The 57,671-nt window shown below is 37.9% G+C and carries 48 protein-coding genes, 3 tRNA genes and 2 pseudogenes (2 of these 53 running past the window's edge); 25 read left to right on the forward strand and 28 right to left on the reverse strand.

Features of this window, described 5'->3' with window-relative positions; translation table 11 throughout:
• Both tmaR and MNY66_RS09455 read right to left on the reverse strand, forming a co-directional pair.
• Positions 1–81 carry the 5' portion of a PTS system regulator TmaR gene (tmaR, locus tag MNY66_RS09450; protein ID WP_047256955.1) on the reverse strand. It extends 249 nt beyond the left edge of the window, so 81 of the gene's 330 nt are visible here — the first part of the coding sequence; the start codon lies at positions 79–81; its stop codon lies beyond the left edge, outside the window.
• A 198-nt stretch (positions 82–279) separates the two neighbouring features.
• Entirely contained in the window at positions 280–1,551 is a 1,272-nt protein-coding gene (locus MNY66_RS09455) for an MFS transporter (RefSeq protein WP_241500733.1), read from the reverse strand.
• A 735-nt stretch (positions 1,552–2,286) separates the two neighbouring features.
• On the opposite strand from MNY66_RS09455, the gene sbcB reads away from it, so the two are divergent.
• Complete coding sequence (gene sbcB, locus MNY66_RS09460) at positions 2,287–3,717, forward strand: exodeoxyribonuclease I (RefSeq protein WP_241500734.1); 1,431 nt, start codon at positions 2,287–2,289, stop codon at positions 3,715–3,717.
• A gap of 191 nt (positions 3,718–3,908) precedes the next feature.
• Here the strand turns inward: sbcB and dld are convergent, their stop codons facing one another.
• The 8 genes from dld to yieE all read right to left on the reverse strand — a co-directional run bounded on the left by dld (position 3,909) and on the right by yieE (position 16,314).
• Positions 3,909–5,681, reverse strand: a complete 1,773-nt coding sequence (dld, locus tag MNY66_RS09465) for a D-lactate dehydrogenase (RefSeq protein WP_241500735.1) — start codon at positions 5,679–5,681, stop codon at positions 3,909–3,911.
• A gap of 206 nt (positions 5,682–5,887) precedes the next feature.
• Entirely contained in the window at positions 5,888–7,276 is a 1,389-nt protein-coding gene (locus tag MNY66_RS09470; RefSeq protein WP_047256959.1) for an APC family permease, read from the reverse strand.
• Between the two features lie 622 nt (positions 7,277–7,898).
• Entirely contained in the window at positions 7,899–9,929 is a 2,031-nt protein-coding gene (locus tag MNY66_RS09480) for a ligand-gated channel protein (RefSeq protein ID WP_241500736.1), read from the reverse strand.
• 476 nt (positions 9,930–10,405) lie between these two features.
• Positions 10,406–11,194, reverse strand: a complete 789-nt coding sequence (locus MNY66_RS09485) for an ABC transporter ATP-binding protein (protein WP_047256961.1) — start codon at positions 11,192–11,194, stop codon at positions 10,406–10,408.
• On the reverse strand, positions 11,191–12,285 hold the full coding sequence (locus MNY66_RS09490; RefSeq protein ID WP_047256962.1) for a FecCD family ABC transporter permease: 1,095 nt from the start codon (positions 12,283–12,285) through the stop codon (positions 11,191–11,193). Before MNY66_RS09490 ends, MNY66_RS09485 begins: the two co-directional genes overlap by 4 nt.
• 13 nt (positions 12,286–12,298) lie before the next feature.
• On the reverse strand, positions 12,299–13,411 hold the full coding sequence (locus tag MNY66_RS09495; RefSeq protein ID WP_156171062.1) for an ABC transporter substrate-binding protein: 1,113 nt from the start codon (positions 13,409–13,411) through the stop codon (positions 12,299–12,301).
• Between the two features lie 315 nt (positions 13,412–13,726).
• On the reverse strand, positions 13,727–15,214 hold the full coding sequence (locus tag MNY66_RS09500) for an amino acid permease (RefSeq protein ID WP_047256964.1): 1,488 nt from the start codon (positions 15,212–15,214) through the stop codon (positions 13,727–13,729).
• 233 nt (positions 15,215–15,447) lie between these two features.
• Positions 15,448–16,314, reverse strand: a complete 867-nt coding sequence (gene yieE / locus MNY66_RS09505) for a DNA-binding transcriptional regulator YeiE (RefSeq protein WP_047256965.1) — start codon at positions 16,312–16,314, stop codon at positions 15,448–15,450.
• A gap of 269 nt (positions 16,315–16,583) precedes the next feature.
• On the opposite strand from yieE, the gene MNY66_RS09510 reads away from it, so the two are divergent.
• Entirely contained in the window at positions 16,584–17,666 is a 1,083-nt protein-coding gene (locus MNY66_RS09510) for a YeiH family protein (protein ID WP_047256966.1), read from the forward strand.
• A 114-nt stretch (positions 17,667–17,780) separates the two neighbouring features.
• Positions 17,781–18,623, forward strand: a complete 843-nt coding sequence (nfo, locus tag MNY66_RS09515; RefSeq protein ID WP_241500737.1) for a deoxyribonuclease IV — start codon at positions 17,781–17,783, stop codon at positions 18,621–18,623.
• A gap of 199 nt (positions 18,624–18,822) precedes the next feature.
• Here nfo and fruK read toward each other — a convergent pair whose 3' ends face one another.
• On the reverse strand, positions 18,823–19,758 hold the full coding sequence (gene fruK, locus MNY66_RS09520; RefSeq protein ID WP_241500738.1) for a 1-phosphofructokinase: 936 nt from the start codon (positions 19,756–19,758) through the stop codon (positions 18,823–18,825).
• Between the two features lie 215 nt (positions 19,759–19,973).
• Between fruK and MNY66_RS09525 the strand changes: the two genes are divergently transcribed.
• The 3 genes from MNY66_RS09525 to yeiP all read left to right on the forward strand — a co-directional run bounded on the left by MNY66_RS09525 (position 19,974) and on the right by yeiP (position 22,599).
• Positions 19,974–20,399, forward strand: coding sequence for a nucleotide triphosphate diphosphatase NUDT15 (locus MNY66_RS09525; protein WP_241500739.1), 426 nt, complete (start codon positions 19,974–19,976; stop codon positions 20,397–20,399).
• A 253-nt stretch (positions 20,400–20,652) separates the two neighbouring features.
• On the forward strand, positions 20,653–21,897 hold the full coding sequence (gene mtr, locus MNY66_RS09530) for a tryptophan permease (RefSeq protein WP_047256970.1): 1,245 nt from the start codon (positions 20,653–20,655) through the stop codon (positions 21,895–21,897).
• A gap of 129 nt (positions 21,898–22,026) precedes the next feature.
• Positions 22,027–22,599, forward strand: a complete 573-nt coding sequence (yeiP, locus tag MNY66_RS09535; protein ID WP_047256971.1) for an elongation factor P-like protein YeiP — start codon at positions 22,027–22,029, stop codon at positions 22,597–22,599.
• 164 nt (positions 22,600–22,763) lie between these two features.
• Here the strand turns inward: yeiP and MNY66_RS09540 are convergent, their stop codons facing one another.
• On the reverse strand, positions 22,764–23,084 hold the full coding sequence (locus tag MNY66_RS09540; RefSeq protein ID WP_047256972.1) for a type 1 fimbrial protein: 321 nt from the start codon (positions 23,082–23,084) through the stop codon (positions 22,764–22,766).
• Between the two features lie 271 nt (positions 23,085–23,355).
• Positions 23,356–23,715: a fimbrial protein gene (locus MNY66_RS09545; protein ID WP_241500740.1), complete on the reverse strand. Its 360-nt coding sequence runs from the start codon at positions 23,713–23,715 to the stop codon at positions 23,356–23,358.
• Positions 23,716–24,827: 1,112 nt separating this feature from the next.
• Here MNY66_RS09545 and mepS point away from each other — a divergent pair.
• Positions 24,828–25,409: a bifunctional murein DD-endopeptidase/murein LD-carboxypeptidase gene (mepS, locus tag MNY66_RS09550; RefSeq protein ID WP_047256973.1), complete on the forward strand. Its 582-nt coding sequence runs from the start codon at positions 24,828–24,830 to the stop codon at positions 25,407–25,409.
• 315 nt (positions 25,410–25,724) lie between these two features.
• Here the strand turns inward: mepS and MNY66_RS09555 are convergent, their stop codons facing one another.
• The 3 genes from MNY66_RS09555 to rsuA form a co-directional block, all read right to left on the reverse strand.
• Positions 25,725–26,066, reverse strand: a complete 342-nt coding sequence (locus tag MNY66_RS09555) for a YejG family protein (protein WP_047256974.1) — start codon at positions 26,064–26,066, stop codon at positions 25,725–25,727.
• 765 nt (positions 26,067–26,831) lie between these two features.
• Complete coding sequence (locus MNY66_RS09560; protein WP_047255676.1) at positions 26,832–28,019, reverse strand: Bcr/CflA family multidrug efflux MFS transporter; 1,188 nt, start codon at positions 28,017–28,019, stop codon at positions 26,832–26,834.
• A 28-nt stretch (positions 28,020–28,047) separates the two neighbouring features.
• Positions 28,048–28,752 carry a 16S rRNA pseudouridine(516) synthase RsuA gene (gene rsuA, locus MNY66_RS09565; RefSeq protein ID WP_241500741.1) on the reverse strand — a complete coding sequence of 235 codons (705 nt, stop codon included), beginning with the start codon at positions 28,750–28,752 and terminating at the stop codon, positions 28,048–28,050.
• A gap of 250 nt (positions 28,753–29,002) precedes the next feature.
• Between rsuA and radD the strand changes: the two genes are divergently transcribed.
• Positions 29,003–30,760 carry a DNA repair helicase RadD gene (radD, locus tag MNY66_RS09570; protein ID WP_047255674.1) on the forward strand — a complete coding sequence of 586 codons (1,758 nt, stop codon included), beginning with the start codon at positions 29,003–29,005 and terminating at the stop codon, positions 30,758–30,760.
• 220 nt (positions 30,761–30,980) lie between these two features.
• Positions 30,981–31,262, forward strand: coding sequence for a 50S ribosomal protein L25 (gene rplY / locus MNY66_RS09575; protein ID WP_047255673.1), 282 nt, complete (start codon positions 30,981–30,983; stop codon positions 31,260–31,262).
• A gap of 104 nt (positions 31,263–31,366) precedes the next feature.
• Here rplY and yejK read toward each other — a convergent pair whose 3' ends face one another.
• Entirely contained in the window at positions 31,367–32,368 is a 1,002-nt protein-coding gene (gene yejK / locus MNY66_RS09580; protein ID WP_241500742.1) for a nucleoid-associated protein YejK, read from the reverse strand.
• A gap of 245 nt (positions 32,369–32,613) precedes the next feature.
• Between yejK and MNY66_RS09585 the strand changes: the two genes are divergently transcribed.
• The 3 genes from MNY66_RS09585 to MNY66_RS09595 all read left to right on the forward strand — a co-directional run bounded on the left by MNY66_RS09585 (position 32,614) and on the right by MNY66_RS09595 (position 34,727).
• Positions 32,614–32,841: a YejL family protein gene (locus MNY66_RS09585; RefSeq protein ID WP_047255671.1), complete on the forward strand. Its 228-nt coding sequence runs from the start codon at positions 32,614–32,616 to the stop codon at positions 32,839–32,841.
• 22 nt (positions 32,842–32,863) lie between these two features.
• The gene (gene yejM / locus MNY66_RS09590) at positions 32,864–34,579 is read left to right on the forward strand and encodes an LPS biosynthesis-modulating metalloenzyme YejM (protein ID WP_047255670.1); all 1,716 of its coding nucleotides are present in this window, start codon (positions 32,864–32,866) and stop codon (positions 34,577–34,579) included.
• Positions 34,580–34,650: 71 nt separating this feature from the next.
• Positions 34,651–34,727, forward strand: a tRNA-Pro gene (locus MNY66_RS09595).
• Between the two features lie 118 nt (positions 34,728–34,845).
• Here the strand turns inward: MNY66_RS09595 and MNY66_RS09600 are convergent.
• The 5 genes from MNY66_RS09600 to gltP form a co-directional block, all read right to left on the reverse strand.
• Positions 34,846–35,244: a subtilase family AB5 toxin binding subunit gene (locus tag MNY66_RS09600; RefSeq protein WP_047255669.1), complete on the reverse strand. Its 399-nt coding sequence runs from the start codon at positions 35,242–35,244 to the stop codon at positions 34,846–34,848.
• Between the two features lie 330 nt (positions 35,245–35,574).
• Positions 35,575–35,787, reverse strand: a complete 213-nt coding sequence (gene cspE / locus MNY66_RS09605) for a transcription antiterminator/RNA stability regulator CspE (RefSeq protein WP_047255668.1) — start codon at positions 35,785–35,787, stop codon at positions 35,575–35,577.
• A gap of 380 nt (positions 35,788–36,167) precedes the next feature.
• The gene (locus MNY66_RS09610) at positions 36,168–36,662 is read right to left on the reverse strand and encodes a TIGR00645 family protein (protein ID WP_047255667.1); all 495 of its coding nucleotides are present in this window, start codon (positions 36,660–36,662) and stop codon (positions 36,168–36,170) included.
• 383 nt (positions 36,663–37,045) lie between these two features.
• Complete coding sequence (lpxL, locus tag MNY66_RS09615) at positions 37,046–37,978, reverse strand: LpxL/LpxP family Kdo(2)-lipid IV(A) lauroyl/palmitoleoyl acyltransferase (RefSeq protein WP_047255666.1); 933 nt, start codon at positions 37,976–37,978, stop codon at positions 37,046–37,048.
• Positions 37,979–38,420: 442 nt separating this feature from the next.
• Entirely contained in the window at positions 38,421–39,725 is a 1,305-nt protein-coding gene (gltP, locus tag MNY66_RS09620; protein WP_047256985.1) for a glutamate/aspartate:proton symporter GltP, read from the reverse strand.
• A gap of 388 nt (positions 39,726–40,113) precedes the next feature.
• Between gltP and MNY66_RS09625 the strand changes: the two genes are divergently transcribed.
• Positions 40,114–40,377, forward strand: a complete 264-nt coding sequence (locus MNY66_RS09625) for a DinI-like family protein (RefSeq protein WP_047256986.1) — start codon at positions 40,114–40,116, stop codon at positions 40,375–40,377.
• Between the two features lie 40 nt (positions 40,378–40,417).
• The gene (locus MNY66_RS09630; RefSeq protein ID WP_241500743.1) at positions 40,418–40,990 is read left to right on the forward strand and encodes a cysteine hydrolase family protein; all 573 of its coding nucleotides are present in this window, start codon (positions 40,418–40,420) and stop codon (positions 40,988–40,990) included.
• A gap of 191 nt (positions 40,991–41,181) precedes the next feature.
• Here MNY66_RS09630 and MNY66_RS09635 read toward each other — a convergent pair whose 3' ends face one another.
• A complete protein-coding gene (locus MNY66_RS09635; RefSeq protein ID WP_047256988.1) occupies positions 41,182–42,042 on the reverse strand; it encodes a D-amino-acid transaminase in 861 nt (286 codons plus the stop codon).
• Positions 42,043–42,434: 392 nt separating this feature from the next.
• On the opposite strand from MNY66_RS09635, the gene MNY66_RS09640 reads away from it, so the two are divergent.
• The 6 genes from MNY66_RS09640 (at position 42,435) to MNY66_RS09665 (ending at position 50,157) form a co-directional block, all read left to right on the forward strand.
• The gene (locus MNY66_RS09640; RefSeq protein ID WP_047256989.1) at positions 42,435–43,013 is read left to right on the forward strand and encodes an HdeD family acid-resistance protein; all 579 of its coding nucleotides are present in this window, start codon (positions 42,435–42,437) and stop codon (positions 43,011–43,013) included.
• 967 nt (positions 43,014–43,980) lie between these two features.
• Positions 43,981–45,240, forward strand: coding sequence for a mechanosensitive ion channel family protein (locus MNY66_RS09645; protein ID WP_241500744.1), 1,260 nt, complete (start codon positions 43,981–43,983; stop codon positions 45,238–45,240).
• Positions 45,241–45,540: 300 nt separating this feature from the next.
• Complete coding sequence (locus MNY66_RS09650) at positions 45,541–47,994, forward strand: DMSO/selenate family reductase complex A subunit (RefSeq protein ID WP_420915475.1); 2,454 nt, start codon at positions 45,541–45,543, stop codon at positions 47,992–47,994.
• Entirely contained in the window at positions 47,994–48,611 is a 618-nt protein-coding gene (locus tag MNY66_RS09655) for a DMSO/selenate family reductase complex B subunit (protein WP_047256991.1), read from the forward strand. Before MNY66_RS09650 ends, MNY66_RS09655 begins: the two co-directional genes overlap by 1 nt.
• Before the next feature lies 1 nt (position 48,612).
• Positions 48,613–49,389, forward strand: coding sequence for a dimethyl sulfoxide reductase anchor subunit family protein (locus MNY66_RS09660; protein WP_241500746.1), 777 nt, complete (start codon positions 48,613–48,615; stop codon positions 49,387–49,389).
• A gap of 171 nt (positions 49,390–49,560) precedes the next feature.
• Positions 49,561–50,157, forward strand: coding sequence for a molecular chaperone TorD family protein (locus tag MNY66_RS09665; RefSeq protein WP_241500747.1), 597 nt, complete (start codon positions 49,561–49,563; stop codon positions 50,155–50,157).
• Positions 50,158–50,267: 110 nt separating this feature from the next.
• Here the strand turns inward: MNY66_RS09665 and MNY66_RS09670 are convergent, their stop codons facing one another.
• Positions 50,268–50,810 carry a DUF924 family protein gene (locus tag MNY66_RS09670; RefSeq protein ID WP_047256994.1) on the reverse strand — a complete coding sequence of 181 codons (543 nt, stop codon included), beginning with the start codon at positions 50,808–50,810 and terminating at the stop codon, positions 50,268–50,270.
• 463 nt (positions 50,811–51,273) lie between these two features.
• Here MNY66_RS09670 and MNY66_RS09675 point away from each other — a divergent pair, with 463 nt between their 5' ends.
• The gene (locus tag MNY66_RS09675) at positions 51,274–51,552 is read left to right on the forward strand and encodes a hypothetical protein (protein ID WP_231637041.1); all 279 of its coding nucleotides are present in this window, start codon (positions 51,274–51,276) and stop codon (positions 51,550–51,552) included.
• A 315-nt stretch (positions 51,553–51,867) separates the two neighbouring features.
• On the opposite strand, the gene MNY66_RS09680 is transcribed toward MNY66_RS09675, so the two are convergent.
• Positions 51,868–52,500 (reverse strand): hypothetical protein, encoded by a 633-nt coding sequence (locus tag MNY66_RS09680; protein WP_241500748.1) that lies wholly within the window; start codon positions 52,498–52,500, stop codon positions 51,868–51,870.
• Positions 52,501–52,541: 41 nt separating this feature from the next.
• On the opposite strand from MNY66_RS09680, the pseudogene MNY66_RS18065 reads away from it, so the two are divergent.
• A pseudogene (locus tag MNY66_RS18065) lies at positions 52,542–52,977 on the forward strand (DNA polymerase I); the annotation flags it as partial.
• 95 nt (positions 52,978–53,072) lie between these two features.
• Positions 53,073–53,267: pseudogene (locus MNY66_RS09690) on the forward strand (tyrosine-type recombinase/integrase); the annotation flags it as partial.
• Between the two features lie 58 nt (positions 53,268–53,325).
• Here the strand turns inward: MNY66_RS09690 and MNY66_RS09695 are convergent.
• Both MNY66_RS09695 and MNY66_RS09700 read right to left on the reverse strand, forming a co-directional pair.
• Positions 53,326–53,401: transfer RNA gene (locus MNY66_RS09695), tRNA-Thr, on the reverse strand.
• A gap of 5 nt (positions 53,402–53,406) precedes the next feature.
• Positions 53,407–53,494 (reverse strand) — tRNA-Ser (locus MNY66_RS09700).
• Positions 53,495–53,708: 214 nt separating this feature from the next.
• On the opposite strand from MNY66_RS09700, the gene rcsD reads away from it, so the two are divergent.
• Positions 53,709–56,444, forward strand: coding sequence for a phosphotransferase RcsD (gene rcsD / locus MNY66_RS09705; protein WP_241500750.1), 2,736 nt, complete (start codon positions 53,709–53,711; stop codon positions 56,442–56,444).
• A gap of 1 nt (position 56,445) precedes the next feature.
• Positions 56,446–57,096: a response regulator transcription factor RcsB gene (gene rcsB / locus MNY66_RS09710; protein ID WP_047256997.1), complete on the forward strand. Its 651-nt coding sequence runs from the start codon at positions 56,446–56,448 to the stop codon at positions 57,094–57,096.
• 129 nt (positions 57,097–57,225) lie between these two features.
• On the opposite strand, the gene rcsC is transcribed toward rcsB, so the two are convergent.
• Positions 57,226–57,671, reverse strand: partial view of a two-component system sensor histidine kinase RcsC gene (gene rcsC / locus MNY66_RS09715; RefSeq protein ID WP_241500751.1) — the final stretch only. The gene runs 2,377 nt beyond the window's last position; the window shows 446 of its 2,823 coding nt (coding positions 2,378–2,823); its start codon lies beyond the right edge, outside the window; its stop codon occupies positions 57,226–57,228.

The following is a 57,671-nucleotide window of genomic DNA, read 5'->3' on the forward strand; positions in this document are numbered from 1 at the left end:
ACGACGAATTTTATTTTTACGACGAAACATACGCACAAATTCCAGCACATTTTGGAAAGTTTGTTTATTGGCGTTGTCCATGTTTAAGACCCTCTGTTAAAAATATTTAAACACAATTCATTCTTAACACAATACAATCTAATGCTATTAAGTTACAAGTCAGTTTATCAATTTTATTGATTTTACTGCTTATTTATACAACTTTTTTTATATAACTCGATAAACAGTTGACTGAAAAATAATACTACTACAGACCATCAGATCAACAAGCCCCTCATATTAGTTCGCTGCTTTCTCTTTTGTCATATTAAGACGACTATTATTAGCTTCCATTGGTTTATGATCATCAGGAGAGTCATTACGTAAACAGAAGTAAGATAAAACTGTGGTGATAATTACGAAGCTACCCATAATAAGATAGGTATCAGCAAAACCGATTTTATCATAACCATACCCCGCTAATGGGGAGAGGACACTCGCAACAATTGATGTAATGCAGCTAAAGCCAACCAAATATAAAGTAGATGATAAGCGTTTATCAAAATGTTTACTGTTATATTTAAAGATTGCAATCAACAAGATAGGCAATTCAACCGCATGCAAAAGTTTCATTACAGAGATCATAATCGGACCGTCTACTAAACCTGAACCAATTATGCGTAATGCCATCACCGAGCTAGCAAATAACAGTCCATTTTTAGCTCCAATACGGTTGACAATATAAGGTGCTAAAAACATCCCACCCGCCTCTAAGAATACCTGCAATGAATTCAAATAACCGTACATTTCATTACCCATACTCTCATCAGCAAACTGCTGGGCAAAATACACCATAAATTGCTGATCATAGACACCATAAATACAGGTACCTAGTACAAATAAAATCAAGGCCCAAAATCGAGGTAAAACTAACAGTTGCAACGCATCTTTTACCGTAATTGCCGCTGGATTACCAAATTCTAAGTTATTTAATGCATTGGTTTTTACTGCTTTTAAACGCAATAAAATAATCATAAATATCACGCCAGAAACGGAAGCCATGATAAAGTTATAGTCTGGATTAATATTAATATTTCTACCCGCGAAGAACGTTGCTGCAGCCCAACCTAGCGATCCCCACATTCTGGCTTTACCGTATTCAAAGTCTCGCATACGGCTAACGCGCTCGGTATAGGATTCTAAAACCCCAATACCCGCATTAAATGTCATCCCTACATACAGCCCACCAATCATACTACCGACTAAGATATTCCACTGTAATAGTGGAGCCAGTATCATAAAGAATGGACCAGAACCTATTAACAGTACTGCAATATAAATCAGTAAGTTTTTCTTCAGACCTAACTTATCTTGGATAAAGCCATACAGTGGTTGAGCACATAAAGCCACAATAGAGATACACGAAAAGATAATCCCAATATCTGTACCTTCCAAACCAACAAATTTTCTTAACCAGATCGCCACTACTGAAAAAGCTGATGACCAAGTAAAGAAGAAGAAAAATAATAATGCACTTAATGAAGCATAATATTTTTTAGATTCACTATTCATAGAGGGGTCCACTTTCTTATCTGACAGTATGGCAGCAATGTTAAGGTTAACATATTTAATAATCTAATTAGCTAATCATATTTTGTGATGTTAAACACAATTGTTAACGTTAACAATATCGTTTTGTGATGTCGATCACTAATGATATTAACTAAATAAATACCCGATAAGATCCGCTGTTTAGTGCTAACAAAAAAGCGACTTATAATTCAAAGATTGGTAGTCTTATTGTCGCCCATACAGCCGTTGACAGTGAATATACCCGAATAATATGGTCTGCTAATACTGCCTACCCATATAATGAGTAAAGGGTAAAGATATTAAACTCTAAACATAAATATACGATGATCGAATTTCGCCAAAGTTTAGCAAATTAACCTCTATTTAGTTATCGCCAATTAATACCAAGTTACAAAAATAGTTTATTTTTAATTTATCGTCCAACTATCTTTATCCCCTGCTGTATTCGATAAATCTATCTCGATCAATATCAAGAATAAATCTATTTTTATTCTAAAATAGGGATAATCTCAATTATTGAGTGGCTATTTCTCCCCGCGACTAAACAAAATTCCAGCAAAATTATTCTTATTTGTCAGGTACGGCAATTTCATATTTCAGCATATATGGTTTACCATAGAGAACAAAGATGGCTGATGCCGTCTCGCCGCTGAATATTTGCCGTATTTCACCACCAAGCGAAGATGAACAAACACAAGATGGACGAAAATAACTTTGAAAAATGATAAACAACAACCGAGCTTTTTCTTCCACGATTATGAAACTTTCGGGCAACATCCTGCATTAGATCGCCCCGCACAATTTGCTGGGGTGAGAACCGATTATGATTTTAATATTATTGAAGAGCCACACGTTTTTTATTGTGCGCCCACCGATGATTACCTGCCCCAACCCGAAGCTGTGATGATCACCGGAATTACGCCACAACTCGCCCGTGAAAAAGGCGTCAATGAAGCAGAGTTTACTCGCCGTATTCATCAGGCCTTTAGTCAGCCATCGACCTGTATTATTGGCTATAATAATATTCGCTTCGATGATGAAGTTACCAGGAATATTTTATATCGTAATTTTTACGACCCTTATGCTTATGCTTGGCAGCAAGGTAATTCGCGTTGGGATTTGATGGATGTTCTCCGTGCTTGCTTCGCCTTGCGTCCAGAGGGGGTTGAGTGGCCTGAAAATGATTTGGGACTGCCCAGCTTTCGCTTAGAGCATTTAACCGCCGCCAATGGAATTTTCCATGAGAATGCCCATGATGCGATGGCCGATGTGGATGCTACCATTGCGATGGCGAAGAAATTGAAAGCTGCCCAACCACGAATGTTTAATTATTTCTTTGAGTTAAGAAACAAAAATAAAGTTAGCCAGCTAATTGATATCGTTGATATGACTCCATTAGTTCATGTCTCAGGTATGTTTGGTGCTCAGCGTTCAAATATTAGTTTAGTCGCACCTTTGGCATGGCATCCAGATAATCGTAATGCAGTGATTATGTGCGATTTAATGGCAGATCTTAGCCCATTATTAACGCTAGATTCAGAAGCACTGCGCACCCGTTTATATACTCCGAGAGCCAATTTAGCCGCAGATGAATTGCCTGTTCCTATTAAATTAGTGCATATCAATAAATGTCCTATTTTAGCCCCTGAAAAAACCTTGCGAGCTCAAGATGCAGAAAGAACAGGGATTGATCGCGACCGCTGTGCTCAAAATCTGGAAATTTTAAAGCGGTACCCGGAGATCAGAAATAAGGTAATAGAACTGTTTGCTCAAGCAGAACCGTTCGCAGAATCAACTAACGTTGATGCGATGCTTTATTCAGGCTTTTTTAATCCTTCAGATCGCTCGGCGATGGATATTATCCGTAAAACGCTGCCACAAAATCTACCGGCTTTGGATTTAACCTTTGAAGATCCGCGTATGGAACCGCTATTTTTTCGCTATAAGGCGCGGAATTACCCCGGTATTTTATCACTGGAAGAACAACATCGCTGGGTAAACCATCGACGAGAAATCTTAACCGAAACAAATCTCAAAGCGTATATTGAAAAAATTAATCGTTTATTAGCTGAATATCAGCATGACGCTCAACGCTGTTTACAGCTAAAAGCCTTAGTTGACTATGCTGTTGAGATTGCCAGCTAGCTTGGCTCACACCTAGCTATTCCCACAGTAACAAGCCAAAGGCCGACTTCATATGTTGAGATTGAAGTCGGCCTTTGGTTTTTATTAGAGCTAAAATAAATCAATCAATGTGATATAAATATAAACCTCATTAGCTAAAGCTTAAATTAGCGACTGAGTAACCGCATCTCACATTCGCCAATCATCAATAATTACTCTTGATGTTCCTGAGATTGATGGGTTTGATCGGTTTGATGTAGCGTAGTACACCCACAATCTCCTTCCCAATTTTTACGTTTAGTGGTTTTACCAATCCCCGGATTCATCGTATTAGTCGGGTCGGCCTGTCGATAAAAAGCTTTAACTTGTGGCTGTGCTTGATACAAATGCCCCACATTGTGCTCAGCAGGATATTGAGCACCACGTGAATCTAGTAACTCGAGCATCTTTTGTTTCAGTTCTTTAAGATCAACGCCTTTTTTCACAATATAATCTTGGTGCATGACATGGCACATAAAATGGCCACAATACAATTTATTAACTAATAATTTTTCAATTTCTGGCGGTAGTTTTTCAAACCAATCACGATCATTACGGCGCAGCGCGATATCGAGCGGTAAAACATCTTCCACCTCGTTACTATGAACCGCGTGATAACGTACCGCTGCGCCTGCTGCTGCAAAGCGATGTAAAAAGGCTTTCGCTCCTTCTTCTGGGGTACATTCAAAATACCCCCCCTCGGCCTGAGCAAAGTAAGTTTTTAACCATGACTTCGCTTCGTCTATCCCGGAGCCCGCCATTTTTAACATCAAATGATGTTCATATTTATCACGAAACTCTTTCATACGGGGTGGCAAATGTGATGGCCATAATTTACTGAAAAATTGCAGCGTTCTATCCAAGAAATTAGCGGGTAGCAAGGGCAGTTTATTTAGCACCGCATCGACACGGCCTTTTAGAGTGAAAAATGCTGGCATTTTATCGGTACCAAGCTTATCAATCATCAAAAAGGTATCTTTGCCGTAGACTTCGGCAATATCAAAGCAATTGCGATGCATATATTCACCCGCCACAGGTAAGCTTTCAAAATTAGCTAAAATATGGCGACGAACGTCTTCTAATTCATCAGGATTATTAGAACCAATATAAAAAACTTGAGTTGAGGTATCTGCGGGGAAGGTATCTAAACGCACCGCAAAAACGGCTAATTTACCCGCACAGCCTGAAGCTTCAAATAAACGGCGTTCATCGGAGTTAAATCGTGATGGACTGTCTGCATCAACATCTCTGACACGCTGGGCATATTCATGATCAGAAGCCAGTTTTGAACTGGCTTGAACATCTTCACTGCGATAATGACGATTTTCAAGATTAGTTAAAATTTGTTCTGGGGTTTCACCCAGCTCAATACCCAGATGATTCACTAATTCAACTTGACCTTCATCGTTAACGCGTCCATACAGTGCTAGTTCAGTATACGCGGGACCTCGGCGTACTAGCGAGCCGCCCGAGCTATTACAAATACCGCCGATAACCGATGCACCTATGCAAGAAGATCCAATCAGTGAATGAGGCTCGCGACCTAACGGTTTCAGAATTTTTTCGAGATGGTATAAAGTGCTGCCCGGTAAAGCAACCACTTGGTTATGCTCGCCCAAAATTTGTATTTTATCTAATCGTAACGTACTAATAATCACAATATCGCGATCATAGTCATTACCTCTGGGTGTTGAGCCTTCGGTTAATCCCGTATTGGCAGCCTGCATCAACACGATTTTATCCGCTTCAACGCAGGCTTTAAACACCAGCCATTGCTCAAGTAATGTACTGGGAAAAACGACAGCCAGTGCATCCCCGAAACCGGAACGGAATCCTTTACGATAGCGTTCTGTTTTATGTGGCTCTGTCAGTAAATGTTTGTTACCGACAATATTTTTTAATGTAAGCAGTAATCGTTGATTTGCTGAACTTTTAACATCATTCATTATTATTTATTCCCATCCTGTTGATTGTCTTGGGATCTGTCTCTGCCTGCAGATTGATGGCTAATCACAAAATTATAATACGAGTTACAACTGATTAATAACACGTTAATTAACTTAGCAGAAAATAGCGAGGATGGGTATTTGGATAAAAAAAACAGCGCTCAAAGGCGCTGTTTTTAAATAAAACAATGCAGGTTAAGACTGAATTAACGCTCGTTCATCTGCGGCAATGGCTGACGGAAGCGGCGAGTAATAATCGCCATATAGGTGAAACCTATCGCTGCCCACGCTAACCCCAGCATCATCGAATTCTCTTCCAGATTAACCCACAGCACGCAGACAGTTAATGCCCCGATGATAGGTAAAATCAAATAGTTCACTTTATCCATCAGCGTTGCACTGCGACGCTCACGGAAATAGAACTGAGAAATAACCGACAAGTTAACGAAGGTAAAAGCAATCAATGCCCCAAAATTAATTAGCGCGGTCGCAATTTCCATATCGAACCAGATAGCACTCAACGCCAATACACCAACTAAAATAACGTTAAATGCCGGTGTACGCCATCTTGGGTGTACATAACCAAATGTTTTTTGAGGGAACACACCATCGCGGCCCATAACATACATTAGTCGAGATACCCCTGCGTGTGACGCCATACCCGAAGCCAGTACAGTAACGCAAGAGAAGACTAGAATGATTGACTGGAACAGCGCGCCTGCCACATACAGCATAATTTCAGGTTGTGACTCATTTGGATTAATAAAATGAGAAACATCAGGGAAATACAATTGTAAGAAGTAAGACACCGCGATAAAGATAATCCCACCAATAAGCGCTGTCAGGAAGATAGCTTTCGGGATCACATTACCGGCATTCGGAGTTTCTTCAGACAATGAACTGATGCCGTCAAAACCTAAGAATGAGAAGCACAGAATAGTCGCCCCGGTGATCATCGGCACTAAATGAGCATTCTCAGAGGTAAATGGTCGGAAGGACCACATCTCCCCTGCGCCCTCGCCTTTTGACAATCCATGGATTAAAAACCCAAGGAAAACAACCATTACTGCAACCTGAACGATAACAATAATCGTATTCAAGTTAGCCACCACGTTAATGCCACGCAGATTGGCAAGGGTCATCAAAATAACTAAACCGACCACAAAAATCCACGGCGCAACATTCGGGAAAATAGCTTCGAGATAAATTTTAGCCAGTAAGATATTGATCATCGGCATGAATAAATAATCCAATAACGACGACCAACCCACCATAAAGCCGATATGTGGGCTCATGGATTTTTGAGCATAAGTGTATGCGGAACCGGCTGATGGAAAACGTTTCACCAACTTACCGTAACTTATTGCTGTAAATAGGATAGCAATTAATGCAATCACATATGAAGAAGGAACATGACCATCAGTTTTCAAAGAAACCAGGCCAAAGGTGTCAAAAATCGTCATAGGCTGCAAATAGGCAAGCCCCATCATGACAACTTGTAATAGCGTCAAGGTTTTGGCGAGTTGGACACGATTATTTGCGCCAGTCTGGTTTTTACCAATGGCGACAGCATGAGTAGTGGTATTATTTGACATTAACGCGTCCTCCCATAACTTTCGATTTTGTCCTAATAATTCGACTCAACCGACAGTTACTGGGAAGACTTTGCATCTGCCTATAAGCAGAAAAGAAAGAAGTTAAAAAGTGGAATAGGTGATTAACAGAGCCAGTAGCTCCGTAGTCATCAATGCAGCTGTGGCCAATTGGCACAGGTGCTAATGCGAAAATGTACGCCATGTAAGCATCCCTCAACTCGGTAACTTTGTTTTTTATAAGCTACGCGTGTGTATCGTTTATCAATCCGGCCTGGTGTCCGGCCCCATAAAATGAATTAATGTAAAGCAAAAAAAAACCGATGCAGGAGTAATTTGCATCAGTTAATTTTAGATGGCGCATTTTGCCCACCCTCATCATAAATAGCAAGCATAAATCGTCGAAAATCCTAGATTTTTGATGATAATTTTTCATGCAAAATACAGATTAGCTATCGATAGCTTATAATTATATATATCCAATTGTTTTTAAACGGATTTTTATTCACCCTTAATCACAATTAATGAGCTACAAATGTTGCCCATTAATTACAATAAAAAAGCTTACATATCACTATCATGTAAGCTTTTTGTAATGTATTAAGTTATCGAACTCTTTCTAAGATTAAAAGTTATAGTTAACCCCAAAGTTATAACGACGACCATCCAGAATAATATCATTTGAATCTTTAGTTAAACGCTTATCAAAAATATTATACACGCCGCCGACCAGATTAACTTCTTTGGATAATTGATAGCTCAGCCCCATATCAACAAAAGTATACGATGGGCGCTGTTTAGACATCGATGTTCTGGACAAATATTCACTACTTCTACCATTGAAATTAACTCGGGTCCAACTTTGTAAGTCTTCAGTGGTCTGCCAAGTTAATGAGGCATTGGCCATATGTTTTGGCGTACGACTCAGCGGTTTACCTTTAAATTTACCGCTTTTTTGTTCAGAGTCAGAATAAGTATAGTTAGCTGCCAATGCTAGGTCAGTATTAATATCCCAATTTAATGTCAGCTCAGCTCCGCGTAAGTTGGCTTTATCAACGTTTTCGCGAGTACTGATAAATTTGTACGCGCTGCCATCATACATGCACTCACCACTGGCTATCGTCCCTGTCTTTTCATCATCATTTTTAGTAGAGTCAGTACATTGACGAATTTCCATAATTTTATCTTTAAATTCAGTGTTAAAGAAGGTAACACCAATATTTAAATCATCTTGGTTATTCCAGATAAAACCAATCTCTTCAGTAATACTTTTTTCAGGTTTTAAATCAGAATTACCAATGATCACCGCAGGAGCACCACCACCACCGGTAGATTGTCCCCAATTAGGAGCGATTTGACGTAATTCCGGGGAACGATAGCCGGTAGAAACCCCACCTTTGATAACCCACTCATCCGTCGCATGCCAAACACCGTACAAACGTGGTGTCCAATGAGAACCAAAATTTTCATCTTTGTCCATACGAATACCGCCAGTTAACGCGAAATCATTGGTCATCATCCATTCATCTTCAGCAAAGACTGCCCAACTCCAACGAGATAATTTATCCACATCTTTGGCTGAGGCTAATTGATTGCCTTTATCGCGTAAATCTTCATAGCGGTATTGTCCACCAAGGCTAACAGTATGATCACCAAGGTTAAATACCGTCTGATTTTTAGCTAAGGTATCGTTATATTCCATCTTACGGCTTGGATTTTTAGTTTCATCGCGCTGGACAAAAGTCTCCGTTGATCCCCACTCATATAACCCATTATGCGTGATAGCATAATTATTTTTCCGGTAAGTAGTTTTTGAATCATCGCAAGGTTTGGTTACTTTATTGGCGTCTTTTCCTGAGGTACACATCAACTCTATCGAGCGGCCAGCCAAACCATTTCGTTCTTGTTCATCATGTTTAAAATCAAAATCAAAAGTATTTTGCTCATCTGGCGTAAAGGTTAAGGTACTACCGATAGCACCAATTTTTTGTTCGCGATAACCACCAACAAATTTGTCTTCGCCACGTTTAGACAGCAATCCATTGACTTTTAAGCCGAGTAACCCATCGATTAATGGCCCAGAGGCATAAAAACTCCCCTGGCCTTGATTTCCTGAATCGCGGTGAGATTGAATAGTGGTATCTGCACGTAAACTACCGTGCCATTCTTTACCTACTTTGCGGGTAATAATATTGATCACTCCCCCCATCGCATCAGAGCCATATAGCGATGACATTGGGCCACGTACGACTTCAATGCGTTCTATCGACGGCAATGGTGGCAACCAGCCTTGTTCGATTCCTGAACCATCACTGTTTGGTCGGGTGCTACGAGTGTCCACACGTTTACCATCCACCATAATCATGGTGTATTTGGCATCCATACCACGAATACTAATATCCGTGCTACTGCCACCGCCCGTCACCTGTACGCCGGGAAGATCTTTCAAGGCATCTGTAACATCGCGATAGGCCTTATTTTCTAACTGTGCGCGAGTAACTACAGAAATCGAGGCCGGAGCATCTTCAATTTTCTGTTGGAAACCCGAGGCAGTGGTGACATAAATTGTATCTTCATTTTCAGCTGCATAAGCTGACGCGGCAGTTAAAGCAGTAATAATGCCTAATGCAATTTTTCTTTTCGTAAAAACAGCCATTCCCAATTCTCCGAGAGATAATATACCCGAGATTAATTAGCTTGCAGGCAATTGCCCTACGCCCTAAATAATGGGTATAGATTCTAATTAAATATATTTTCCGATGACATTAGCTCGGCTAATAAGGAATTAATATCCTTATTACATGTTATTATTATATTCAGTATAATTAGTGTGGATTTTATCTATCCGTTAAATAAATACCTTTATCACGTTTAATTATAAAAATAGATTTAATATTCCAGAGTTGTTATTTAATAAATAAGAAATAAATATGCATTAATACAAATATTATTATGGATTATTTTTATAATCCTTATTTTTACTATGATGATGCACGTTAGGGCTAACCTGAACACTACACTATCAGGCAGCCATAATGACTGAGCATAACATGCCACAGTCATTATTTAATAATATGCATATCTTTTTAAATCAACAAATTAAGCAAATTAGCCAATAATAGTGACACAAAACTAACTGACTAAATGACTGACTAATCCATCAATTAAAACTTGCGGAACCCCTTGAGAACAACGCTCTATGCGGCCTCTCACCCCATAAACTTGGGCTAGGCTTTCCGGTGTAATAACTTCTTCAGGTTCACCCTGCGCAATTAACTCGCCATTCTTTAACATCAAAATATGTTCAGCATGACGCAGCGCAATATTAATATCATGAACTACTACCACGGTAATAATATTACGGCGACGCGTTTCTTTAGCGACTAAATCCATAACATGATATTGATAATTTAGATCTAATGCACTCAATGGCTCATCTAATAATAATAGATTAGGCTGGCGAATTAATGATTGAGCTAAACCCACTAATTGTTTTTGCCCACCCGATAATTGATCTAAATAACATAAAGCTAAATGTTCAATACCCAATTGACGTAATAAATTCATGACTTGATCTTTGCTATCTTGATTACTCAAGCCGCCAGAAGCACGTTGAGCCACAATCACCGATTCTAAAACATATAAATGAACCCCCGCAGGCAATGTTTGTGGCAAGTACACCACATTCTGAGCCCGCTGAGCAAAATTTTGCTGAGTTAAATCCTGTCCATCTAACAGTAGTTCGCCGGTAGCTTTATTTAATCCAGCCAAAGAACGCAATAATGTTGATTTCCCACTGCCATTAGGGCCCAGCAAAACAGTGATTTTACCGCGCGGCAATGGCTGTGTAGTTAAATTATTAATCACCTGATGCTTAGGATAGCCTGCATTGAAATGATTAATCTGCAAACCACCAATCATGAAACATTACCTCTGTGACGTAAAATGATACTCAAGAAAAACGGAACGCCCACCAACGAAGTCACTATCCCTACAGGAATAATCACCCCAGGAATGATATTTTTCGAAGCTATTGAAGCCAATGACAAAATCACCGCGCCAATCAACGCACTTGCCGGTAAATAAAAACGATGATCTTCACCAAACATTAAACGCGCAATATGAGGGGCAACTAAGCCAATAAATGCGATCGGGCCGACAAATGCCACCGCTAATGCCGATAAAATACTAATACGTAATAACGTACCTAAGCGTAAACGACGCACATCAATACCGAAACTAATCGCCCTATCTTCCCCTAAACGTAATGCGGTTAATTTCCACGAATTGAGCATCGATATTGGGAAAATAATCAATAATGCCAGCGCCATCACGCCGAGTTTGATCCACGTCGCTTTTGTTAAGCTGCCCATGGTCCAAAAAACTAGCCCTTGTAAAGTATCTTCTGTAGCAATAAATTGCATCATTGAGACTAAGGCGTTAAAGGTAAATACTAATGCGATACCAAACAACACCACACCGGAGGTCGCAACGCCCGTCCAGCGAGTCACGCCATCCAGCATTAATGCCGCAATTAAGGCAAAAATAAAAGCATTCGCCGAAATAAACCATTGATCAGGCACACCCGGAATGCCAATCCCGGAGACAATCGCCAACGCCGCACCAAAAGCCGCTGCATTAGAAACCCCCAGTGTAAAAGGGCTGGCTAGCGGATTATTCAGGATAGTTTGCATTTCTGCACCTGCTAATCCTAGCGCCATGCCAATAACTACCGCCATTAAGGCATAAGGCAAGCGAATATCCCACACGATAACCCGGGTTCCTGCGTCAACTGAAGCCGGCGAGGTCAGCGTTTGCCACAACTTTTCCAGCGACAGTCCTGAAGGTCCTAGGGTGAAATCAATCATCAGCGACAGTACGATAAAAGCAATAATCAACAGCATCCATACCAATCGACGGCGTAGCAGTTGACGATAATGACTTTTAATACCTTGTTCATGCTCTTCAACCGTCGATTTTATCGGGGCTAAAGGTTCAGTGGTGATACTCATGATAATTACCTAATTACTTTTCGCTTACCCAATAGATGCCTGTCGGTTCGACCGCCAAGAATTTACTGTGTAGCTCTTCGAGTGTTTTTTGTGGATCGAGGGTCGAAAATTGCTCAGGATAGAACCACTTAGCAAAAACTTGGGTCGCTATCACGTTATAAGGGGAGTTATAATAATTATGCCAAATGGCATAGTCACGCCCGTCTTTTACCGCTGATAATGAGCTAATTCCTTTACGCTCAGTGATTTTTTTCAGACTGGTTTTCGCGGCATCAGCCGTACTTTGCGCCCCAAGCTGTACGCCAGCCTCTTTGCTGCCCGGAGCCTTTGCACCAGTCACAATGTAAATTGAAGGATCTTCAGCGATCACTTTTTCTAAATTAATTGAGCCTAACGGTCCCGGTAATACATGTTTAGCGATATTTTTTCCGCCCGCTAAATCAATGAAATTACCAAGATTGCCATTGCCAGCGGTAGAACAGCAATCTTCAAATGATCCCGCACGTAAATCAATAAATACAGTCGGTTTTTTATCTTCTGCTATTTTCGCGGTGATATTGGTTACTCTATCTTGTTGCTGTTGATAAAACTCAGCAAACTGTTGCGCTTTTTGTTCACGGTTAAGCGCTTTACCCAGAATATTCATGCTAGGTAAGGTATTTTTAAGTGGTTCATTACGGAAATCGACAAATACTACCGGGATGCCGGCTTTTTCTAACTGCCCGACTAGTTCACTATTTTTACCCGGACCATGGCCTGATAAACCAAAAATCGCGACATCTGGGTTTAGAGTCAGCACTTTCTCTGAGCTAACACTGTCTGCACTGGTGCCACCAATCAATGGAATATTGTCAATCTCTGGGAATTTATCGCGATAAACAGCATAAGTTTGGGGATCAAGCTTACGTAAATCACCTTGCCATCCTACTATGCGAGATAATGGTTTATCACCTTCTAATAGCGCGACGGCACTAAATAAACGCCCCTCACCTAACAAGATGCGGTTTACATTATCAGGAACTTCCACGGTGCGGCCTGCCGCATCAACAACGGTGGTTGCCCACGCAGTAACGCTGGCAAATAAACCAGCGCCAGCCAATAATGCAACACTGATAGTCTTAGTGATAGGGGTTAAATGTCGTCTCACGGAATACGCTCTCTTTTGCCTGAAAACAAAGTGCCCTAACAATAAAGCAAATAATAATACTTATCAATACGATTGGCGTCATAAATCAGTAGAGAGTGCATAAATGTGAGGCTTATTGTTGTTTTTTATCCTCTTTTACCTCGATTTAGCCGAATAAATAATCAACCGCATACAGACTATAATCGGCCTAAAATACCTTTTACTCCTCTAAAAATATTTTATCTCAATATAAAAAAAACCCCTGATGAGATCTCAGGGGGTTTTTTGTATCACCGAGTAACGCTAAAAAAGGCTCTATTTATCCAAGTTTTCTTGGTAGGTAGGGAAATCCATCTCTTTGTAGCGGACAATCCGAGTTTTCTTCACCGCTTTATAACCAAACCAAATAACTAAAAATAATGGTAATCCAATATAAGTGGCTACTGCCCCTACCCAGTCAATTTTATCTTCCAAAAACGCCTGATAGTTTTGCCCTAAAGTGATCACTAAGCACAGAACAAAGGCAAAAATAGGTCCGATAGGGAAAAAACCTGAGCGATAAGGTAAGTCATTCAAATCTTTACCCTGAGCCACATAGCCGCGACGGAAGCGGTAATGGCTAATCGCAATCCCCAGCCAAGCAATAAAGCCGGTCATACCCGACGTATTTAATAACCATAAGTAAACCGTTTTATCGTCGCCTAGTGAACTGACAAAACATAAACTAGCAACTACCGTAGTCGCTATCAGTGCGTAACGTGGTACGCCGCCTTTCGATAGACGAGAGAAAATACGTGGCGCTTTACCTTCTTTTGCCAAGGTATACAGCATACGCGTTGATGCATACATACCAGAGTTACCCGCCGATAATACCGCGGTTAAGATAACTGCATTCATCACCGCCGCTGCTGACAGTAACCCGGCATTTTGAAATACTAAGGTAAATGGACTAACGCTAATATCACTTACATCATTACGCAATAAATTGGGGTCGGTATAAGGAATAATTAAGCTGATAATCAAAATAGCAAAAATATAAAATAATAAGATACGCCAAAAGACTTTACGTACCGCTTTAGGAATATTTTTAGCCGGATCTTTTGATTCTCCAGCTGCAATACCGATTAATTCAGTACCTTGGAACGAGAATCCGACAATCATTGCCACACCAATCATCGAAGCAAAACCGCCAACAAACGGAGCATCTCCCAAGGTCCAATTATGCCAACCAGCATCTTCAGCCCCCTCCATGATGCCAAAAATCATCATAACACCCACGATAATAAAGATAATAACCGTAGTAACTTTAATCAGAGAGAACCAATATTCTGCTTCGCCGAAGCCTTTGACTGAAATATAATTGAGCAAGAAAATAATCGCTAAAAATAGCGCACTCCAAATCCAGCCCGGAGTATCTGGAAACCAATAGGTCATCACTAATTGTGCGGCAACTAAGTCAACTGCGATAGTTACTGCCCAGTTATACCAATAGTTCCAGCCTAAGGCGAAACCAAAGCCTTCATCGACATATTTGGCACCATAGGTCGCAAAAGAGCCAGAAACGGGCATATATGCGGCTAATTCGCCCAGACTGGTCATTAAAAAATAGACCATTAAGCCGATAATCGCATACGAAAGTAATGCACCGCCGGGCCCAGCTTCTGCCACAGTTGCACCGGAGGCAACAAATAATCCGGTACCAATTGAGCCGCCAATCGCTATCATAGCGAGATGTCGTGATTTTAATTCTCGACGTAATCTTTGCGGACCGGGTTGCGCTCCGCTGGTTGGTTGTTCTGACATCAGTATCCTGTTTTTCTTTTTCTAACTAATAATGCCGCGATTCTAGCAAAACATTCTGACGAGTCTAAGAAACTTAGCCCTGTTATAAGATACCTTCATGATCGCGCGGAAATTATTAGTAAAACCATCATAACTACCGTCTGTTTTGCACAAAATATAGCCAGCGAGCTGTAAATGCCAACGCTCTTCCTTTATAAAAGGAGATAACTATCGATTGATTAAGCGCATGAAAGTTATTCACGGCAATAACTTAATAAATTACTGATACCATTAGAGAGATGTTTTTGACGATGATAAATCAAATACAGGGTGCGAGATAATTGCAATCCGGGCACGGTTAATTCCACCAGCGATCCATTAGTCAGTTGTTCAGCAATAACTCGGCGAGATAAACAACTGATGCCCATACCATAACGCACTGCATGTTTAATCGCTTCTGAGTTACCTAGCTCCATTAATATATGAAAACCCGGTAATTGGGCGAATAATAGTTGATCTAGCACATCTCGCGTACCCGAGCCGCGTTCGCGCAAAATCCATGATGCCTGTTTTAAATCTTCTAAGCTAATCGTTGTATTGGCTAATGGATTCGACGGTGCAGCAAATATAACCAATTCATCTTTTAGCCACGGCTGAGTGATTAATTCGGGGCTATGGCATGCCCCCTCAATTAAACCCACATCCACCCGAAATTCCAATACTGCACGGATCACCTCTTCCGTATTACTAATATTCAATTCTAAGGGGATATCAGGATGATCATGACGGTAATGAGCTAACATTTCTGGCAGCATATAATTACCGATAGTGGTACTAGCCGCTAGGCGTACTGCCCCCATCTCTTTTTTAAATAATTGTTCAACTTCAAAAGCTTGCTCTAATAATGCTAACGCTTTGGGATACAATAAGCGGCCATGCTCATTGGTCACTAGCCGCTTACCTACCCTATCAAACAATTGCACGCCTAACTGACCTTCTAAATCCGTCAAGGAGGCACTTACTGCTGATTGTGATAGTGCCAGTGATTGCGAAGCTTGCGTTGTAGAGCCACTTTTTAATACTTCAGTAAAAACTTCCAGCTGCCTGAGTGTAATACGCATAATTGCCCGCTCCGCTTATAGTTCATCCATTTGTAATAATAATGTTAATATTAGCTATTTATCACTAAGTTACAAACATTTAGTTAATAATCTATTTTATCGATTGATTATACTAGAATAATCAATTTATCTTATTAGTGATTTTGTTATATGCTTATTCCTAAATCACATATACCCTTAAGTTGATATCTGTAGGTAATTAAATAACGTTAAATTTATCGATGAATATCAATGTAATTAACCGTTATAAGCATAACGAGAGACCAACTATGACAGAGCTAAAAACTAAAATACCGGCAACGGCCTCAAGATTATCCGCGGTGTTCGCTCTGATCCCCGGATTGATCTTAGCGGCAATTCTTACCGCTATCGCAATTTATCTTGGCGATCTAAATTGGTTTTCTAATGTCGGATTAGGGGCATTGACCTTGGCGATTTTGCTAGGGATCATCGTGGGTAACAGTTTTTACACCCAAGTAAAACCAGTGTGTGAAGACGGGATAAAATTTGCTAAACATTATTTACTGCGTGCAGGGATTATTTTATACGGTTTTCGCCTTACATTTCAGCAAATTACCGATGTCGGCGCTACCGGCTTATTGATTGATGCCTTAACATTAACTTCAACATTTTTGATTGCACTATGGTTAGGCCGCAAAGTGTTTAAGCTGGATGAACAAACTACCTTATTAATTGGTGCTGGCAGCAGCATTTGTGGCGCAGCCGCAGTTATGGCAGCCGAACCCGTAGTAAAAGCGGAAGCCAGCAAGGTCGCTGTCGCGGTATCTACCGTAGTTATTTTCGGCACAATTGCTATCTTCGTTTATCCTTGGTTATACCAATTAAATGCCTATTTAGATTGGTTACCAGCTAGCCAAGAAACCTTTGGGATTTTTGCTGGTTCCACGGTACACGAAGTCGCTCAAGTTGTGGCGATTGGACATGCTGTGGGTACCGAGGCTGAAAATGCCGCAGTGATCACTAAAATGATCCGTGTGATGATGCTGGCACCGTTTTTAATCATCTTATCGGCATATTTGAGTCGTAAACAACAAACTCATGCCGGAGAGCCTCAACAGAGAAAAATTACAATTCCTTGGTTTGCGGTAATTTTTATCTTAATGGCTGCATTTAACTCATTTAATTTATTACCGGCAATAGTAGTTCAATACATTATTAGTTTAGATACCATATTATTAGCTATGGCAATGGTGGCATTAGGATTAACCACCCATGTTAGTGCCATCCGCCAAGCCGGTGTTAAACCGATTTTAATGGCATTAATCCTGTTCTTTTGGTTGATTATTGGCGGCTTAGCGATTAATGGGGCAATTCAATATCTGTTTAGCTGATCGTGACAATAGCCCGAAATTCAATCATCTATCTCGGCTGGGATCTCAATGGTTCCAGCCGATTTCATTTATTCAACTTATAATGGCATACTGTCGAAAAATAAGGAGTGAATGATGAAATACGTTGGAGCACATGTTAGCGCTGCGGGGGGAGTTGATCAGGCCGTGATCCGCGCTCATGAGATTAATGCAACCGCTTTTGCGTTGTTCACCAAGAATCAACGCCAATGGAAAGCCGCGGAATTAAAACCAGAAATCATTGAAAGTTTTAAACAAAACTGTCAAAAACACGGTTTTGGTAAACAGCAGATTTTACCGCATGATAGCTATTTAATTAATTTAGGGCATCCCGAAGCCGAAGCATTAGAAAAATCACGCCTGGCCTTTATCGATGAAATTCAACGCTGTGAGCAATTAGGTATTGGGTTATTGAATTTCCACCCCGGCAGCCATTTGCATAAAATTGATATCGATGCCTGCTTAGCGCGGATAGCGGAATCAATCAACATTGCATTAGATAAAACCGAGGGAGTTACCGCAGTCATCGAAAATACAGCTGGGCAAGGAACTAATTTAGGATTCAAATTTGAGCATCTGGCTGCGATTATAGATAAAGTAGAAGATAAACAACGTGTTGGAGTATGTATCGATACTTGTCATGCGTTTGCTGCGGGCTATGATCTGCGTACTGTCGAAAATTGTGAACTTACTTTCCAGCAATTTTCTGACATTGTCGGCTTCGAGTATCTCAAAGCTATGCATTTAAATGATGCAAAAAGTGAATATGCCAGCCGAGTTGATCGCCATCACAGCTTAGGAATGGGCAATATTGGCCATACGCCTTTTCGCTATATTATGCAGGATGCTCGGTTTGACCATATTCCGCTTATTTTAGAAACTATTAATCCGGATATTTGGCCAGAAGAAATTGCCTGGCTAAAAGCACAACAAGCTTGAAATAGGGGCTATTGATTAATAGCTCTCCTATTCTTGACTCAATAATTCAATTTTATCTTATACCAAAGCCCGATCACAATGAAGTGTCCCTCTTGACGGAATCAAGCTGATCAGGCTTTTTAATTTTCAGCACATAATCCAGCAATAAATTGATTTAATTAATAAATAATAGCTCGCCGAATACTAATCTAATATATGACTAAATCGATTGCAGTGTGATTTTATTCATCATTTCAGCGAGTTTGTTGCGATTGGTTAAACCGACATCAGGCTGCGACACAGAAAGCGCAGAAATCGCGGTTGCCATACGCAAAGTATGTGAGCTGGTTTCGCCATTTAGTAGGCCATAAGCCAGCCCTGCAACCATTGAGTCTCCCGCCCCCACCGTGCTTATTACCTCACAATGTGGCGGTTTAGCTAGCCAAGAACCCGAAGCATTCACCCACAATGCCCCCTCTTCGCCCAGCGAAATGACCACATGAGCAATACCTTTATCGCGCAATTCATGAGCCGCGGCAATTACATCTTTTAATTCGGGTAATTTGCGTCCTGCCCACATTTCTAATTCGTGGCGATTCGGTTTCACTAACCACGGAGAAGCTTGTAAGCCAGCTGTTAAGGCCTCACGGCTGCTGTCAAAAATAATGCATGGGCACAATTGACGTAGTTTAGTCATCCAACGGGTAAAATCAGCTAAATCAACCCCTTTCGGTAGACTACCGCTCACAATCACCATATCGAAATGCCCTAACCAACTGAGTGATTCACTAGAGAATCGATTCCAATCTTCTTTGCTGATTTCAAACCCTGAAAAATTAAAATCGGTGGAGTCGCTATTTTTCTCGGTTAACTTGACGTTAATCCGAGTACGGCCGGGGACTATATAAAAACGGTTAGCCATACCATTTTCACTAAAAAAGTGTTGGAATTCTTCTTGGTTCTCTTTGCCCATAAAGCCGCTAACCGTGATATCAACGCCGAGATCACGCAATACTTTGGCAACATTGATCCCCTTGCCCCCTGAATTTAAGCTAGCGGTTCTAACCAAATTCACTTCACCCACTTCAATTTCAGGACAAAGCCCAATGAGATCATAGGCAGGATTTAATGTAATTGTAGCAACGCGGCGGGTCATAACCGGAATTCTCCATTTTTAGCAGATTACAGCAATACAAAGTTATTGATTAATGACCAGTTTTTAGTAAATAGTTATCAGCCAATCATTAACAGTAAATAATTTCCTACAAATTATAGTTATATCATTAAAAACACAATTACCTCAGTGATATTTCGCGCTGAGCAATGCTATTCTAGCGCTACCCATTTAATCAACAGAAAAGAGAACAACACATGTCAGTCGTCGTCGGTATTGGCGTCATTATTAGTAATCATCAAGGAAAAATATTAGTAGGAAAACGCAGCAGTAAACATGCTCCTTACTGGTCTATTTTCGGCGGTCACCTTGAAGCGGGTGAAACCTTTGAAGCCGGTGCTATCCGCGAAATCGCCGAAGAAATTGGCATTCAGATTACCGCTCCTCACGTTTTCGGCCTATCAAATAATCTAAAAACTTATCAAGAAGAAGGTAAACATACCGTTTCTGTATGTTTACATGCGGAATATACTGGGAAACCAGCGCCACAAATTATGGAACCGGAGAAATGCGCTCAGCTAATGTGGGTCGATCCCAATAATTTACCAGAGCCACATTTTGAAGCCAGTCGTACTGCAATTGCACTTTGGCAACAGGGTCAATTCTATTGCGCCTCACGTTAATCAACGCTCCAGCTATTATCTAGCTACAAATTGCCTAACCGCTGCTTTACAACAATCACTTGCCCTATAACTGGCCAAAAATTATATAGGGCAAGTTTTATCATGCATCCTTTATATATCATATCGCGACATTATTAGAGTATATTGACTAAGTGAACATAATTTATCCGATTAAGAATATTATTAGTTTACATTAATATATCTTACTTGTATCATTGAGCTAGTACAAAGAAACGGATAATCAGGAGTCCACATGTCAGCTGACGTAATGACACAGCTAAAACGCCCTTCCGTCATTGGAGGTGCAATGATAATTGCAGGTACCGCTGTCGGTGCCGGTATGTTTTCAATCCCTATTGTTACTTCTGGTGTCTGGTTTACCGGCTCAATCATACTGCTTATTTATACTTGGGCCTGTATGTTCTTTTCCGGATTAATGATCCTCGAAGCGAATATGAACTATCCGGCAGGTGCCAGTTTTCATACTATGGTCAAAGACTTACTTGGGCCGGTATGGAATAGCATTAATGGATTATCCATCACTTTTGTGTTGTATATTTTAACCTATGCCTATATTTCTGCCGGTAGCTCAATTATCACTCATAATCTGGCGACGGTATTTCCGGTTTCCCAAATGGTTGCTGGATTAGCCTTTTCAATATTAGTGGCTTTTTTTGTATGGTTATCAACCCGCGCCGTCGACAGGCTAAGCACCATCTTAATTGGCGGCATGGTAATCACCTTTATTCTCTCGGTCGGTGGAATGTTTACTCAAGTTTCACCGGCGATTTTATTTAATCAAAGCGCGGGGGCTGATACTCAATACCTGCCTTTTGCTTTAGCCGCATTACCGTATTTATTAGCCTCTTTTGGCTACCACGGCAATGTTCCTGGGCTAGTTAAATATTACCGCAAAGACAGTAAATCGGTGGTTCGCAGCTTATTTATTGGTACTTTAATCGCACTGGTGATTTATATCCTGTGGCAGTATGTGATTCAAGGGAATATATCTCGTGATTCATTCAAATTAATTATTGCTGAAGGCGGCAATATTGATGCATTATTACGCCAAATGGACACCTCCACTGGCAATAGTACAGTCTCTAAATTTTTAACCTTGTTCTCCTATATGGCGCTCGCGAGCTCATTTTTAGGCGTAACACTAGGATTATTCGACTATTTAGCAGACTTCTTTAAATTCAAAGACAATGGCTCTGGACGCTTTAAATCGGCCGTCGTGACTTTTTTACCCCCGACTGTATTGGCTTTGCTGCTACCAAATGGTTTCTTATATGCGATAGGTTTTGCAGGATTAGCAGCGACGGTATGGGCGGTAATTGTACCAGCAATGATGGCGAAGGCTTGCCGTAAGCGCTTTCCAAACAGTCCTTATCGCGCTCCGGGTGGACATTTTTTAATTGGCTTTGTGATCTTATTCGGAGTGATTAACGCCGTCGCCCATATCCTTTCTCTGTTTAATTTATTACCTGTTTTTTAAGCAAGATTATCCTCAGTCAATTGACTGGGGATTATTCTGCAATAAAAATGCGTTTCTATCTTGCCTAATTCGCTGTCTGCGAGTAATTTTGTCGCCACATTTTGACTGTATCAAGAGAGAGAGTAAATTATGGCCAAAGCCAATGAAATCAAACGCGGCAGTGCTGTCAATTACAACGGCAAATTATTATTGGTGAAAGATATCGACATTCAATCACCAAGCGCCCGTGGTGCTAGCACACTGTATAAAATGCGTTTTACTGATGTCAAAACAGGGCAAAAAGTAGAAGAGCGTTTTAAAGGAGATGATATTTTAGATACCATCTCCTTAACTCGTCGGCCCATCACCTTTTCATACATTGATGGTGATGAATATGTATTTATGGACGTTGAAGATTATACGCCATATACCTTCAAAAAAGAGGAAATTGAAGAGGAGCTGCTATTCATTCCAGAAGATGGTCTGCCTGGCATGCAAGTGCTCACCATGGATGGTCAAGTTTTGGCCTTAGAGTTGCCACAAACTGTGGATATGGTGATTGTAGAAACCACGCCAAGTATCAAAGGGGCTTCTGCCAGTGCACGGACTAAACCGGCTACCCTGCCTACAGGTTTGGTCGTTCAAGTCCCTGAATATTTAAGCTCGGGCGAAAAAATCCGTATTCATATTGCAGAACGTCGTTATATGGGGCGCAGCGATTAATTGATCGCTATTATAGTGAAATCCACTATATTTGACCTGAATCTGTGACTCCTATGGGCTTATGCCCATAGGCTGCTATGGAGTTTACTCAGAGGTCGTTTATACAATATTTATTTACTTACTTATTTACTACGGAGAGACAAAAATTTTATTTTTTGCATCTATCAAAAATATTGCACATTAATAATACCTTTGGTGCCTTGATTATCAAGCCATTGAACTTGGTATTTTCCAACGGTGGCGGGCATAAAATAATTTTTGGATTGATTTAGCCGTGAATAACTCGATAATTGCTGAGTTGATTGATAAGTTACCCCTTGGCGATAGCACTGATAATCCGCTTGTTGCTGATTTATTTCAATTGAACAACCCGCATTAACCACTCTTCCCTCAAAGTATAATCGCCCCTGTAAGGGTTTGGCTTGCCCTAATGTACAACCTAAGGCGAGAGATATAATAACCAATGCCGATAAAACCTTGCGCATGGTGACCTCACTTGGTTAGTAGGAAGAGAGTGTTATTCTTTTTCTATACCTATTTCTATCACATATCTTTGTTATATGGGCTTGTTATATAGATTAATTGTTGATTACTAAGATCAACCTCATAGTAAAGGTCTGACCAGGAAATGCATCTGTAAATTATTCTTCCTTTGATACAAATCAAAATTAACTTATTGATGTATAAGGCATACCATTATAAAAAAGCAATGAACATATAATTTTAATGTGAATAAGATCACTTCAACACATCGAATTAATTATAAATAACTGTATATATTCCCAATTTTTTCTGCGAATTAATCCACTCAAAAGAAACTTTCACTTTATTATCTAAGGTTGCAATCTTTCCGTTTTTGATGGTATTAAGTGCACTTTTCAGTCGATGCTTTTTCCCCTTACTCCCCCAACATACGGTTTCCATTGAGTTATCTACTAACTGATGCTCACACGGAGGCTCAACAATCGAGCCAATAAAAGTAATAGTGCCACTTGCCGCCGATGAGCCTTGCGCATTCGCTATATTGATATACGCGAAACTAAAAGCACAAATCAGTATCAATGCTGTGTTAAAAGCAATCATCACGCCGCGGGGGAAATACAAACAACTTGTCATAAACACTCTCAGTATTAAGGGGTTATAGCAACCAACACACCTCATTAACTAATAATTAATGCTGTTAGCTGCCATTATTGAAACCTACAGTTCCATTCACTGAGCAAATGTTATGTCATTTCACTTAAGCAAAATCACAGGTCTAGACGCCGTTTTTTATAAAAACGTTTTTTTATTTTCAACCAATAAAATAATTAAACACAACACAAAAAACCGGACAAATAAAAACAACGCAGACAAATAACCCCGTCAACCAAACCAACCAAGGTGTTTTGCTTCAGGGTATTTTATAAGTATCTGCCCGGTAAATTTTATTTTATAGACGGTTTACATTAATTAATTTTATTGATTTGTTTGATTCAGAGAACTAACAGTATTAGTCCCCCGTGATAAATATAAAATAGCGGCATATAAAAGGTAGACTCCATTCCGCCTTAATCAGCGTAAATGAAATCATTCTATCAATTAGTCATCTAACTCTCTTATGATGAGCTAACGTAAATGAATATAATTCAACGAGATAATGAGCTTGCAGAGTTATGTGATCCAGATCTAGTTTTGTACTAAAACTGACTAAATAAGATTGATTTATAGGGCTAGTATTATAAAAATATCCCTATGATGAGTTTAATAACGCAATAAATATAATGTTTTGTAAATTCTGCCTTATCTAACTCGCCATTTTAGTTTTCTTTATGTATGCTGCTAAAGGTTAGACTGCGTAGATAGGTTAATTATTTATTCAATTAACCAAAAACAGAATAAAAAGCCTGCATCAACACAGACTAAGTAATAATACAATATGCGATTTTTGGCATTTCTACATAACCTAAAATTAGCATCTAAAAATTAGTGTCTAAAAATTAGTGTTTAGATTAGTGTCTAAAATTTGATGTAAGTATTAATTATTATATTGACCAAAAGAGTGATAAAAATAAGCATAAAAGTTTTTATCATCTCAATAGTGTGCAGACAACATTAGCAATAAAACATTTCTTATGAAAGATACACTGTAGTTAATCTATAATGCATTTTTCACAAGGATCAGTTAAAAAGACTGCATGTGACATAAACAGCACAGTGCATAAGAATGGCATGGGATATTAATCATAATGGTAACCAACAAATTTAAACACTATATCTTGCGGCTTATCCCCGCTATCACTATTGCCGTCACTTTATCAGCGTGTACTTCTCCCAATTCAAATCAAACACATCAACGTACTACTAAATCTGATAGCCGCATGCTTAATAGCACTATGGGCGATTCACTCAGCTTAGCCTCACAAGATGAATTCGAAAATCTAGTACGCAATGTCGATGTTAAATCAAAATTGATGGCTCAATATGCTAACTGGAAAGGCGTATCTTACCGCCTCGGTGGCACTAACCGCAGTGGCATTGATTGTTCAGCTTTTGTTCAAAGAACTTTCCAAGAACAATTTGGTATGGATTTGCCTCGCTCCACCTCCGAACAACAAAATATTGGCATGAGCGTTAAACGTAATAATTTACGTCCAGGCGATTTAGTTCTGTTCAAAACTGGCCGTACCATGCGCCATGTCGGTATTTATGTCGGTGACAACCAATTTGTTCATGCTTCCACTAGCAGCGGTGTTATCGTCTCTAAAATGGACAATAGCTACTGGAGTAAGCGTCTTTATGCCAGCAGACGAGTTATCGACCCCTCTTAAGTTGAACCGTTCGATAGAAAATACCGACTAAATTAGAGACATAAAACAACGAATTAATGAGCTACCGGTCAAACAATAAAATAAAAATATAGACCATAAAAAACGCGTCCCGATAATCTATTAGGACGCGCTTTCTCTTATCAAAATGCTATAACCAAGCTATTAATCAAATTATTAGTTGAATTATCAATTAAATTATCAAGCAACCTATTAATAAAACTATCAATTAGTGGTGAGTTCGTATTTATCAATCATTATTTATGAACCCATATTATTATTAACTAACTGTAGGCTAATGGCGGCTTAAATCTAAGCTTAAAATGGATAGAATGCCGTTACTGATTCCGCGACAGCCATACCAAATGCCTTGAAGCGACACATTGCTGCTTGCTCATCAGTAGCACGAATAAATAAACACAATTCACCCTGCCAATCTAGAGTTACACTATCAATCTGCATGTCAGACAAAATATCAGCAAGCTGTTTTAAGGCTACCGTATCCGTTTCACAGTCATGACTAAGAAGTTTCAAACCTACCAGCTTATTGCTGTCAGCCGTATTCACTGGAATAGCTTCTAGTGAGCTACCCACCTTCCCCGACAACCAGCGATAACTTTGCGGCAGTCGATGCACTACCGAAAGTCCAATATTTTCCACGTAACATTCCTATGGTGAACATTCAATAAAAACTCGACCAAACCGAATCAGCCGAGTCAAAATTAAGTAACAATAATGTTAAATCATTAAGCTAAATATAACACTAAACAAAAGACCTGTCGTTAATATTTAGTGATACAGATCACTGTTCGATACTTCACACTCTTTTTAAACTTAAATTTCAAATATTTTACTTCATTTTTTAAACAGGATATTTAACTCTTATTTACATATTTTATTTATTCAACCAAAAACAATTAACGACTAAAAATAAAAAATAATAAAAAACAACAAGTTAACTTATTTTAATGAGAATCATCAGTTTAATTTACTTTTACCGGCAGTCAATTTAACAAAAAAAGTACATTTTTGTCTTGACCTGTATCAAGCACCTGATTTTATTTTACTATCACTGAGTTATTAATCGTTTTATTCGAGGTATTTTATAGCTATTATCGATGAATTATACAATGAGCTGTCCTGACATAACGGCAATACAATCAGCCGATCATCAAACATAAAACTTATGTTTAAATAATAGGTATTACTGAATGGGCGTTAAAAGATGCAACAATATATAAACACGAAGAAAGGCTAGCAATAGCGGCTAAAAAAGCGAAGACATTCAGATAACTACAAATATTAAAGGAAAAAATTAGCCACACAAAGCTAAGCTAATAGTTATTAAGTAGGAAATAATTAAATTAATAATCTCATCCTTGAGATCACTCAATAAAAATATAAAAATGCTTAATTATAGTATAGCTAGTCTTTTATGCGCTTCGCAAGCATCACGAACAGCATGGCAAAAAAGACACAGCCCGCCATAGAGCCGACCATCGGCCAAGCACTCTGTGAAGGGAACAACGACAGCATTGACCCCACGAATGCACCAATACTAAAACGGATCGTGCCAGACAAAGATGATACGGTTCCGGCAATATGCGGATAATTATCCAGAATAACCGCCATCGCATTCGAGGTTATCATAGCAATGCCACTGACATAAATTGCCACACCTAGCACTAAAGACCAAAAGCCGAATCCTAACGCGGTACTTAGCAACAGCCAAATACCCATAATGAACTGTACGGTTACCCCAAAATGCAACATTTTCATCGCACCAAAACGCCTGACATAACGGCTATTAATCGTAGTCATCACAAAAAGAAATATGATGTTAAGACCAAAATAATAACCAAAATCCTGAGGTGAAACACCATTCAAATCAATATAAACAAAAGAACCCGCATTTAAAAATGAGAACATTCCAGCAAAAGAAAAGCCACTGGCAAGAATATAAAAGAATACTCGCTTTGCTCTAAATAAGGTCACAAATTGGCGCAAGGTAGTCGCCAAATGAAAAGGTTGTCGCCGTTCCACTGGCAGCGTTTCTTTAATAAAGAAAGTGACTAAAATAACTGCGATCACCGCCGCAAAAGAGATACTCCAAAAAATTGAATGCCATGAGAACCAAATCATCAGCATACCGCCCAAAATCGGTGCTAATAATGGTGCAACCGTCATCACTAAAGTCACAAAGGACATTCCCCTAGCGAACTCATCACGGCTAAACATATCTCTCATTAAGGCATTAATGACCACACTAGCTGCTGCAGCCGCAAAACCGTGAATAAAACGGAAATTAATAAACCAATTAATTGATTCCACTAAAGCACAGGCGGCAGATGCTAAAGCAAAAATAATTACTCCAGCTAGAATTACCGGCTTACGGCCAATGCTATCTGCCATTGGACCATAAAATAGTTGTCCAATAGCAAAACCCATAATATAGCTATTCAGCGTCATCTGGACTTGGCCATCATCGACACCAAAATACTGGGCAATCGTTGGGAAACTCGGTAAGTACATATCAATCGCTAAAGGCATTAGCATTGATATCAATCCCAAGATTAAAATAAGTCCTAAATAGGACGAACGTTGCTGTTGCACGCCGATAACTCCTAAAAAAAGCAATGACCTAACTTGGTATATGAATACTGTTTATTTCATCTTCAGTCAGTGGCCGATATTCACCGGGAGCGAGCTCATCATCCAGCATAATACTGCCAATTCGTTCGCGATGCAGACCAACAACATGGTTGCCGACGGCAGCAAACATACGTTTAACTTGATGATAGCGCCCTTCACTGATAGTCAAACGTACTCGCGTTGGTTCAAGGATCTCTAATATTGCCGGACGTGTAGGCTGCTTTTCACCGTTAAGCATCACGCCCTCGGCAAATTTATTCGCTACGTTATCCGCGATCGGCGAATCTAAACTCACTAAGTAGGTTTTTTCACAATGATGTTTTGGCGCGGTAATACGATGAGACCATTGACCATCGTCAGTTAATAGCACTAATCCGGTGGTATCCATATCTAAACGCCCCGCAGAATGCAGTTTTTCTGCCATCGGTTCGTCAATAAAATACAAGATAGTCGGATGCGTAGGATCATCTGTAGAACAAATATATCCCTCAGGTTTGTGTAGCATATAATAACGAGGGCCAATAATTTGCTTAAGGATATTGCCTTCGTATGCTACAACTTCTTCAGGCGATAGTTTATAAGAAGCTGATTTGATGACTTTATCATCAACAGTTACCCGGCCTGCTCGGAATTCACGCGTAATTAAATTACGACTGATCCCCAGCTGCTGGCACAAAAATTTATCCAGTCGCATAGTTACTCTTAAAATTGATGGCATGTCAGCTGAGCAAATAAGCGGCTCATGCTGTCAGAATTGAAGGTTGAATTGCTGTGATTGTTATCACACAAATGATTATAACAACAACCTAACTCAAGTGATAGCATGTAACACAATCGAGACAATCACTCGGTTGATTAAATAAGACTAAACCAGCCAAACATTATAAAAAATGTTATCCTACAGCACGATTATTCTGCGCTACTTTACTCTTTATTCGAAAAATATGTCTTTTACCTTACGCCCTTACCAGCAAGATGCGGTCAATGCTACCGTACAATATTTCCGTCAACATCATCAGCCTGCAGTCATTGTTCTGCCCACTGGTGCCGGAAAAAGTTTAGTCATTGCCGAACTGGCTCGCCTAGCTCATGGCCGCGTGTTGGTCCTAGCCCATGTTAAAGAATTAGTTGAACAAAACCATGCTAAATATTGCGCTTATGGTCAGGATGCTGATATTTTTGCCGCGGGATTGGCTCGAAAAGAGGCTCAAGGAAAAGTAATTTTTGGCAGTGTACAATCTGTAGCGCGGAATTTATCGCAGTTCGATAGTGCATTTTCTCTAATTATCATTGACGAGTGTCACCGGATAAGCCTCAATGATAACAGCCAATATCAGCAAATTATTCAGCAGCTAAAACAACGTAATCCTAAACTGAAAATTCTTGGATTAACCGCAACGCCCTATCGCTTAGGCACGGGCTGGATTTATCGCTACCATTATCATGGCATGGTCAAAGGAGATGAACGCTGCTTTTTCGACCAATGCATTTATGAATTACCGCTGCATTATATGATAAAACATCATTTTTTAGTGCCGCCAGAACGGCTCGATATGCCGGTGTTACAGTACGACTTTAGTCAGGTGAGCATCAGCAGCAGTGGTATTTTTAATGAAACTGAACTCAACCGTGAAGTCACCAAGCAACGACGAATTACACCACAAATTATCGCGCAAATTATTCAATATGCACAGTCGCGTCGGGGTTGTATGATTTTCGCCTCGACCGTGGAGCATGCAAAAGAGATCCTCGGTTATTTACCACCTCAGAGTGCCGCCTTAGTAAGTGCCGAGACCCCAGCGGCAGAACGCCAAACGATAATTCAACAGTTTAAACAGCAGCAACTGCATTATTTGGTTAATGTTTCGGTACTCACTACCGGATTTGATGCCCCGCATGTCGATGTAATTGCCATCTTGCGCCCTACCGAATCTGTTAGTTTATATCAGCAGATTGTGGGTCGCGGCCTGCGTTTATTTCCAGAGAAAAAATCGTGCCTCATTTTAGATTATGCCGGTAACCCACATGATCTATTTAATCCCGAAGTTGGCAGCCCAAAACCTAATTCACGTAGCGTTCCTGTGCAAGTTTTCTGCCCACTGTGTCAGTTTGCGAATACATTTTGGGGACTGACGACCGAAGACGGACACATTATTGAGCATTATGGCCGCCGATGCCAAGGCTGGGAGCTTGATGAACAACATAAAAAACAGCAATGCGAATTCCGCTTTCGCTTTAAACAATGCCCCTACTGCGGTGAAGAAAACGATATTGCCGCACGGCGCTGTCACCAATGTGATGCTATATTGTCCGATCCGGACGATATGTTAAAAGCCGCGTTAAAACTCAAAGATGCGCTAATATTACGCTGTGGCGGTATGCAATTAACTGGCGGCGAAGATGCCAAAGGAGAATGGCTAAAAATCACCTATTATGATGAAGATGGGAGCGATGTTTCTGAACGCTTTCGTTTAAAGACCCCCGCTCAACGTAAGGCATTTGAATATCATTTTTTACGTTTCCATCAACGGGCGCCCGCTACACCATTTGTCTGGCAACACGCTGAGGATATTATTCGTCAACAAATTTTACTGCGCTATCCCGATTTTATCGTCGCCCGTAAAAAAGATAATTTTTGGCAAATTAGAGAAAAAATATTTGATTATCAAGGTCGTTATCGCTTAGCGGACAGCTTGTATTAAAGGCAAATTTCTTCATCAATACCGAGTGATTTCAGCCGCCACCAACACGTGCTTTGAATAATAAACTGTAATTGTCATTGCCGCGCTGGCGCTTTTTCGTTAAAATGCCGCCGCCTGAGTGATTTTTCGCGTTGTGCGAACGCTTAGCCAAATCTCGAACCTGCTGCTGGGTCGCCTGTAGCAGGATTTTTTATTTTTCTTTTCTTTACGAGAAAAAATAATGTTAACTATTAATGCAAATTTACGTACAGAGCAGGGTAAGGGTGCGAGCCGCCGCCTGCGCAGAGCCAACAAGTTCCCAGCTATCGTGTATGGTGGTAACCAGGAGCCAGTTGCTATTGAACTGTTCCATGATGACGTTATCAACCAAGAGCCAAAAGCAGAATTTTACGAAGTTCTGACTCTGGTTATCGATGGTAAAGAAACTAAAGTTAAAGTGCAGGCTATTCAACGTCACCCGTTTAAGCCTAAACTAACGCACATTGACTTCCTGCGCGCTTAATTAGCCACATAAGCCGAGCTTGAAAAATTTCGGGACGCCGAGTAAATAACGCCGCTTTTGCGGCGTTATTTATTTATAGGAGCAAATAATATTCAACTAACTTATTATTTACCGCTGCGGCGCTGTAATTGCTCACGCAGATTCGGTGGTGTACCTTTAATTGTCAGCGTGTCTGTCGCAGGATCCCAAAAAATACGTTCCCCGAGCAACATTGCATCAAAATTCAATGTCATTCCGCCTCCACTGCCTGAAAACTTAGTCAGCTGTTTTAAGGTACTGCGATCTGCTGGGAAACTCTCTTCTAACTGATAATCATTTTGCTGCGTAAAATCAGAAAAAGTTTGATCGCCGATCGGTGGTAATTCTTGTGACAAATCATTTAGCGTAATTTCTTCGCCGGATTGTAATTGCTCATTGCAATAACTGTATACTTGCTGACGATAAGCCAAACTTTCATTCTTATTCAATTCAGCCGATTCACAGTAATCATCTAGCGCTTGCACTAATCCTTTATTTTGAACTTTGGCATTCATACCTTCACTAGCCGCCAAAAAATCCATAAAGAAATCTGAAACTTTACGCCCTACTCGCCCTTTTAAAAAAGACAAATAGCGGGTTGAGTTCGGGTTGGTTTCCCATTCAGTTAAATCAATACGTGCAACAATATCCGCATGTGGAATATCTAAATAATGTGTGGTGCCTAAATCTAAAGTATCAGTAACAAACATACTATCGCAGCTATTCAATACTGAAATTAATAAATATTCGACCGCTAAATAACGATACTGGCAAAACAACACAATTCCGCCTTCAGCAAAAGGGTATTTCGCTAGCTCATCTTTTAATCTCACCGTAGCAGCACGACTAAACCCCAAAAAATCCTCGTCACCTTTACGTAAATGAGTTAATGCTTCCGATAGCTCACTGTCTTGATTAAACGAACCAAAGGCTTTACTTTTGGCACTATAAACACGGTGTAATTCAGCCATCATCTCACGCACAACCTCAGTTGTTGGCAGCAAAGAATCACGCAACATCACTTCCAGCGTTTGTTCATCGCGTTTTATGAGCTGGTGTAAGGCGATACTTGTGATATCTAAACTCATTGTATGCTCCTCATGGATAGCAGAATAAAAAATATCGGCTATTCAAACATTGTTACCTTGACGGTGCAACTAAAACGCCAAATCAATAGTTATTTTCTCGTATAATTTATGGAACTATTAGTAAGGCTAATTATCTTAATAACTATTATTATGAATTAACACTAAAAAACTTTACAGAATTGCAGAAAATCATCCAACTATCGGCTATTATAGAGTGCTTTTATTCATTTAGGATGTTGAAATTTATGCCACAGTCATCTCGCTATACTGATGAACAAGTAGAAAAATTATTAGCTGAACTGGTCAGTGTACTGGAAAAAAATCGGACTCCGGTTGATCTTTCCCTGATGGTTTTAGGTAATATGGTCACTAATTTACTCAATACGTCAGTTGCACCCGCTCAGCGAAGTATGATCGCCGAGTCGTTTGCACACGCGTTACTTTCTTCTGTCAAAGAAGACCAATCTCACTAATTCAATTAATGATACGGACAGTATGGTGACACATCAGCGCTACCGTGACAAAGTCTCCCAGATGATCAGCTGGGGGCACTGGTTTGCACTATTTAATATTTTACTTAGCCTCGTGTTGAGTAGCCGCTATCTGTTCTTGTTTGACTGGCCCGGTACCCTTACCGGGCGTATCTATGCTATCGTCAGCTGGTTAGGGCATTTTAGTTTTGTGGTCTTTGCCGCCTATTTATTAATTATTTTTCCGCTGACATTTATTGTCGTTTCCCAGCGATTACTGCGATTTTTGTGTGTTGCCTTAGCAACAGCAGGCACCACCCTTTTGATTTTTGATATTCAAGTATTTAGTCAACTTGGGCTACATTTGACCCCCCAAGTCTGGGATTTAGTGATCAATCCTGAACAGAGTGAAATGGCTAGAGAATGGCAACTGATGTTTATCAGTGTCCCAATTATTTTCCTGGTGCAAATGCTGTTTGCCACTTGGAGTTGGCAAAAATTACGCAGTCTTAATCGACAAAAATTTGCAAAACCGGTCGCAGGAATTTTTATAACTGCTTTTGTACTGTCACATTTAATGTATATTTGGGCTGATGCTAACTTCTATCGCCCTATTACCATGCAGCGTTATAATTACCCATTATCCTATCCGATGACTGCTCGTAAGCTATTAGATCGCTATGGCCTGCTGAATTTAACTGAATATCAACAGCGCCTGTTCTTACAAGGCAGCCCGACAGCTCAGCATTTGCAATACCCCTTAAAGCCATTAAAATATCAAGACCAAGGGCAAGGCTATAACTTATTATTGCTGGTTGCTGACAATTTGGGCTCAGCTACGGAGCAACAACAGATGCCAGCACTGCAAGCGTTTAAAAATATTAGCGTCCAATTTAATCAGCATTACAGCAGTGGAATTAAAAATGATACCGCGCTCTTTGGCTTATTTTACGGGATTTCTGCCAGTTATTTCGACAATATTCTTAATGGGCGTCATGCTTCTGCTCTATTTGAAGCGTTAGAGCATCAAGGCTATCAATTTGGTTTATTCTCTACCGATGGCTTTACTTCGCCGCTCTTTAGGCAAGCCATTTTGGCAGATTATTCACTCTCGCCAAGAACCACAGACAGCGATCCAAAAACTATTCTTGAATGGCAAAATTGGCTGAATAACCTACAAAGCAATGCGCCTTGGTTCTCCTATTTAAATATCAAAGGCGATAATCGTGCCCAGAGCGATAATGAAATCCAACAAATTATCACGACATTGCAGCAACATGACAGTTTGAAAAATACTATTGTCATTATTACGGCTAATTATAACCATCAATTAAATGAACAAGCTGATCACTGGTTCATCAATAAAAAATTCAATCGCCAGCAAATGCAGGTTCCACTGTGGATCTACTGGCCTGAGACACCGGCGCAGCAGTTAAATAAACTGACTGGACATCAAGATATTATGGCCACCTTGATGCAGCGTTTATTGCATGTCACCAATAATCCTGATGACTATACACAAGGTGAGGATTTATTTACCGCCACTCGCCAACGTCCTTGGTTAATCACCGGTGATAATAATGACATTATCGTCACCAGCGAAAATGAAACATTATTTATGCACAATAATGGTCAATTTAATCTTTATGACGCAGAAGGTAATGAACTAAAAGATGAAAAACCTAACTTGGCTGAACTATTAAAAATCTTATCTGAAATAAAACGTTTTAATGATAACTAACGCTTAAAATTCAATCACTCGCCTCAACGACTCTTGATTTTAAGACAAAAATAGGTAGTATAATTACTGTTCGGCATGTAGCGCAGCTTGGTAGCGCACCGTCATGGGGTGTCGGGGGTCGTAGGTTCAAATCCTATCATGCCGACCAAAATTCCCTAAGAAAACCAACCTGTTACGGTTGGTTTTTTTATGTGGTGAATTTACTTGGTGTAAAACTGGTGTAACTTTGGTGTAAAACCACCTGCCAATTTGCGGCAAATCAATACCTAACGCTGAGTTGGTCCCATACAATAATCGCCGTGACAACTAGCAAATCCAGCAATTGCCTTATTAGAAAATGTACGACTAAACTGATAATGCATCCATACATTAGGCTGATAATATAATCTCAGCTTTTTACCACTAGTATAGTAATAATAAGCTTGCTGAAAAAATTGATCGTAAGAATTAGCCCAAGACGATTTATTAGATACCGCACAAGCGACCACTTCCCCACCATTATTTATTGCCTTAACACAAAAATAGCGCCCACCGTCGATTTCTCCCGAACTAAAATCCACTAACGTGACATTAGAGTAATATTCAATATTAGAGCTAAATGTATCTGTAGCGAATGCTGTGGAACTTAATAAAAATAAGGAAATGAATAAATTGCGAAATAACATATCGTACCTTTAGATTTAAAAAATAAAACGTCTTGTAAATTTGGATATACAAGTCAATTAATAAAAACTTGATGTTTAATTAACATAAAAATAATGATTTCTCGATAAAAATATATTGAGGAGGCTTTTAATAAGAATATTTTGCACGAAATTAATAACAAAATTAACCATTAGGATCAAAAAATAGACTTAGTATATAAACATCATTTTTGTCGCGATATGATTTCTGAGATATATAACGTAAAAAACCCCGCATAAGCGAGGTTTTAAGATTCTTTGTATTTATTTAAATAAACAATAAAGTTTATTTATCAAAATAACAATTAGGTCTTACAGTGCAACTACGTTAGCAGCTGCTGGGCCTTTAGCACCATCTTCGATAGTGAAAGATACTTCTTGGCCTTCATCTAAGCTTTTGAAATCAGTACCTTGGATTGCAGAGTAATGGACGAATACGTCTTTGCTGCCATCTTTTGGAGAAATGAAACCGAAGCCTTTATCATTGTTAAACCATTTTACTAAACCAGTCATTGTATTAGACATTTGAAATCCTTTAAATTTTAGAGTTGCCATAAGGCAGATTAAGGTTTGTTTAAATTCGTACGTACTTATGGGAACTAATTAGAAGGAATTCGCAATGAAGGGGTATCTTGGATAACACTAAATGGTGAACTGCTTTAAACTTGCTTATCATAAATGGGTCTGTACTTTCAAACCGATGACGCTATTTACTCATATTCCTCTGTGCATAGCAACCTTTATTTGCATGTTATTTTTTATAGCCTGTAGCACCATATTATAAAAACCATTAAAAATCAAATAATTACATTGCATTCTTAGACATATAAAAAGTAAAATAGCAGCAATAAATCTTACTTTATTACTGCTATCAATACATATTTAGGCCAAATGATTTATCCAATTTAATATTTTTTCTTGGTCACTTGATCTAAATATCCCATAACAAATGCTGAAAGAACAAATGTTAAGTGGATAATGACATACCACATAAGTTTATTGTCCGGCACATTTTGTGAATTCATAAATATGCGTAACAAATGAATTGATGAAATAGCTACAATTGACGCTGCCACTTTATTTTTTAATGAATTCGAGTCCATGGTTCCTAACCACCCCAGTTTTTCTTTGCCTTCAGCTATATCTAACTGGGAAACAAAGTTTTCATAACCAGAGAACATTACCATGACCAATAATCCACCAACTAACGCCATATCAATCAAAGATAATAAGATCAAAATGAGATCGGATTCAGCGATAGAAAATATATTAGGTAATACATGAATGATCTCTTGAAAGAATTTAATCGTTAATGCGGCTAATGCCAACGATAAGCCAATGTATATTGGGGCAATTAACCAACGCGAGGCATACATTAAATTTTCAATAAAACGTTCCATAGACACCTGCTTATTATTTAAGATTGAACATCGTGGCTTATAGTGATAACTATGACTAATAATAGTAACTTTTCATGCAAATTCAATCACTCAAGATAAATCCGTAAGGCTGCTTTATTAAATGGGAAAATAAATATACAAGCAACATATTTATACTAACCAGTTATCATGATTAACAATTAAGATCAAATGCTCTATTTGCAGGTAGCAAGAAATATTTTTTCGCGCATTGATCAATAAAATAAGGAAGTACTTAAAAAATAAAGTGAGGCGGGTGTATACATGCAGAAAACTTGATGTATATTTCATCAATTCATGAATAATGCGCTAAGTTTAAAATATTACTAAGCGCATACTTATAACTCAATTATATTTATAATACGTTATTTCTTTTCATAAAAAGAAGGTTCACCTTTGGGACGCGTTTTAAATCGACGGTGAGCCCATAAATACTGCTCTGGTGCTCTCATTATTTCATTTTCAATAATATGATTAATATATTCAGCGTCATGTTGCTTATCGCCAGTCGGATAATTGTCTAATTCAGGACCGATGATCATTTCATAAGGTTTACCATTTTTATTATTTCTAATTAAAACCATCGTTAATACCACGGAATTAGATAACTGAGCAATCATCGCGGTTCCTTTCGATGTCGAGGTATTTTCCACCGTAAAAAATGGTGCAAACAAAGTTCCTTTAGTGCCTAAATCCTGATCAGGTGCAAACCAAATGGCTTTACCACTTTTTAACTCATCGATCATGAATTTTAAATTTCTTCTATCAATCATACCTTTGTTCGATCTAGTCCGCCCTTTTGTCTGGATATATTCCATAACTTTATTATTATGTGGTCGATACATTGCATTAATTGGATAACAGGTTCCCATAATCCGCCCACCAAGTTCAATCGACATAAAATGTACCCCGACAACCATAACGCCACGCTGTTTATTCATCGCATTAGTAAAATGCTCACCACCGGTCATAGTAAATATTTTTTTTATCCGGCGATCACTCCAGAACCATGCCATTCCTGTTTCAAATAATGCAATTCCGAGAGAATAGAAATTATTTTTTACCATTTGTTCTATTTCGGACGCGGATTTATCTGGAAAGCATAATTGAAGATTTCTCTCAACTATTTTGGCTCGTCTTTTTAAGATGAGTCTTGATAAGTTACCTAAGCTACCACCAATCATGACAATCCAAGTATAAGGTAATTGAACTAACAAATATAAGACACCCACACCAAACCAAGTTAATGCATATTTTGGATGTAAATATTTATATTTAAAAACATTTTCAGAATACACTAATCGCCCTTATCTTAAATATTAAATTTATTACCGGATAAATTAAAGAATTTGCTACATTGATTATAACTCAATAAAAACCTTCGAATATCTTATCATTTTATCGTAGATTAGGCATGGGAAATTAAGAATCTAATTGAATAACTAATCACCAGAAAATCATCCATCTCATTTAGCTTATTGATTAATAATTATTTTATCATATTTAAGATTTTTGTCAGTTTATGTACTGTAGCTAAAATACAGTAATATTTGCTTATCTTTCATCCTATGAATTAGTTAATTAGATATTTAACTCATAAAGAGTAATTAATAACTTAATTATATTTAACCTTACAAAATAGAGAAAATTAAATAATGAATAACAAATAATAAAAAAGCCAACTTATTTGTAGTCTAAACACAAACAGTTAGCCTTTTTAGAATTATCTAGTTTCAATAATTATAAACTTTTTTCATATTCTATGGCTTTTTTCTCATCATAATTATGCTCCCACTTAGAAATTATAATTGCAGCAAGCGCATTACCAACGACATTTAAAGCGGTTCTCGCCATATCCAATATACGGTCAACACCTGCAATAAATGCTAAGCCTTGCAAAGGAATACCCACACTACCAAGTGTGGCTAATAGAACCACAAATGAAACTCCCGGTACTCCAGCGATACCTTTAGAAGTGATCATTAATGTAAATACTAGAATAATTTCCTGCCCGATAGATAATTCAATACCATAAAGCTGTGCAATAAAAATAGCCGCAATACTTTGATAAAGAGTCGAACCATCGAGATTAAATGAATAACCAATAGGAATAACAAAGCTTGTAACAGATTTAGGGGCACCGTATTTTTCCATTTTATCCATAATGCGCGGTAATACAGTTTCAGAACTTGCAGTTGAATAAGCTAATAATAGTTCATCTTTTAAAATACGAATAATCGTAAATATATTTATTTTACAATAACGAGCAATTAATCCTAATACCACTAGTGCAAAAAATAGAATTGCAACATGTACAATAACAATTAACTTAATTAATGGAACTAATGAACTAAATCCAAAGTTAGCAACAGTGACCGAAATTAATGCAAAAACACCAATAGGGGCATATAACATAATCATATTGGTCACTTTAAACATAGTTTCAGAAAAAGTCTGTAGAACATCTAATAGAGGCTGCTTTTTCTCTTTAGGCAATGAAGATAAACCTAAACCAAATAATACAGCAAAGAAAATGACAGGAAGCATATCACCACTCGCCATAGCTGCAAATATATTGCTAGGTACTAATGACAATATCGTATTAATAATTCCATGCGGATGACTCTCTACTGCTTGCGTGGTTTTTTCATATTGTGAGATATCAACCTGGGTTAATTGTGACATATCAATACCCACACCAGGTTGGAATATATTCGCAAATGAGATACCGACAATAATAGCGACTGTTGTTACTAGCTCAAAATAAAGAATAGTTTTAAAACCTAATGTACCGAGTTGCTTAGTATTACCAACCCCAGCAATCCCTACAATTAATGTTGATATAACAATTGGTACAACAATCATTTTTATCAATTGGATAAAAATATTACCTGCTGGATTTAAAATATTTAAAATCAACCAATCTTTATATTCTGTATTATTATGAAGAATTGCTCCTAAAATAATACCCAAAAATAATGCTATTAATATTTGCCAGCCTAAACCTAGGCGAAACTTTTTTTTACCTGTCTTATTTAGCGTCATATAATACTCTCTATATTTAATAGATTTTATGTTTATGTCATTTTTCTCCCCGGTTTTATATCTAAAGTTCGTAATTACCACAACTATAAACTCGAAAAAATGGAGCTATCCATCAGTGAAATATATTCAAAAAGTAAAAAATAGAAAGATAATTTGTAATTTTGTAACAATTGGTAATTTAATAAAATATTTAATTACAAAGTATCACGTTGTACATAGCACACTAATATAAGAATAAGTCTCATTATAGTTTGTAAAAATAGCTATCTTACTAGAGAAAGGGGCTCTTTCCACCAGCCAACGATGACTGAATAAATTTTAATTGACAATAAAGAAAATCGCGTTATAAATACACTGTATAAAGATACAGTTATGTTATGAGGCTATTATGTTACGGATTGAAGTCTTGTTTGATAAACTTTCCCCCCAAAAACCGTCTCCGAGTATTATGGATGCGCTAAAAATAGAAATTGAACGTAAACTAAAACCACAATTTCCAGAAATGATCACTCGTGTCGCATTAAGTACCTCACAATCAATTGTGATTAGTGGAACTAAAGTTGATCATGATAAGGAAAAAATACAGGAGATGTTAGAAGAGATTTGGCTAGATGACAGTTGGCTTCCTGAGCCTAACGAACAAATAGACTAAATCAACTCTTTTTTATTATATTAATTATGAAGGAGCATCTATGTCTCAAGCATTAATAATTATTGACTTAATTGAAGATATTATTGGTGAACAAGGTCTGTCTAATAGTAGTGCCGCCGAAACAAAAGCACGCGATATCATTAATAAATCGAATAAAGCAGCGCAATATGCGCGAGCTCATCAAATCCCTGTAATATGGGTTAAGGTGGGCTTTTCTGATGATTATCACGATATTCCCGCAGGCTCACCCATGTTTAAAAATGCACAAAAACTGGGAGCGTTAAAATTAAGTGGCTCAGGATGTCGATGGGTTAAAGAGCTAGACGTACAACCTCAAGACCATATTTTTATTAAAAAAGGTGTATCCGCATTCACTAGTAATAAATTAGATCAATGGTTAAAGCAGCATAATAACCAACATTTAGTCATCAGCGGTGTCAGTTCATTAATGGCAATCCAAAGTACGGCTCGTTTAGCTCATGATTTAGGCTATCAAGTCACTGTATTAGAAGATCTCTGCGCTGCAGCAAATGCAGAATTACATATGCAAAGTATGCAGGCATTACAAGGCATGGCGACAATCTCTTGCTCCACAGAATGGCAACAGTCATAAAAATCTTATTAACTTATATATCTATATTCGGATTATCTTGCGTAAATAAAATTTCTATTGGCTAAATTTTATTTACGCTATTAGCTTGCTATTCTTTGCTCAATATCGATTACGTAATATGAGTTTTCTCATATTACAATTAAAAACAACATGTTCTATCGCTAGGGAGATGCTGTATTATACTTGGTATATTACTTGGTTACCTGAGCTAAATAAATTTCTCGTAATCGCTTAGCTATCGGCCCTGGTATGCCATTATTTATCGGATGGCCATCAATACTAATAACAGGCCAAATCAATGTCGTCGCTGAGGTTATAAAGACTTCTTGAGCTTCGATAGCTTCATGTAGTGTAAATGCTCTTTCTTCAATCATTAAATTTTGTTCTTTGGCTAACTGAAGTACCGCTCGGCGTGTGATTCCCGGTAAAATATCTTGGCTTAATTCTCGGGTGATTAATTTATTATTACGATAGATAAAACAATTACTTGAACTTCCTTCCGTAATAAATCCGTCTTGTACTAATAGCGCATCATCGGCATTATTAGCATGTGCGTATTCTTTAGCCATCGATGCTGCAAGTAACGCAACCGTTTTAATATCCCGGCGTAACCAGCGAATATCATCACAGGTCACCAACCTTATTCCTTGCCTAGCTAACGGTTGTTCAATAATATTTACCGGCTGAGTAAATAAAACCAAGGTCGGTTTTATTTGTTTTTCGGGATATAAAAAACTACGAACTCCTGGGTTTCCTCGAGTTAATTGCAAATAAATTAACCCTTCAGTTAACTGATTTTGAATCATTAAGGAATGATGAATTTGCTCTAATTCTGCTTCTGAATAAGCTAATGGCAGAGATAACTCATGGCAAGAGCGCGCCAAACGAGCCATATGCAGTGAGAAATCAACTAGTTTCCCCTGAATAACCGCAGTGACTTCATATACCGCATCAGCGAATAAAAATCCACGATCGAAAATAGATACTGATGCTTGACTTTCCGGTAAATATTTACCATTTACATACGCTATTGCAGGTGCTATTACAGACATACAAATCCCGATAATATTCAATGATACCGTTAAAAACTGTAGATTAATATATATACTATATTAGAATAATAATTCTAGTGATAATTAATAATATAGCTTTTCTCATGTATAAATTAAGCACTTAAAACATTCTTTTTATGATTTGAATTATAGGAATGAGGTTACTCTCACTGTACTGTTTGTTACATTTAATCGCTATTGATCTATATTAAGGTAGTTGATTAATATTTATTATAAGTTTAACTTAACTCTACGGTTTTTATATGCTTAGCATTATTTTAAGTGACGGAAAGCAACTAAATACAGCTGAAACTTAAATCTATAACCCATATATCATTACTCACTAATATATAGTCGTTTATCAAAAAGTAGTCATTAAAAGAGGCTTTATCATGCTTAATATCAATCCTGAGCAGCTCTCTAAATTAGCGGGCGAACAAATCAAAAAACAGCGGACTTTACTGTATATTCTTTCATTTCTTTTGTTAGTCGGAGGGATTGTCTGTTTAGCTAGCCCCTTGGTCTCTGGTGTAGCAATTAGTTTCATTATAGGAATTATGTTACTGATCAGTGGTATAGCTATAATTGCAACGCTGATTGCAGGACGCATATATAATGGCCGATCTATTTTATTTAGCCTTATCGCCGCAGTTGCTTATTTAATTTTAGGTTATGTATTTATTACTGATCCGCTACAAGGTTTACTGACTCTGGCTATTTTTGTGGGCGCATTATTTATCATTGGTGGTGTTTTCAGATTATATGCAGGATTTTCAAATCTATCCGCTAATTCAGCGTGGATGAATATCCTGATCGGTATTCTAGATTTCATTATCGCCTACTTGCTACTGAGTGCCGGTGCTGAAACATCAATTATTCTATTAACAACATTTATTGGTATTGAGTTGTTATTTACCTCATTCACGCTATTTAGCTTTGCTAGCCTACTGAACAGACAATTTAAATCATAAGTTAGATTTTATAAGTTATTTTGTAAATTATAGGCTCTGTTAGTAACAAATTAACGGAGCCTTTTTATTTATCTACCCCCTTAAAACTGCCTACTCGGGTTATTCTTGGGAATAATTAATATCACGACTGTCTATCGCTCTAGCTATACGTAAATTACGAGTTCCGTCGTCTACCTCATCATATACCTAGCTTACATCTACAAAGACTTATAGTCATAGCGGTTTCTTGTACACCTCCTTTCGTGATAATTAAAAAAGCAGATACTCGCACTAATTATCACTTATTAATCCCCTTAATTTATGTCTCAGAATCTATCCACAGATCATTAAACTCAACTATTTTTTAATTTATAAAATAAATTTTAAAATTAACTTGACTATAACATATGATTGACTAGAATAGTCATCAAGTGATCTAGATCACACTTTATTAATTAGGGATTAAATTATGACCAGTATCAAACAATTTATTATCAATCTACAACAAGTTGTTGAATTATTATCAGCTAAACGTTTTATGTAATTTAATAACCTTTAATAGCTTCATATATCTTATGTTAGCTTTAACTTATATTTTTTAAATCGCCTAAGTTGTATCGTTAGGCGATTTTCATTTCAATTTTTATTTTATTTTCTATTTAATATATAAAATTTCATATTTATTATCTTATAGTAAAATATAGTTATAAATGATATTTTATGTAAATATCATTGACATCTTAAATTACATTATTTTATGGAACAAATATAATTTTTTTGTTTTTACTCACCACTTAACTTCAATTTACCCTTCCAAAATATTATTTTTGATATATCTCAATATATTATTGGCAGCTGTTAGCTGAAAATTTTAATCAAATGTTACATAATAGTAGCCTTTATTACCTACAATTTATCGGTTAATGGTTGACTCAAGCGTGGAATTCTTTAGCCTTAATAGTAGTATTTAATTTTTTTAGGGGAACGTATGCAGCAACAACTGCTTGATTGGATAAAACAATTTAACCATGACTACGCCGATATCACCTCGTTATTGATAGTCTTATCACTTATTATTATTGTTGCACTTATTCTGCACTTTATTTTACATAAAATTATTCTTCCTCAATTGGAAAAAAGTGGAAAAAAGAAAAACCGAGGCTGGCAATTTCAATTAACCCAACATAAGCTATTTAACCGCATTGCCTTTTTGATTCAAGGTATTGTTGTTAATATTCAAGCCATTTTATGGCTACATGCTGGATCTACAACTCAGCAAGTGCTAACCGTTGGAGCACAAGCTTGGAGCCTATTGTTTGGCTTACTAATCTTGTATTCACTGCTCGATATTATTTTGGGCGCCATGCAGCGTTATCCTTCTATCGCACGTTTACCGCTCAGAGGAATATTCCAAAGCGTTAAATTAATAGCAACTGTCATTATTGGTATAATGATTATCTCGCTACTCATCGGCAAATCTCCTCTAATATTAATTAGTGGTTTGGGTGCCATGACGGCGGTATTAATGTTGGTTTTCAAAGATCCGATTATGGGCTTAGTCGCTGGTATTCAATTGTCAGCTAACAACATGCTTAATATTGGCGACTGGCTAGAAATGCCTAAATATGGTGCTGATGGCGCAGTCACAGATATTGGATTAACTACGGTGAAGGTTCGTAACTGGGATAATACAGTGACGACCATACCAACCTATGCATTAATTTCTGATTCATTTAAAAACTGGCAGGGAATGACTGAGTCTGGAGGACGCCGTATTAAACGCAGCGTGCGCCTTGATACGACAAGCATTCATTTTTTAACCGATCACGAAATTTCTGCACTAGAAAAAGCGCAATTGCTTGAACCTTATATAGACAATAAGGTTAACGAACTAAAACAATTTAATTCCGCGCTGCCTCAAGACAAAGTATCGCCATTAAATCAACGCAACTTAACAAATATTGGAACATTCCGCGCTTATGTGGAAGCATATTTAAAAACCCACCCGTTAATCCACAAAAATATGACCATTATGGTCAGACAATTAGAATCGGATTCCAATGGCTTACCCGTTGAAATATACGCATTTACCAATACTACCGCTTGGTTAGAATATGAACGGATTCAATCTGATATATTTGACCATATTTTTTCTATCTTGCCACAATTTGGTTTAAGAATTCATCAATCACCAACCGGTAATGATATGCGCGCCATTGGCCACAATGATAAAATTAATATAATCTAATTTTCATTAGCGACTGTTAAATGAAATTGATGAAAATTTGAATATCGATTATTCCAAGAGGAGTTTCACTCCTCTTTTTTATGGCTTTTTTACTTATCGCTATATATTTATTAACATAACCATTGGTAAATCTTGCTCATTAAATCGCAAATAATTAATCAAAAAAACCTTATAAATTAAGTAAATGAGAATGACCTAGTTTTATTTTTCAGCACCTAACTTGATTTACATCATGATGGTACTAGGCTAATTTTTTTAACATCTGCATCAATAAAATAAAAATCGTTATTTATATAGGCAATGTCGATGCATAAAACTAAAAAAGCCCCTCATTTTGCAGAAATGAGCCGACGTGATTTTATCCAGACATCCGCTACCGTTGCTGGTGCTGCGGCTGTTGCGGGATCTATATCACTGCCCTTTTCCGCGCAAGCAAACAGTGATATCACTGTTTCTAAACCTGATGAAATGGGCGAAACCATCAAATACAGTGCATGTCTAGTTAACTGTGGCAGCCGCTGCCCATTAAAAGTACATGTGAAAGATAATGTTATACGCCGTATTTCAAATGAAACTTTTTATGATGATTCTACCTTTGGACAGCATCAAATTCGCCCATGCCTGCGTGGCCGTTCTGTCCGCTGGAAAACATATAATCCAGATCGTTTAAAATACCCTATGCTACGGGTCGGCAAACGTGGTGAAGGTAAATTCAAAAAAATTAGTTGGGACGAAGCCACCTCGTTAATTGCAGAAAAACTGAAATATACGATCGAAAATTATGGCAATGAAGCAATTTATTATCAATACGGTACTGGCTCCACTGGGGCTAATTTGCATGGCCGCTCTGCCTGCAAACGCTTATTAAGCTTAACCGGTGGTTTTTTAAGTGATTATGGAACATATTCCTACGCTCAATTAATGGAAATCACCCCTTACGTTTACGGCACAGTGGAAGAATCTCTGTTATCCGAAATTGCTAACTCTGATTTAGTCGTCATGTTTGGCCACAATCTCGCAGAAACCCGTATGTCTGGTGGCGGACAATTCTATGAGACGCTCAATGCCCTAGAAAAAAGTAAAGCCAAAGTCATTATCATTGACCCACGTCGCACAGATAGCGTTACGACACTAGGAGCTGAATGGGTGCCTATCTATCCAGGTACCGATGCCGCTTTAATCGCCGCTATGGGCTATGTGATGATCCAAGAAAATCTGACCGATGAAGATTTTCTAAAAAAATACTGTGTCGGTTGGGATGAATCAACTTTACCGGCTTCAGCTCCGCGCAATGGTTCTTATAAAGATTATATTCTAGGTAATGGACCTGATGGTCAGGCAAAAACCCCTGAATGGGCGAGTAAATTAACCGGTATTTCAGTCGCACAAATTATTCAATTAGCTCGTGAAATCGGTAACGCTAAAAATGCGTGGATTTCTCAAGGCTGGGGAATTCAACGTACCGAAAATGGCGAACAAGCTAGCCGAGCTATTATGATGTTGCCAATTATGACCGGTAATATTGGCCGTCCAGGGACCAATACTGGCTTATGGGGCGGTAGTATTGAATACCCTGTCGCAGGTTTCTCTGTCCCTAATCCAGTCAAAACACAAATTCCAACCTTCATGTGGACGGATGCGATTACTCGAGCACCTGAAATGACCGCTGAAAATGCGGGTATTAAAGGAGCCGATAAATTAAACCAAGGGATCAAATTTCTATGGTGTTATTCCAGTAATGTCACCGGAAACCAGCACGCAGATTTAAATAAAACCCACGAAATTTTATCTGATGAATCCCAATGTGAATTTATTTTAGTTTGGGACAACCACAATACGCCATCAGCAAAATATGCAGACTTATTACTGCCGGATGTAACTCCAGTAGAAACTAATGATCTAATCGATAATTCCTATGCCAGTGGGGCTTATCACTACATGGTTAGATTACAAAATGCGATTACTCCTCTATGGGAAAATCGCCCTAACTATGATGTTTTAGCCGAAGTTGCTGACAAACTTGGTATTAAAGATCAATTCACTGAAGGGCGCAGTTATCCTGAATGGATTGAATATTGCTATAACAAAACCCGTGAAACCATGCCTCATCTTCCTGCATTTGAACAAACGGATGATCAAGGCATTATCGACCGGATCCTCGCCAATAGCAGTGATAACATTGCGTTAAAAGACTTTTATACCGATCCACAGGCCAATCCGTTAAAAACGCCTTCGGGTAAAATTGAGATTTATTCTGAACAACTGGCTGAACGTGTTAAACATTGGCAGTTGCCTGAGGGGCAGAGAATTCCAGCGGTACCTGAATATTGTGCGAATAAAGAAGGCGTTGAAAATAAACAACAAAAAGAAAAATATCCCTTACAAATGACTGGATTCCATGACAAAGGTCACGTTCATTCAACCTACTATAATGTTGCGATGCTACGTGAAGCTATTCCCCATCAATTTTGGTTAAATCCTATCGATGCTCAACAGCGTGGATTAAAGAATGGCGATCTGGCTGAAATTTATAATGGTCGTGGCAGGATCCAAATTAAAACTAAAGTTACTGATCGCGTATTACCGGGTGTTATTGCTGTGCCCCAGGGTGCATGGCGCAGTTTAGACAAAGAAGGGGTCGATGTTGGAGGTTGTATCAATACTTTAACCTCACAGATGCCTTCTCCTTTAGCTAAAGGGCCGTCACAACACACTAATCTCGTCGAAGTCAAACGTGTACAAGGAGTTAATTAATGAAACAATATGGCTTTTTCTTTGACTCCACAAAATGTACCGGCTGTAAAACGTGTCAGGTCAGTTGTAAAGATGAAAAAGATCTCGAATTAGGCCCTAAATTCCGTCGAGTATATGAGTTTGGCGGCGGCAGTTGGCAACAACAAGACGGCATTTGGCAACAAAATGTCTTTAATTATTATCTGTCTATCTCGTGCAACCACTGCTCTAACCCAACCTGTGTTACAGGATGCCCGACAGGCGCCATGCATAAACGCCCTGAAGATGGCTTAGTCGTTGTTGATCAGTCGATTTGTGTCGGTTGCCGCTATTGTGAATTACGTTGCCCATATGGCGCTCCTCAATATGATGAGAAGAAAAAATTGATGAGCAAATGCGATGGCTGTTATGAGCGTGTTGCCCAAGGTATGAAGCCGGTTTGCGTAGATTCATGCCCTCAACGTGCTCTAGATTTTGACGATATCACTGTGCTACGTGCTCGTCACGGTTCTGAATGCGGTATTGCCCCAATGCCAGATCCTAATTTGACCCATCCTAATATCGTGATCAAACCACACAAAGATGCCAAACCTTTTGGCGATAAGAGTGGCAAACTACAAAATCCGGCGGAGGTGTAATATGCATGAACTACCCCTAGTATTTTTTACCGTTTTGGGGCAATCCGCCGCAGGCCTGTATTTAATCGCTTATTTGAGCAAGAAATTAGGCTTAATCGACCTTAATCAGCTCAGAAATGCCAATATTTTGGCTTTTATTATTGTGGTTATTGGCTTAGGTATTGGTGGTTTGCACGTCGGCCAACCATTGCGTTTCTTTAATATGCTGTTTGGTGTTGGCCGTTCGCCAATGAGTAATGAAGCATTACTCAGTGGTATTTTTGTTGGATTCGGTGCAGTAACCCTGTTTTTCACGTTATTTATGAAAAAACCGTTACTGCGCGAATTAGCTAATCTTGGTACGGTCATTTTTGGCCTAGCTTTCGTTTGGTCTATTCCACAAGTTTATAATATTGCTACAATTGCTAATTGGTTTACCGAATATACTACTCTGCAAATATGGATGACCTTATTAGTCGGTGGTGGCGCATTAGCGGTAATTATCGGTGCTCGCCAACTGGGTGTACTGTGCTTTATTGTCGGTTCCGTCGCCATTTTTGCTAGCCGAGCTGGCTATCAAAGCTTCTTGAGCGAAAGTGGCCCACAGTTAAGCGCAGAACAAACTCCTTTTTGGGCTTTTCAGTTAGTTATTCTAGCCTTAGCTATCTTTATTTTTGCCGTCACTGTTTTAAAACAACGGATGCCAAAAACAATATTAGTGACTTGTGCTGGTGCAGTTTTAATGGCTGAACTGGCAGGACGTATTGCTTTTTATAATCTTTGGCAAATTACTATGTAATCTACCGTGCATAACCCTTTTATATAATAAGATTAACTTTTAAAGCCTGCCTGACGCAGGCTTTCTTATTCAACGAGATCGACTAAAATAAATACCTGCATTGGGCATAGTAATTATACAATATCTAGCTCATCACCTATAAATTTGCAATATTACGGAAAAATAACTCTTATGCTAGCTAACACCACATTATTACGAATTTTAGGCGCATGTTTCTATTACTCGCCACAGTCATCCACACTTAAAAATATTATTCCTGTATTACCAGAATTAGCTGAGCTTAATAATTGGCCAGACAGTCTAATTATTAATTCACTGCTACAATCGATAGGCCAATACACGCCAGAGCAACTAAGTTATGATTTTTCTGTCTTGTTTGAAGGCCAAGGTGAAATGCCTGCCCCGCCTTGGGGATCAGTTTATCTGGATCATGAAAATATTGTGATGGGTGAATCAACTTTATTATATCGTGAATTTTTAGCCAGCCATGGTTTAGTCTCTAATTCTTATCTCAATGAGCCTGAAGACCAATTTGGACTGATGCTATTAGCCATTACCGCATTATATGAGCAAAATAAACCAGATGCAGTGCTAACACTACTTGAACAACATTTATTGCCCTGGGCTTATCGTTATCTTACTCTGGTGGAAATGTCTAATGTTGAGAACACTTTTTATCCTCAGCTTGCAACAATCACCAAAATTTATTTAGCCCAATTACAACAGCAATTAAATATTACACCACTCACTGTTGAGTTATTCCGCTAACGCTTCTCTATTTAGCGGGCATCAGTTATTTGCACTCTAGAGTCTATTACTAAGTTCTTACTATATTTTTACTACGAACTTATTATTAACTCATGTCTTTGAGAGAAAAATTAAAATATGCTGCCCGCTTGCTGTAAAAATAATAACTCTTCTTTCGATGAATGGCGTTCTAAAATAATATTTCTGTGAGGATAACGCCCAAAACGATCAATGATTGCCTTGTGCTGCATTTCATATTCTAACGTTTTATCATGACCTAATATTCGAAATAATTCGACAGCTTGCTGATGAATAAACATAGATTCCGAGTGCATAAATGGCATAAGAATAAATTTACGCTGACTAATAGATAATTGATTAAAATCTTGGTGTTTTAAAGCTTCTTGAGCCAAGACTAACGCCATTGTATCCTGAGAAAATGCTCTAGGGGTATCCCGCCAAATATGACGAGAAAACTGATCCAAAACAATTATTTCAGCCAGACGACCTTTTAATGATTTTCTCCAATAAGCTAATTCACCCTTAGCTGCATGCTCACTAATTACACTAAAACGTTTAATTATTGCAGCATCAAATTGGCTATTTTTTTCAAACCATTGTTTTGGCGTTGCTTCTTCAAACCAAAATGACAGAACTTGTTCCGCCGTATGCATAGTTTTTGCCTATAGATGTTATAAAATCTGTTATCAGATAGTTATATTTATCGTAAAGAATAATAAATATAAAAGACATAACTGATCTCTTAAAATGTCGTATCACCATATAATGTTTTATATTTTTGAGAAGTAAACCACAAAAAAAACTTATAATTTCAATAATAAAATAACTAATAACTCATTTTGTATCACCACCATAACCACTCACAATATCCACTTTAAAAATTACAAACAGATAATTATAACCATGTATTTATTAGATAATTTAATTTACACGTATCACTTTGTGTTTATCATTTTATATAAAATAAATATCTATGACTCATAGTTCGAAAAAATAGTTTTAAAGCTATCGCGTTGCTTTAACTTAAGTTATATTAATAAAGTTAGCACAATATATGATATGATCTGACAGATAAATTGAAACTGGAATTGATCAACTATTCAATGGGTATAAACGATGTCACCACACTTAATATTAATCGGCTGGGGGTTATGGGTGAGTCCATGTGGATTAGATGCCTGTGATGCGTTGCCCGTTACCGACGTGATTTATACTCAGCAGGAATGTGAAGTTAGAAAAAAATATTTAGAAAAACAACGACCAAACTTATATTTTCTCTGCGGGGAAGTATATCGCGATAGCCAGCAAACTGAAAAAAACATATCTAAATTCCCTCAATCATGGCAAGAACATTTACCTTCTTTCCCACCTCCTCATCGAGAAGGCAGATATTAATATTGTCGTATTAAGCGTATTCTATCGCGTAGAACAAGAATGGATCTTTGGCTCAAAATTACAGTATTTAATCCACGGTGCTACACTTTCTCTTGGCTTAACTATTTATGTTTGTAACTTCACCTTAAGTTCCCTCTTTTGTCCCCCTAAAATCAGAGTATTTTAGTTATATACCGTTCTAATACACTTCAAATCTATTAGTGACAGTTCAATGCGCTTTAACTTCTGTGATAATGATGCTTTCACAGGTGGCGATATCGCTAACGAAAATAACTTCGACGACTTGAATGTCGCCGAAGAGGAAGAATCATTTATTTAAACAGGCTTAAATGCACTGGCATCAATTTCGGCTAGCGCACTATTATATTTAATCATTTTACTTTTACGTATAATTTTATCGAACAATATTATTGTTGCCGATTCAGAAATAAATAAGAATAAAAGTGCCATAGATTTTAACAAAGTCGTACCATTCGTGAATAGATATACAAAAAGAAAAGACGAAATTATAAATACTAATAAAGATATGATAAAGTATGCTATATACAAACGACTTTTACGATGGAAGTTATTAAAGTCTATTTGGAACACCCCATCCAAAGTAATATATTGCAACAACCCTTTTAAATTAAATTTATTTAAAATTTTTCCATTATAGTTATTCAACACATATAGAAAAACATTCCGAGAATTAGCATCATTAACTTTAGTTACGCTTTTTTCTATAGATTCTAACATTTCCATTGAGATGTTAGTTTGAAATAGGTCTTGGTTCAATTCTATATCACACTTTAATACTTTATGTTTCTCATAACAACCATATAATTTATTGATTCTAGAGTTATTAAGTTGAGTTAAGTATATAACACTTTTTATTATTACTACTGAAAATATCCATTTAGCAAAACTTATTATGTTTTCGATAGTAATTATATTATCTCCCGTCAAATTAACACCAAATATATCTATATAAACTCCCCCTATAAATTATGAAAAATGCACTCTGTTTAGACCTCGAAACATTCAGTGAAATGCCTATTAAATACGGTATACCTTCTTATGCAGAAACTGTTGAAATTATGCTTTTTACTTGGGCGTTAAACAATAACTTATTCATATAGCAGCCATTTTGACCGCTCTATGTTTAATGTTTAATGTTTAATAATAGCTGAATCAAAATTGATGTTAGCCGCTGGTGCGATATCCCACTTCAAGCATTAGTATATGGTTTGGTTTACCAAGTGATTTAGGGGCGTTATGTGAAGTGCTTGGCGTTCCTTTGGATAAAGCCAAAAATAAAGAAGATAAAGCACTAATACAGCTATTTTGTAAGCCTCGCCCTAAAAACTTAGCATTACGTCGCGCAACTAGCAAGACGAGTGAAAACGTTTTGTTACTTACACAGGTCTAGATATCGAAGCCATGCATTAGCTACACCGACGTTTACCAACATTGGAATTAGGGTAACTTAATCTTGAATTATCACAAATAGACCGTCAAAAAAAAGTAGACGTACATAGGCTAGTTGGCTTGTTCAGTCCGGAGTTCCATTATCTGCACTTCAAGAAATGGGAGGATGGGAAAGCATAGAAATGGTCAGGCGATATGCTCACTTGGCACCTTCACATTTAAAAGAGCACGCACTTAAAATAGATGCCCTTTTTGCTGATGATGTCCCAAATATGTCCCATCAACTACTAGAGGCTGTTAAATGACATGAATTACAAGCAAGAAAAAACCCGCTATCTGGTTGAGAGATAACGGGTTCTTATTTGGTGCCGGCTACCGGAGTCGAACTGGTGACCTACTGATTACAAGTCAGTTGCTCTACCAACTGAGCTAAGCCGGCAAATATGGCGGAAGGATAGAGATTCGAACTCTAGGATGGTTTCCCATCGGCGGTTTTCAAGACCGCTGCCTTCAGCCGCTCGGCCATCCTTCCATGGGGCGCAATTATGGAGAAACCGGAGCCACTTGTCTACCCCTTCAAGTAAAAAAAATGCATTTTTTTTACTGTTTGATTAATCTTCGGTCAATCAACGGCTTTTTTATAAAAAAAAGTGTTAATATGAGAGCATTCGGCGCATATATTATATCCATGCATCTGTTTTCTATTCCAATTTAATGGCGTTATCGACAAGGCTCTACTTTCATTTATGTATAAACAATCACTTTTACAGCCATCAACACTTTCACGTTTTTTTATCGCCTTTATTCTCCTATTATTATTGATGTTAGTACTGTTTGTTTATAACTATTCTCATGCCTGGTTAACCTCTAAGCAAAGTTCACTGAATAGTATGTCGCTACGTCTTGCCTATCAAATTGAGGATTATCGCTATCATGCGAACCACCTTTATAAGCTTGCTAATCCTGAAACAAAAAATACTGAAGCTCTTTATAATTTAGAGAATAATAATTCAGTGATTAAAATTCGACCCAATGTTTATTGGCTAAGTAGTACCAACCAAACAATTGATGCCATTATCTTTGGCGATCAAGAAAAAGAGGATTCACTCTTAGCATCAATCTTAGCTAATTACATGGAGATTGTTTGGGGAGCACGAAATGAATATAACTCAATGTATTATTTGGATGGCAGTAACAATTCACTCATATTGATCACTACACATTCGGTATTAAAACCGGAATTACGCTATAAAGAAAGCTATCTGACGTTAAGCGCAGAAGAAAAACGAGCTGATATGCTGGTTCAATCAACTATTTTAGATAAACGTGAAACCTTATCTAATATTCAAAAGTTAAGTCCGGAAAATATTTATTATTATACTTACCGCGCGATGTTTAATTCACCTGGCCAATTAACCAGTATTATATCTTTTGATATCTCTCTCAATTCTATTAGTGCACTTTCGTTATTCAGTAAAAATATCTCACTAGTGCCTGCTAATCTAGATGATGATTTTGATAATAATAAAAATAATATTTCAATACAGGGTGCTCAAATTATCTTCTCCCAGCCAGTACAAGGAACATCATATAAATTAATCTATGAGCTCTCGCTGAAAGATAGCCTCATTAATATTTTGAGCAATAACTTCTGGTTAATCATTTGTATGATTTTATTCACTACCTTGGCCTGTGGGGGAAGTTTATATATAAGAAGACGATTTATTACCCCGAATAGAACCATGTATCGCGAGTTACAAGCTAAGGATTCTATCAATAATGAAATTGTAAATAATATTCCTTATGGATTGATGGTGTATGATTTCTCATTGAATCGAAAAGTGCTCAGCAATAGTATTGCAAATAAACTACTTACATCAATGGATTTAGTACATATACGTGATATGGCGGTACAAAATCACGGTATTATCCAAGTATCGATTGAAAACATAGTATATGAAATCACCTTGGTTAATAGTTCAATGTTTGATAATACGTTCCTATTTATTTTAGTTGATAAAGATAATGAGGCACTATCACAAAAAAAACATATGTTGGCTGAGCGTGAATATCAAAAAAATATTCATTTAAGAAAAATTATTTTTGAAAATATGGGATTTGAGATCCAACCGACGTTGACAGAAATAGATCAGCAAATAAAAAATCTACTTTCTTGTGAGCCTTATGATGATAACCCGTATTTAAGCCAATTGATTCTGAATATTGATAGCATCAAACATTGGTTTGATAATATTAATTTATTAACTCAAGTTGAAGCTAAACTATATACACAGAATATAGAGCCTACCGCCGTCAGTACAATTATCACACAATTCCTACAGCAAAAATTATTATTAATCAATCAAAAAGGATTAACATTATATTTTCATAACCATATTAATCCTGAACAACTGTTTAGTATTGATAAGCAGACCTTATTGCATGTAATTGAATTAACAATAAATTACTCAATTGGTAGCACTTCTTTTGGTAAGATATCTCTTACCCTAGATCATAACGCTGAACGTAATGAGATTATTATCAATATTATGGACAGTGGATATGGGCTAACCGCAGCAGATTTAAGTAATCTTCAATTTCCATTTTCTAATCGAGTTATTTATGAACAACGATTCTCACGCTCCGGCGTTACTTTCTATTTATGTCATATATTATGTAAAATGATGAACGGAAGCTTTACTATAAATAGTAAAGAAGAGATAGGCTCACATTATACATTAACATTTGCTGCTAACGCTGAGAGTACTTCTGTCGAATTCCCTCCTTTGTTAGAAGATATTACTATATTAGTGGATATTCATAACCATGAAACAGAAACTATAGTCAAAGATATATTAAGCCACTATGGTGCAAGCGTAAAAATAATGAGTAAGCAGCCTACTAACACTATTGGTGATATCGTGATTACTGATAATGAAGAAGAATATGAAATAGAAAGAGCGACAATAATTTTAGATAGTAGCTCGACACAACTTACGGTTATTAGTGCGACTAAAGTTAAGTCAAATTTTAACTTTTCTGATCAGATTATTAATGCGATATCATTTTTAATCGATAATAGTGAGTCTAGTGATCATATTGATCTTGATAATTTAGGAATTAATGAATTTGCACCTGAGATGAATGAATATGATGAAATGGATGTTAATCAAACTGAAAACATTCTAGCAAGTTATAAAAACAATTTATCTATCAGCCCATATCGAGATTTATTTATCACCACAGTACCAGTAGATATTAATAAACTGTATAGTAGTGAAAGTATCGATGATTTAACCGAGCTAAAAGATATAACACATCGTTTAAAAGGTGTTTTTGCTATGTTAGATTTTGATTTATTGAAAAAAATGTGTGAATATTTAGAGCACCACATAGCAGAACATAATAAATTTGAAATAAGTAAAGGTATTAGAGAGCTGGAGTATTCAGTATCTAAATTAATGCCAGAAGGTGACCAATAATATGAATAACATCAATGTCATTGTAGCAGACGACCACCCCATTGTTCTTTTTGGTATCAGAAAATCACTAGAACAAATTGAATGGGTTAATATCGTTGGAGAATTTGAAGATTCAACTGCCCTAATCAATAACTTGGCGCGCCTAAATGCGGATGTTTTGGTAACCGATTTATCCATGCCCGGTGACAAATACGGCGACGGTATCACGTTAATTAAATATATCAAACGCCACTATCCCGATCTTTCGATTATCATTCTTACAATGAATAATAATCCAGCGATTTTAAGTGCAATACTTGAATTAGATATCGAAGGTATTGTTCTAAAACAAGGCGCTCCAGCCGATTTACCAAAAGCGCTAGCTGCATTGCAGAAAGGTAAAAAATTTACACCAGAGAGCGTAACTAAGCTATTAGAAAAAGTAAATGCCAGTGGTTATGGGGATAAACGTTTATCCCCAAAAGAAAGCGAAGTTCTACGTTTATTCGCCGAAGGATTTCTGGTCACTGAAATTGCACGAAAATTAAATCGCAGTATTAAAACCATTAGTAGCCAAAAGAAATCAGCCATGCTTAAGCTCGGTGTAGATAACGATATCGCCCTGCTCAATTATTTATCTTCGGTTACTATTGACAATAGTTCTGTAGAGTAATTACGTGCTTATGTTAGTATTTGATTATTAACGTTAATCAACTAATTCCTTCACGTAAAGACCCGCTGTAAACTGAGCTGTAGAGTTTAAAAATGCATTCTATTGATAATAATCATAGAGTGCATTTTTTTAACGCCCACTAAAGCTCAATAACGTTTTCTTCAGTTGCGCTAACTTCGTTGGTTTAGATAAACAATCATCCATACCAGCAGCTATACAACGCTGTTTCTCTTCGGCCATCGCATTCGCAGTCAAACCAATAATAGGTTGAGTAAATGATTGATTTCTTAGGCTAGTTGCCAGCATATAGCCATCCATATTAGGCATATTGACATCGCTAAGAACAATATCAACTGGATTTTTAGCAATATAATCCAATGCCTCTACCCCATCAATTGCCATTGCCGTTCGATATCCCATGCTAGTTATCTGATCTGTCAATAGAAGACGATTTATAGGGTGATCATCGACAATTAATACGGTGAATTTATTCAATGCACTATCATATTGAATATGAGCCTCAGGAATTACAGTTACCTCGCTCTCTTCACACATCAATGTATCAATAAACATCG

The sequence above is a fragment of the Moellerella wisconsensis genome (genome assembly GCF_022592395.1).
GTDB classification, from domain to species: Bacteria; Pseudomonadota; Gammaproteobacteria; order Enterobacterales; family Enterobacteriaceae; genus Moellerella; species Moellerella wisconsensis.

What these genes read in the sequence shown, in the direction of transcription:
- nfo (WP_241500737.1), top strand. Translation starts at nt 17,781, where the DNA reads ATGAAATACGTTGGAGCACATGTTAGCGCTGCGGGGGGAGTTGATCAG.
- MNY66_RS09630 (WP_241500743.1), top strand. Translation starts at nt 40,418, where the DNA reads ATGTCTCAAGCATTAATAATTATTGACTTAATTGAAGATATTATTGGT.
- MNY66_RS09470 (WP_047256959.1), bottom strand. Translation starts at nt 7,276, where the DNA reads ATGTCAAATAATACCACTACTCATGCTGTCGCCATTGGTAAAAACCAG.
- MNY66_RS09665 (WP_241500747.1), top strand. Translation starts at nt 49,561, where the DNA reads ATGCTAGCTAACACCACATTATTACGAATTTTAGGCGCATGTTTCTAT.
- MNY66_RS09510 (WP_047256966.1), top strand. Translation starts at nt 16,584, where the DNA reads ATGACAGAGCTAAAAACTAAAATACCGGCAACGGCCTCAAGATTATCC.
- yejM (WP_047255670.1), top strand. Translation starts at nt 32,864, where the DNA reads ATGGTGACACATCAGCGCTACCGTGACAAAGTCTCCCAGATGATCAGC.
- MNY66_RS09585 (WP_047255671.1), top strand. Translation starts at nt 32,614, where the DNA reads ATGCCACAGTCATCTCGCTATACTGATGAACAAGTAGAAAAATTATTA.
- rplY (WP_047255673.1), top strand. Translation starts at nt 30,981, where the DNA reads ATGTTAACTATTAATGCAAATTTACGTACAGAGCAGGGTAAGGGTGCG.
- MNY66_RS09650 (WP_420915475.1), top strand. Translation starts at nt 45,541, where the DNA reads ATGTCGATGCATAAAACTAAAAAAGCCCCTCATTTTGCAGAAATGAGC.
- MNY66_RS09480 (WP_241500736.1), bottom strand. Translation starts at nt 9,929, where the DNA reads ATGGCTGTTTTTACGAAAAGAAAAATTGCATTAGGCATTATTACTGCT.
- MNY66_RS09640 (WP_047256989.1), top strand. Translation starts at nt 42,435, where the DNA reads ATGCTTAATATCAATCCTGAGCAGCTCTCTAAATTAGCGGGCGAACAA.
- MNY66_RS09545 (WP_241500740.1), bottom strand. Translation starts at nt 23,715, where the DNA reads ATGACAAGTTGTTTGTATTTCCCCCGCGGCGTGATGATTGCTTTTAAC.
- MNY66_RS09670 (WP_047256994.1), bottom strand. Translation starts at nt 50,810, where the DNA reads ATGCATACGGCGGAACAAGTTCTGTCATTTTGGTTTGAAGAAGCAACG.
- radD (WP_047255674.1), top strand. Translation starts at nt 29,003, where the DNA reads ATGTCTTTTACCTTACGCCCTTACCAGCAAGATGCGGTCAATGCTACC.
- MNY66_RS09675 (WP_231637041.1), top strand. Translation starts at nt 51,274, where the DNA reads ATGTCACCACACTTAATATTAATCGGCTGGGGGTTATGGGTGAGTCCA.
- rsuA (WP_241500741.1), bottom strand. Translation starts at nt 28,752, where the DNA reads ATGCGACTGGATAAATTTTTGTGCCAGCAGCTGGGGATCAGTCGTAAT.
- fruK (WP_241500738.1), bottom strand. Translation starts at nt 19,758, where the DNA reads ATGACCCGCCGCGTTGCTACAATTACATTAAATCCTGCCTATGATCTC.
- mtr (WP_047256970.1), top strand. Translation starts at nt 20,653, where the DNA reads ATGTCAGCTGACGTAATGACACAGCTAAAACGCCCTTCCGTCATTGGA.
- MNY66_RS09610 (WP_047255667.1), bottom strand. Translation starts at nt 36,662, where the DNA reads ATGGAACGTTTTATTGAAAATTTAATGTATGCCTCGCGTTGGTTAATT.
- MNY66_RS09500 (WP_047256964.1), bottom strand. Translation starts at nt 15,214, where the DNA reads ATGTCAGAACAACCAACCAGCGGAGCGCAACCCGGTCCGCAAAGATTA.
- MNY66_RS09635 (WP_047256988.1), bottom strand. Translation starts at nt 42,042, where the DNA reads ATGTCTGTAATAGCACCTGCAATAGCGTATGTAAATGGTAAATATTTA.
- MNY66_RS09625 (WP_047256986.1), top strand. Translation starts at nt 40,114, where the DNA reads ATGTTACGGATTGAAGTCTTGTTTGATAAACTTTCCCCCCAAAAACCG.
- MNY66_RS09645 (WP_241500744.1), top strand. Translation starts at nt 43,981, where the DNA reads ATGCAGCAACAACTGCTTGATTGGATAAAACAATTTAACCATGACTAC.
- yejK (WP_241500742.1), bottom strand. Translation starts at nt 32,368, where the DNA reads ATGAGTTTAGATATCACAAGTATCGCCTTACACCAGCTCATAAAACGC.
- gltP (WP_047256985.1), bottom strand. Translation starts at nt 39,725, where the DNA reads ATGACGCTAAATAAGACAGGTAAAAAAAAGTTTCGCCTAGGTTTAGGC.
- MNY66_RS09655 (WP_047256991.1), top strand. Translation starts at nt 47,994, where the DNA reads ATGAAACAATATGGCTTTTTCTTTGACTCCACAAAATGTACCGGCTGT.
- yieE (WP_047256965.1), bottom strand. Translation starts at nt 16,314, where the DNA reads ATGCGTATTACACTCAGGCAGCTGGAAGTTTTTACTGAAGTATTAAAA.
- MNY66_RS09600 (WP_047255669.1), bottom strand. Translation starts at nt 35,244, where the DNA reads ATGTTATTTCGCAATTTATTCATTTCCTTATTTTTATTAAGTTCCACA.
- MNY66_RS09455 (WP_241500733.1), bottom strand. Translation starts at nt 1,551, where the DNA reads ATGAATAGTGAATCTAAAAAATATTATGCTTCATTAAGTGCATTATTA.
- MNY66_RS09485 (WP_047256961.1), bottom strand. Translation starts at nt 11,194, where the DNA reads ATGATTGGTGGTTTGCAGATTAATCATTTCAATGCAGGCTATCCTAAG.
- yeiP (WP_047256971.1), top strand. Translation starts at nt 22,027, where the DNA reads ATGGCCAAAGCCAATGAAATCAAACGCGGCAGTGCTGTCAATTACAAC.
- MNY66_RS09525 (WP_241500739.1), top strand. Translation starts at nt 19,974, where the DNA reads ATGTCAGTCGTCGTCGGTATTGGCGTCATTATTAGTAATCATCAAGGA.
- MNY66_RS09660 (WP_241500746.1), top strand. Translation starts at nt 48,613, where the DNA reads ATGCATGAACTACCCCTAGTATTTTTTACCGTTTTGGGGCAATCCGCC.
- MNY66_RS09490 (WP_047256962.1), bottom strand. Translation starts at nt 12,285, where the DNA reads ATGAGTATCACCACTGAACCTTTAGCCCCGATAAAATCGACGGTTGAA.
- rcsB (WP_047256997.1), top strand. Translation starts at nt 56,446, where the DNA reads ATGAATAACATCAATGTCATTGTAGCAGACGACCACCCCATTGTTCTT.
- mepS (WP_047256973.1), top strand. Translation starts at nt 24,828, where the DNA reads ATGGTAACCAACAAATTTAAACACTATATCTTGCGGCTTATCCCCGCT.
- MNY66_RS09540 (WP_047256972.1), bottom strand. Translation starts at nt 23,084, where the DNA reads ATGCGCAAGGTTTTATCGGCATTGGTTATTATATCTCTCGCCTTAGGT.
- cspE (WP_047255668.1), bottom strand. Translation starts at nt 35,787, where the DNA reads ATGTCTAATACAATGACTGGTTTAGTAAAATGGTTTAACAATGATAAA.
- rcsD (WP_241500750.1), top strand. Translation starts at nt 53,709, where the DNA reads ATGTATAAACAATCACTTTTACAGCCATCAACACTTTCACGTTTTTTT.
- dld (WP_241500735.1), bottom strand. Translation starts at nt 5,681, where the DNA reads ATGAATGATGTTAAAAGTTCAGCAAATCAACGATTACTGCTTACATTA.